The 57,671-nt window shown below is 70.7% G+C and carries 43 protein-coding genes and 1 pseudogene (2 of these 44 only partly in view); 25 read left to right on the top strand and 19 right to left on the bottom strand.

Features of this window, described 5'->3' with window-relative positions; all coding sequences use genetic code 11:
* The 13 genes from P2Q00_RS17230 to P2Q00_RS17170 form a co-directional block, all read left to right on the top strand.
* Nucleotides 1–222 carry the 3' portion of a response regulator transcription factor gene (locus tag P2Q00_RS17230; RefSeq protein ID WP_275773420.1) on the top strand. The gene continues 423 nt to the left of window position 1, outside the view, so 222 of the gene's 645 nt are visible here — the last part of the coding sequence; its start codon lies beyond the left edge, outside the window; the stop codon is at nucleotides 220–222.
* A 7-nt stretch (nucleotides 223–229) separates the two neighbouring features.
* Nucleotides 230–985: a DUF4097 family beta strand repeat-containing protein gene (locus P2Q00_RS17225; RefSeq protein WP_275773419.1), complete on the top strand. Its 756-nt coding sequence runs from the start codon at nucleotides 230–232 to the stop codon at nucleotides 983–985.
* Between the two features lie 96 nt (nucleotides 986–1,081).
* A complete protein-coding gene (locus P2Q00_RS17220; RefSeq protein WP_275773418.1) occupies nucleotides 1,082–5,749 on the top strand; it encodes a non-ribosomal peptide synthetase in 4,668 nt (1,555 codons plus the stop codon).
* Between the two features lie 37 nt (nucleotides 5,750–5,786).
* Nucleotides 5,787–7,340, top strand: coding sequence for a non-ribosomal peptide synthetase (locus P2Q00_RS17215; protein ID WP_275773417.1), 1,554 nt, complete (start codon nucleotides 5,787–5,789; stop codon nucleotides 7,338–7,340).
* Nucleotides 7,341–7,382: 42 nt separating this feature from the next.
* The gene (locus P2Q00_RS17210) at nucleotides 7,383–8,594 is read left to right on the top strand and encodes a cytochrome P450 family protein (protein WP_275773416.1); all 1,212 of its coding nucleotides are present in this window, start codon (nucleotides 7,383–7,385) and stop codon (nucleotides 8,592–8,594) included.
* 105 nt (nucleotides 8,595–8,699) lie between these two features.
* Nucleotides 8,700–9,500, top strand: a complete 801-nt coding sequence (locus P2Q00_RS17205; RefSeq protein ID WP_275773415.1) for a thioesterase II family protein — start codon at nucleotides 8,700–8,702, stop codon at nucleotides 9,498–9,500.
* Complete coding sequence (locus P2Q00_RS17200) at nucleotides 9,497–10,921, top strand: condensation domain-containing protein (RefSeq protein WP_275773414.1); 1,425 nt, start codon at nucleotides 9,497–9,499, stop codon at nucleotides 10,919–10,921. Before P2Q00_RS17205 ends, P2Q00_RS17200 begins: the two co-directional genes overlap by 4 nt.
* A 34-nt stretch (nucleotides 10,922–10,955) precedes the next feature.
* Nucleotides 10,956–12,737 (top strand): fatty acyl-AMP ligase, encoded by a 1,782-nt coding sequence (locus P2Q00_RS17195; protein ID WP_275773413.1) that lies wholly within the window; start codon nucleotides 10,956–10,958, stop codon nucleotides 12,735–12,737.
* Nucleotides 12,734–14,506, top strand: coding sequence for an acyl-CoA dehydrogenase family protein (locus P2Q00_RS17190; protein WP_275773412.1), 1,773 nt, complete (start codon nucleotides 12,734–12,736; stop codon nucleotides 14,504–14,506). The genes P2Q00_RS17195 and P2Q00_RS17190 overlap by 4 nt, the downstream gene beginning before the upstream one ends.
* Entirely contained in the window at nucleotides 14,503–16,245 is a 1,743-nt protein-coding gene (locus P2Q00_RS17185; RefSeq protein WP_275773411.1) for an acyl-CoA dehydrogenase family protein, read from the top strand. Before P2Q00_RS17190 ends, P2Q00_RS17185 begins: the two co-directional genes overlap by 4 nt.
* A 50-nt stretch (nucleotides 16,246–16,295) precedes the next feature.
* Entirely contained in the window at nucleotides 16,296–16,577 is a 282-nt protein-coding gene (locus tag P2Q00_RS17180; protein ID WP_275773410.1) for an acyl carrier protein, read from the top strand.
* A gap of 6 nt (nucleotides 16,578–16,583) precedes the next feature.
* A complete protein-coding gene (locus P2Q00_RS17175) occupies nucleotides 16,584–17,585 on the top strand; it encodes a beta-ketoacyl-ACP synthase 3 (protein WP_275773409.1) in 1,002 nt (333 codons plus the stop codon).
* A 173-nt stretch (nucleotides 17,586–17,758) separates the two neighbouring features.
* Nucleotides 17,759–18,505: a DUF4097 family beta strand repeat-containing protein gene (locus P2Q00_RS17170; RefSeq protein ID WP_275773407.1), complete on the top strand. Its 747-nt coding sequence runs from the start codon at nucleotides 17,759–17,761 to the stop codon at nucleotides 18,503–18,505.
* On the opposite strand, the gene P2Q00_RS17165 is transcribed toward P2Q00_RS17170, so the two are convergent.
* Complete coding sequence (locus P2Q00_RS17165) at nucleotides 18,499–20,208, bottom strand: IclR family transcriptional regulator domain-containing protein (protein ID WP_275773406.1); 1,710 nt, start codon at nucleotides 20,206–20,208, stop codon at nucleotides 18,499–18,501. The genes P2Q00_RS17170 and P2Q00_RS17165 overlap by 7 nt on opposite strands.
* Nucleotides 20,209–20,279: 71 nt before the next feature.
* Complete coding sequence (locus tag P2Q00_RS17160; protein WP_275773405.1) at nucleotides 20,280–21,557, bottom strand: M6 family metalloprotease domain-containing protein; 1,278 nt, start codon at nucleotides 21,555–21,557, stop codon at nucleotides 20,280–20,282.
* 255 nt (nucleotides 21,558–21,812) lie between these two features.
* Between P2Q00_RS17160 and P2Q00_RS17155 the strand changes: the two genes are divergently transcribed.
* Nucleotides 21,813–22,472 (top strand): TetR/AcrR family transcriptional regulator, encoded by a 660-nt coding sequence (locus P2Q00_RS17155; protein WP_275773404.1) that lies wholly within the window; start codon nucleotides 21,813–21,815, stop codon nucleotides 22,470–22,472.
* Nucleotides 22,473–22,599: 127 nt separating this feature from the next.
* Nucleotides 22,600–24,141 (top strand): MFS transporter, encoded by a 1,542-nt coding sequence (locus tag P2Q00_RS17150; protein ID WP_275773403.1) that lies wholly within the window; start codon nucleotides 22,600–22,602, stop codon nucleotides 24,139–24,141.
* A gap of 180 nt (nucleotides 24,142–24,321) precedes the next feature.
* Here the strand turns inward: P2Q00_RS17150 and P2Q00_RS17145 are convergent, their stop codons facing one another.
* Complete coding sequence (locus tag P2Q00_RS17145; protein WP_275773402.1) at nucleotides 24,322–24,852, bottom strand: MarR family winged helix-turn-helix transcriptional regulator; 531 nt, start codon at nucleotides 24,850–24,852, stop codon at nucleotides 24,322–24,324.
* A gap of 120 nt (nucleotides 24,853–24,972) precedes the next feature.
* Here P2Q00_RS17145 and P2Q00_RS17140 point away from each other — a divergent pair, with 120 nt between their 5' ends.
* Nucleotides 24,973–25,764 carry a dioxygenase family protein gene (locus P2Q00_RS17140; RefSeq protein WP_275773401.1) on the top strand — a complete coding sequence of 264 codons (792 nt, stop codon included), beginning with the start codon at nucleotides 24,973–24,975 and terminating at the stop codon, nucleotides 25,762–25,764.
* Between the two features lies 1 nt (nucleotide 25,765).
* On the opposite strand, the gene P2Q00_RS17135 is transcribed toward P2Q00_RS17140, so the two are convergent.
* On the bottom strand, nucleotides 25,766–26,284 hold the full coding sequence (locus P2Q00_RS17135; protein WP_275773400.1) for a GNAT family N-acetyltransferase: 519 nt from the start codon (nucleotides 26,282–26,284) through the stop codon (nucleotides 25,766–25,768).
* A 168-nt stretch (nucleotides 26,285–26,452) separates the two neighbouring features.
* Between P2Q00_RS17135 and P2Q00_RS17130 the strand changes: the two genes are divergently transcribed.
* Nucleotides 26,453–27,451, top strand: coding sequence for a sigma-70 family RNA polymerase sigma factor (locus P2Q00_RS17130; RefSeq protein WP_275773399.1), 999 nt, complete (start codon nucleotides 26,453–26,455; stop codon nucleotides 27,449–27,451).
* Between the two features lie 420 nt (nucleotides 27,452–27,871).
* Here P2Q00_RS17130 and P2Q00_RS17125 read toward each other — a convergent pair whose 3' ends face one another.
* Entirely contained in the window at nucleotides 27,872–28,864 is a 993-nt protein-coding gene (locus P2Q00_RS17125) for a helix-turn-helix transcriptional regulator (protein ID WP_275773398.1), read from the bottom strand.
* A 61-nt stretch (nucleotides 28,865–28,925) separates the two neighbouring features.
* Between P2Q00_RS17125 and P2Q00_RS17120 the strand changes: the two genes are divergently transcribed.
* Together P2Q00_RS17120 and P2Q00_RS17115 are read left to right on the top strand one after the other, a co-directional pair.
* Nucleotides 28,926–30,506 carry an MFS transporter gene (locus P2Q00_RS17120; protein ID WP_275773397.1) on the top strand — a complete coding sequence of 527 codons (1,581 nt, stop codon included), beginning with the start codon at nucleotides 28,926–28,928 and terminating at the stop codon, nucleotides 30,504–30,506.
* Nucleotides 30,507–30,901: 395 nt separating this feature from the next.
* Nucleotides 30,902–32,713 (top strand): HEXXH motif domain-containing protein, encoded by a 1,812-nt coding sequence (locus P2Q00_RS17115; RefSeq protein WP_275773396.1) that lies wholly within the window; start codon nucleotides 30,902–30,904, stop codon nucleotides 32,711–32,713.
* A gap of 60 nt (nucleotides 32,714–32,773) precedes the next feature.
* On the opposite strand, the gene fxsT is transcribed toward P2Q00_RS17115, so the two are convergent.
* The 4 genes and pseudogenes from fxsT to P2Q00_RS17095 all read right to left on the bottom strand — a co-directional run bounded on the left by fxsT (nucleotide 32,774) and on the right by P2Q00_RS17095 (nucleotide 40,087).
* The gene (gene fxsT, locus P2Q00_RS17110) at nucleotides 32,774–35,509 is read right to left on the bottom strand and encodes an FxSxx-COOH system tetratricopeptide repeat protein (protein ID WP_338059322.1); all 2,736 of its coding nucleotides are present in this window, start codon (nucleotides 35,507–35,509) and stop codon (nucleotides 32,774–32,776) included.
* A 177-nt stretch (nucleotides 35,510–35,686) separates the two neighbouring features.
* Nucleotides 35,687–36,829, bottom strand: a pseudogene (locus P2Q00_RS17105) (hypothetical protein); the annotation flags it as partial.
* 850 nt (nucleotides 36,830–37,679) lie between these two features.
* Entirely contained in the window at nucleotides 37,680–39,224 is a 1,545-nt protein-coding gene (locus P2Q00_RS17100; RefSeq protein ID WP_275773395.1) for a VMAP-C domain-containing protein, read from the bottom strand.
* A complete protein-coding gene (locus tag P2Q00_RS17095) occupies nucleotides 39,221–40,087 on the bottom strand; it encodes a toll/interleukin-1 receptor domain-containing protein (protein ID WP_275773394.1) in 867 nt (288 codons plus the stop codon). The genes P2Q00_RS17100 and P2Q00_RS17095 overlap by 4 nt, the downstream gene beginning before the upstream one ends.
* Nucleotides 40,088–40,323: 236 nt before the next feature.
* Between P2Q00_RS17095 and P2Q00_RS17090 the strand changes: the two genes are divergently transcribed.
* The 4 genes from P2Q00_RS17090 to P2Q00_RS17075 all read left to right on the top strand — a co-directional run bounded on the left by P2Q00_RS17090 (nucleotide 40,324) and on the right by P2Q00_RS17075 (nucleotide 44,814).
* Entirely contained in the window at nucleotides 40,324–41,085 is a 762-nt protein-coding gene (locus tag P2Q00_RS17090; RefSeq protein ID WP_275773392.1) for a DeoR/GlpR family DNA-binding transcription regulator, read from the top strand.
* Nucleotides 41,082–42,029 (top strand): 1-phosphofructokinase, encoded by a 948-nt coding sequence (pfkB, locus tag P2Q00_RS17085; RefSeq protein WP_275773391.1) that lies wholly within the window; start codon nucleotides 41,082–41,084, stop codon nucleotides 42,027–42,029. The genes P2Q00_RS17090 and pfkB overlap by 4 nt, the downstream gene beginning before the upstream one ends.
* Nucleotides 42,030–42,291: 262 nt before the next feature.
* Complete coding sequence (locus P2Q00_RS17080) at nucleotides 42,292–44,388, top strand: PTS fructose transporter subunit IIABC (RefSeq protein WP_275773390.1); 2,097 nt, start codon at nucleotides 42,292–42,294, stop codon at nucleotides 44,386–44,388.
* 144 nt (nucleotides 44,389–44,532) lie between these two features.
* Complete coding sequence (locus P2Q00_RS17075) at nucleotides 44,533–44,814, top strand: hypothetical protein (protein WP_275773389.1); 282 nt, start codon at nucleotides 44,533–44,535, stop codon at nucleotides 44,812–44,814.
* Nucleotides 44,815–44,832: 18 nt separating this feature from the next.
* Here the strand turns inward: P2Q00_RS17075 and P2Q00_RS17070 are convergent, their stop codons facing one another.
* The 4 genes from P2Q00_RS17070 to P2Q00_RS17055 all read right to left on the bottom strand — a co-directional run bounded on the left by P2Q00_RS17070 (nucleotide 44,833) and on the right by P2Q00_RS17055 (nucleotide 49,475).
* The gene (locus P2Q00_RS17070) at nucleotides 44,833–45,579 is read right to left on the bottom strand and encodes a DUF6227 family protein (RefSeq protein WP_275773388.1); all 747 of its coding nucleotides are present in this window, start codon (nucleotides 45,577–45,579) and stop codon (nucleotides 44,833–44,835) included.
* Between the two features lie 157 nt (nucleotides 45,580–45,736).
* Nucleotides 45,737–46,966, bottom strand: coding sequence for a L,D-transpeptidase (locus P2Q00_RS17065; RefSeq protein WP_275773387.1), 1,230 nt, complete (start codon nucleotides 46,964–46,966; stop codon nucleotides 45,737–45,739).
* Nucleotides 46,967–47,118: 152 nt separating this feature from the next.
* Entirely contained in the window at nucleotides 47,119–48,162 is a 1,044-nt protein-coding gene (locus P2Q00_RS17060; RefSeq protein ID WP_275773386.1) for a P1 family peptidase, read from the bottom strand.
* 38 nt (nucleotides 48,163–48,200) lie between these two features.
* Nucleotides 48,201–49,475 (bottom strand): low temperature requirement protein A, encoded by a 1,275-nt coding sequence (locus P2Q00_RS17055; RefSeq protein ID WP_275773385.1) that lies wholly within the window; start codon nucleotides 49,473–49,475, stop codon nucleotides 48,201–48,203.
* Nucleotides 49,476–49,564: 89 nt separating this feature from the next.
* On the opposite strand from P2Q00_RS17055, the gene P2Q00_RS17050 reads away from it, so the two are divergent.
* Nucleotides 49,565–49,747, top strand: a complete 183-nt coding sequence (locus P2Q00_RS17050) for a hypothetical protein (RefSeq protein WP_275773384.1) — start codon at nucleotides 49,565–49,567, stop codon at nucleotides 49,745–49,747.
* 40 nt (nucleotides 49,748–49,787) lie between these two features.
* Here P2Q00_RS17050 and mscL read toward each other — a convergent pair whose 3' ends face one another.
* From mscL to P2Q00_RS17020, 6 genes are all read right to left on the bottom strand, one after another.
* Nucleotides 49,788–50,246 carry a large conductance mechanosensitive channel protein MscL gene (gene mscL / locus P2Q00_RS17045; RefSeq protein WP_275773383.1) on the bottom strand — a complete coding sequence of 153 codons (459 nt, stop codon included), beginning with the start codon at nucleotides 50,244–50,246 and terminating at the stop codon, nucleotides 49,788–49,790.
* Between the two features lie 138 nt (nucleotides 50,247–50,384).
* Nucleotides 50,385–50,942: a hypothetical protein gene (locus P2Q00_RS17040; protein WP_275773382.1), complete on the bottom strand. Its 558-nt coding sequence runs from the start codon at nucleotides 50,940–50,942 to the stop codon at nucleotides 50,385–50,387.
* Nucleotides 50,943–51,146: 204 nt separating this feature from the next.
* Nucleotides 51,147–52,004: an S-methyl-5'-thioadenosine phosphorylase gene (locus P2Q00_RS17035; RefSeq protein ID WP_275773381.1), complete on the bottom strand. Its 858-nt coding sequence runs from the start codon at nucleotides 52,002–52,004 to the stop codon at nucleotides 51,147–51,149.
* A 98-nt stretch (nucleotides 52,005–52,102) separates the two neighbouring features.
* The gene (locus P2Q00_RS17030; protein WP_275773380.1) at nucleotides 52,103–52,423 is read right to left on the bottom strand and encodes an FmdB family zinc ribbon protein; all 321 of its coding nucleotides are present in this window, start codon (nucleotides 52,421–52,423) and stop codon (nucleotides 52,103–52,105) included.
* Nucleotides 52,424–52,490: 67 nt separating this feature from the next.
* Entirely contained in the window at nucleotides 52,491–53,753 is a 1,263-nt protein-coding gene (locus tag P2Q00_RS17025; protein WP_275773379.1) for an MFS transporter, read from the bottom strand.
* Nucleotides 53,754–54,031: 278 nt separating this feature from the next.
* Complete coding sequence (locus tag P2Q00_RS17020) at nucleotides 54,032–55,579, bottom strand: potassium/proton antiporter (RefSeq protein ID WP_275773599.1); 1,548 nt, start codon at nucleotides 55,577–55,579, stop codon at nucleotides 54,032–54,034.
* 239 nt (nucleotides 55,580–55,818) lie between these two features.
* Here P2Q00_RS17020 and P2Q00_RS17015 point away from each other — a divergent pair, with 239 nt between their 5' ends.
* Nucleotides 55,819–57,671 carry the 5' portion of a penicillin acylase family protein gene (locus P2Q00_RS17015; RefSeq protein WP_275773378.1) on the top strand. It continues 925 nt past the right edge of the window, so the window shows 1,853 of its 2,778 coding nt (coding positions 1–1,853); it begins with the start codon at nucleotides 55,819–55,821; the stop codon falls past the right edge of the window.

The following is a 57,671-nucleotide window of genomic DNA, read 5'->3' as shown; positions in this document are numbered from 1 at the left end:
AGTCGGAAGAAGGACCCGCTCGCCTCTCTGACGCCCCGTGAGCGGGAGGTCCTCAACGCAATGGCGGAGGGCCGCTCGAATGCCGGCATCGCGACCGAACTGGTCATCGGTGCCGCTGCGGTGGAAAAGTACATCCGCAGCATCTTCACCAAATTCGGCTTGCAGCCCGAAGCGGGGGACCACCGCCGGGTGCTCGCTGTTCTACGCTATCTGGGAGCTTGACAAAAGTATGTCATCGAAAAAGCGTCGTAGGGTCATTTACGGCGGTCTCGCCGTTCTCGTCGCGGTCATTGCTCTCGCCGGCTGGGGCACCGTCGAACTGCTGCGTCCGAACCACCCCTATTCCGGCTCGTGGCAGGCAGACGCGGGCGGCAGGAAACTGCTGGAGGTGCACACGGACGGCATGGGAGTCTCCCTGGGCCCGAGCGATTCGTCCCAGGTCGAGGTCAAGGCCGACGGGGGGTACGACAACGACGCTCCCCAGGTCGCGGTGAAGCGGTCCGGGCAGGGCCTTTCCGTCGTCGGTAGCTGCCCCAGCGGCGGTTGCTCGGTGCAGCTCCACATCAAGCTGCCGGCGGACCTGGCCGTCAAGGCGGACACCGGCGGGCCGCAGATCTCCGTCAGCGATCTGAAGGGGCCGCTCGATCTGCGGACCGGCAGCGGCGCCATCGACGCGGACAACACGTCCGGTGCCCTGACCCTGCACACCGGTGCGGGCGCGGTGACCCTGGCCGGCAGCCGTTCCCCCAGCGCCAGTGTGACCACCGGCGACGGCGCGGTCGACGCGGGCTTCGTGAGCGCCCCCACCAACGTGAACATCGCGACGGGCAACGGAGCCGTCGATCTGCGCGTGCCGCACGGATCCCGTTATTACATCGACGCCACGAGTTCCAACTCCACGCCCGATGTCAAACTTCCGGTCGACCGGAACGCTTCGCACCAGATCACGGTCAAGACCCGGAGCGGGGGAATCCAGGTGCACTGACGGCGGGTCGACTCGTATAGGGCCGATATAGAGCACTCGCACATACTGATGATCCCCGAGTGCACTGTCCCTACGTTGTTGATATCAGGAGCCGTTGTGACCCGGCATACGCTTCCGCACCGCATCGTCGCGCAGTATGCGATGCATTCCCCGACCGCCATCGCTGCAATAGAGGACGGCCGTCACATCAGCTATGGGGAATTCGAGACGGAAGCCCGCCGGACGGCCTGTTTCCTCGGGCGCCATGGGGTGGGACCGGGAAGAGCGGTGGGGGTGCGGGCGGCGTCCGCCGCCGACCTGATCGTGTCCCTCCTCGGTGTCTGGAAGACGGGAGCCGCGGTCGTTCTCCTGCCGGACTCCATACCCGGTGAGCGGCTCGCGTCGATCATGCGCGACGCCCGGATCGACCTTCTGCTGAGCCTGGACACCGAGCGGGAGGAGATCGCGTCGTGTCCGGACGATGTGCGCGAAGAGGTGCACCACGCCGACGACCCCGCGTTCATCAGCTACGGAGCGAGCGATGCCGGTCTGGTGATCGACTGGAGGACACTGGCCGCCTACGCCTCCGCACTGGTGGGGCGGCACGAGATGGCCCCGGGCGACCGAGTCGTCTTCGGTGCTCCCGTCGACGAGGCCGCCTGCTACGGGGCGCTCCTGGCAACCCTGCTGAACGGCGCCACGGCGGTCTTTCCGGCACTCGGGAACGCGCCGGACGTCGCAGCGCTGCCGGAGGCCGTGGCCGAGTTCCGGGGCACGGTACTGTCCGTCCCCCACCCGCTCCTCACCGAGCTGGCACAGCTGTCCGGCCGGCCGCAGTGGCCGACCCTGCGCCTGGTGCTTTCCGACGCACCGGAGCTGGATCCAGGGACGGACGCGCAGACGCGCCGACGGCTCTCCGCCGTGACCACGGCGAGCCTGGCGATCAGTTACGGCCAGGCCGCATACGGCCTCCCGGTCACCCTGCTCGACGGGGAACCCGAACAGGGCACCGAAGCGCCGCTGCTGGGAGCTCCGGTCGACGGGCTGCGCATCGCCGTGCTCGACGAGTTCGGCGAGCCCCTGCCCGCGGGCCTGCCCGGCGAACTGCATGTCGCCGTGTCCGGTGCCTGGCCGGGCAGTCCGGGGGCGACCGCCGAGCGCTTCGTCCCGGACCCCGACGGTGAGCCGGGAAGCCGGATGCTGCGCACCGGCACGCTCGTCCGCCTGCGCAATGACGGGACACTGGAGTGGTTCGGCCGGGTCGAAGGCGACGCCGAAGCGCTGTGGTCGCAGGAGCCCCTGCTGCTGCTCGACTCCGAACGACCGCCCTATGTGGCGCCGCGTACCCCCGAGGAGCACGTGGTCGCCGAGGTGTGGGCGGAGCTGCTCGACGTCGACGACATCGGAGTGACGGACGGCTTCTTCCAACTCGGCGGATACTCACTGCTGTTGGCCAGGCTGGCCGAACGGCTTCGGCTGGCCACCGGCAAGGACGTCGCCCTCGCGGACCTTTACCAGGCCGTCACCGTGGAGCAGCAGGCCGAGCTGGTGCGGATCGCGGGCACAAGCCGTGCACTGATCGAGACCGTCGCCCGCGACGAGGCACTCCCGCTGTCCTTCGGGCAGCGCCGGGTGTGGCTGCTGAGCACCATGCATCCCGACAGCGCGGAGTGGATCGTCCCGCTGTTCCTGCGCCTGCCCGGTGACATCGCCCCGGACACGGTGCGCCGGGCGCTGGAGGCGCTCTCGGCCCGCCATGAGTCGCTGCGCACCCGCTACATCAGCCGCGCCGGAGAGCCCCTGCAGATCATCGAACCGGCCGGCCCTGTCGACCTGCGGGTGATCGACGGCCCGGAGAACCTGGAAGGACTGGTCCGCGCGGAGTTCGAGGCCGGCTTCGACCTCGCCTCGGGCCGGCTGTGGCGCGCGCTGCTGGCCCGCCGCATGGATCAGGAACGCCACACCGATCAGGAACAGCTGCTCTTCCTCACGTTGCACCACATCGCGTGCGACGGCTGGTCCGCCACCGTGCTGGAACGGGAGTTCCGGGAGATCTGCGCGGCCTACCACGGGGGCGGTGAGCCGGAACTGGACGTACCGGGTGTCCAGTACGCGGACTACGCCGTGTGGCAGCGGAAGTCCAGGGACAAGGACAGCCTGACCGAGGACCTCGCGTTCTGGCGCGAGGAACTGCGCGGCGCGGTGCCCGCGGAGCTGCCGACGGATCATCCGCGCCCGGCGGAGCGCGACCCGCGTGGCGCACTGGTGCCGATCAGGATTCCCGCACCGCTGGCGGAACAGGTGATCGGCCTCGGCCGACGGCACGAGGCCAGCCCCTTCATGACGCTGCTGACGGCGTTCTCGGCGTTGCTGGCCAGGTACAGCGGCCAGTGGGACGTGAGCATCGGCGTTCCGGTCGCGGGCCGCACTCTGCCTCAGACCGAGCCGGTCGTCGGGTTCTTCATCAACTCACTGGTGCTGCGCTGCCCGTTGGAGCCCGAGCTGAGCTTCTCCGACGCCCTGGACCGGGTGCGGGAGACCAGCCTGGCGGCCTTCGCGCATCAGGAGGTGCCCTTCGAGCACCTGGTCGAGGAGCTGCGCCCGGAACGGGACCTGTCCAGGACGCCGCTCTACCAGGTCGCGTTCAACTTCAACGACGTCCAGGTCTCCGGGGGCATGCCCGGGGACAGCGACTTCGATCTGCTGCTGGGCAACCGGCAGGTCTCCAAGACCGACCTGACCCTGTATCTGCGTACCGAGAGCGACGGCGCGCTGACCGGCGTCGTCGAGTACGCGACCGCCCTGTTCGAGCGCGGCACCGTCGAACGCCTCGCGAGCCGCTTCGTCCACCTGCTCACGGCCGCCGTGGAGGCTCCCGCGTCCCGGCTGTCCACGCTGGACATCCTGCCGGCCGAGGAGCAGGGCGAAGGGACCGACCGCTGGAACGACACCCGCACCGAGTGGGACACCGGCTCGGTGCTCGATGTGATCGAGGCCCAGGTCGCCAGGACCCCCGAGGCGGTCGCCCTGGTGGCGGGAGAGCGCCGCATCAGCTACCGGGAGATGGACCGCGCGGCCAACCGCATCGCCCACCGGCTGCGTGCGCTCGGCGCCAGCCAGGACACCCTGGTGGGAGTGTGCCTGCACCGTGGACCGGAACTCGTCGAGTCCCTCCTGGGCGTGTGGAAGGCGGGTGCGGCGTATGTGCCGATCGACCCCGCCAACCCCGCCGAGCGGCTGAACCAGGTGCTGGCCGACAGCGGGGCGTCGATCCTGGTGAGTTCCTCCGGGCTGACCGGGCTGACCCGGTCGTTCACGGGCGCCCGGCTGACGGTCGATCAGGACACCGAGTGGCTCGCCGAGGGCGCCGACACACCGCCGTCGAGGTCCCAGGACCCCGAGCGGCTGGCCTACGTCATCTACACCTCGGGCTCCACCGGCAGACCCAAGGGCGTCATGGTCACCCAGCACGGGCTCACCAACCACCTGCGTTGGGCGGCGCGCGACCTGATCGTCGGCGAAGGCGGGGCACCGCTGTTCTCGTCCATCGCCTTCGACCTGCCGGCGACCAACGTCTACGCCCCGCTGATGGCCGGCCAGGCGGTGCACCTGCTGCCGGACCTCGACGACCTGACCGGCCTGGGGCAGGCGCTGGCGGCCTCGGCGCCGTACGCCTTCATCAAGCTCACCCCGGGACATCTCGACCTCCTGAGCCACCAGCTCACCCCGGAGCAGGCCGCGGGCCTGGCGAACGTGGTGCTGGTCGCGGGCGAGGCGCTGCCCGCCAGGACCGCCAACCACTGGCTGGCGGTGCTGGGTCCCGGCCGTCTGATCAATGAGTACGGGCCCACCGAGACGTCGATCGGCACCACCACTCACCCGGTCCAGGCGGAGCAGACCACCACGGTCCCGCTGGGGTCGCCGCTGCCGAACATGACGACCCATGTACTCGACGACGCCGGGCGTCCCCTGCCCGTCGGCGTGATCGGGGAGCTGTACATCGGCGGTGACGGCCTGGCCCGGGGCTACCTCGACCGTCCCGGACTCACGGCGCAGCGGTTCGTCCCGAACCCCTTCGGCGGCCCGGGGACGCGGCTGTACCGCACCGGGGACCTGGTGCGCCGCCTGCCCGACGGCAGCATCGCCTTTCTGGGCCGCGTGGACGACCAGGTCAAGATCCGCGGCTACCGGATCGAACTCGGCGAGATCGAGGCGGCCCTCACCGCCCAACCGGGCATCGACCGTGCGGCCGTGGTCGTCCAGGAGGCGCAGGAGGGCGAGAAGTCGCTGGTCGCCTACCTGGTCGGCGCCGGGGACCGGCAGGTCGACGCCGATGCGGTCCGGGAGCGGGTCGCCGAGGTGCTGCCCGCCTACATGGTTCCTTCCGCGTTCGCGGTTCTCGACACCCTGCCGCTGACCCCGAACGGCAAGCTCGACCGCAAGGCCCTGCCCGCGGTGGACCGCTCCGCCGGCCACTACGAGGCCCCCGGCACACCGGTCGAGGAGCACATCGCGGCGATCTGGTCGGACATCCTCGACCGGGAGCGGATCAGCGTGCAGGAGAGCTTCTTCGAGATCGGCGGGCACTCCATCCTCGCGATCAGGATGACCTCGACCCTGCAGGACGAGTTCGGCATCGACCTCTCCCTGCGGACCGTCTTCGAACACCCCACGGTCCGGTCCCTCGCCTCGGCCGTCGAGGACCACATCAGGGCCGAGATCGAGCAGATGTCCGAAGGCGAACTGCGGGAGTACGACGCCCGGACCACGTCCCGCCCCGAATGAACGCCGAATCGGCCTGCCGGGGCCTGAAAGGGAAACCATGAACGCACTGGAACGCGCCGCTGCCAGGCCGCCCGCCGGACTGCTGACCGACCTGATCGAGGCGAGGGCCGCCGCAACGCCCGAGGCTGTCGCGGTGATCGCCGACGGCAGGGCGAGCACCTATCGGGAACTCGACGAGCGGGCGAACCGGATGGCCCACCGGCTGATCCGGCTGGGCGCGGCGGCGGATGTCCCGATCGGGGTGTGCCTGCCGCGCGGACGGGATCTGCTGCCCGCTCTCCTCGGCGTGTGGAAGGCGGGTTCCGCGTATGTGCCGCTGGACACCGCGCTCCCCGTGCAGCGGCTCGAGTACATGCTCGCGGACAGTGGCGCGCCCGTGCTCATCTGCTCCTCCCGGTCGTCCGAGCGGATTCCGCCCGGATACCGCGGCGCAGTCCTCGCGCTGGAGGACGACCGGGCGGACATCGAGGCGCACCCGCCCACCGCGCCGGACCGGGTCACCGATCCGGAGCACCTGGCCTACCTGATGTACACCTCGGGCTCGACCGGGACCCCGAAAGGCGTCATGGTCGGTCAGCGGGCGCTGGTCAACCTGGTTTCCTCCATCCTCGACGAGGCGGGGGCGGGCCACGGCGGCACCTGGCTCGCGAGCACCTCGGTCTCCTTCGACATCTCGGGCGTGGAGATGTACGCGCCGCTGGCGTCCGGCGGCCGAGTGGTGCTGGCGTCCGATGCCGAGGCCAAGGACCCGATGGCCCTGCTGCGGCTGATGGACGCGCACGGAGTCACCGATGTGCAGGCCACCCCCTCGGGCTGGCGGCTGCTGCTGGCCTGCGGCTTCGACCGGCCGGCCGTACGGGTTCTGGTCGGAGGCGAGGCGCTGCCGGTGAGACTGGCCGCGGAACTCCGCGCCCGGGCAGCACAGGTGACCAATGTCTACGGGCCGACCGAGACAACCATCTGGTCGATGTTCTGGGGAGTGCCCGAGAAGCCGGACCGGGTTCTCCTCGGCCGGCCCCTCGCGCGCACCCAGGCGTATGTGCTGGATTCCACGGGAAGGCCGGATCCGGACGACGGGACCGGTGAACTGTATCTCGGCGGCGAAGGGTTGGCCCGGGGTTATGCCGGCCGCCCCGGCCTTACTGCGGAGCGGTTTGTGCCCAACCCCTTCGGGCCGCCCGGAAAACGTCTGTATCGAACCGGTGATTTGGTACGGGAGTCTTCCGGTTACGGTATAGAATTCATGAGCCGGATCGATGATCAAGTCAAGATCCGGGGCTATCGCATCGAGCTCGGTGAAATCCAAGCGCGGCTGATCGAACATTCCGATGTCCGCGATGCCGTCGTCACCGTTCGCGAATCCGATGACGGTGACAAGCGCCTCGTCGCGTATCTGGTCCCCACACCAGGTCGCAGGCCCGATGTGGCAGACATACGAGCGCATCTCGCTGCGACACTTCCCGATTACATGATTCCCCCCACGTTCTTGGCCATCGGCCGAATTCCGTTGAACACCAGCGGAAAGACCGACCACCGCGCGCTGCCGGATCCCGGGCGAAGGGCCCGTCGTCCGGCGGGGACCGGCCGATAGGCCGCACGCACGTCGGGGGCATCCGACTGCCCAGGAGCCACTATGTACACCGGTCAGGCCCCCGAACTGACCTCTGTCGCCCCCCACTTCTTCGCCGACCCCTACACCGGGTACCGTGCGCTCAGTGCCGAAGGACCAGTCCGGCGGGTACTGATGCCCGACGGCCGGCCGGTCTGGCTGGTCCTCACATACGACGCCGTGCGCACCGCGCTCGCCGATCCCCGGCTGTGCAACGACAGCCGGCACTCGGCCTCCTACCGGGACGACCAGAACTCCGCCGTCGGCCGCAACATGCTCAAGGCGGACCCTCCGGACCACACCCGGCTCCGGTCCCTCGTCGCCCGCCAGTTCACCGCCCGTCGCATCAACCAGCTGCGCTCGCGCATCGAGCAGATCTCCGGTGAACTCATCGACGCCATGGCGGAGTCGAGCGGCGCCGACCTCGTCGGTGCCTACGCCATCCCCCTGCCGATCACCGCCATCTGCGAACTCCTCGGCGTGCCTGCGGTGGACCGCGAGGCGTTCCTCGGCTGGTCCAACAAGCTCGTGGACGTCGCCGATCCGGAGGCCGCCGCCGTCGCGGCCGCCGCGACGGACGCGATGACCGACTACCTCACCGGCCTCATCGAGGAGAAGCGACACCGCCCCCTGGCGGACAACGCGGACCTGCTGCACGTCCTCGCCCACGCCCGCGCGGAGGACAGCGACCGTCTCTCGCCCGACGAACTCCTCGGCATGTCCTTCCTGTTGCTCGTGGCCGGACATGAGACGACCGTCAACCTCATCTCCAGCGCCGTTCACCTGCTGCTGCGGCACCCCGGCCAACTCGCCGCCCTGCGCGCGGATCCGGGGCTGCTGCAGGGCACGGTCGAGGAGACACTGCGCTACGAGCCCCCGATCCAGGTCGCCGCCTACCGCTACACCGCCGAGGCCATGACCCTGGCGGGCACCGCGATCCCGCAGGGTGAACGCGTGGTGCTCTCGCTGGCCTCCGCCAACCGCGATCCCGCACGGTTCACGGACCCCGACCGATTCGACATCCACCGTGACATCGGCGAGAACCGCGCCCAACTCGCCTTCAGCCACGGCATTCACCACTGCCTCGGAGCACAACTCGCCCGGCTCGAAGCCACCGTGGCGCTGACCGATCTGCTCAAGCGCTTTTCCGGCCTGGCCCTCGAAGACGCCGACGCCGCTCCCGAGTGGCGACCCAGTCTGCTCCGCGGACTGCGCAGGCTCCCCGTGCGCTGGTAGCAGAGCCGCCGAACGAATAGCCGTATAGCCGCTGTATAGGCGCTTCTTGCACGGTGGAACCGCGCACTGACCACGTTCATTTATTGGCTGTCCTGGAGGAGACCGGTGACCCGTACGGGCGGCAAATGGTTTCAAAAACACGGCACGAGCGCCGATCCCGATCTGCGCCTGGTGTGTTTTCCGCATGCCGGAGGGGTGCCGAGTTTCTTCAACGGCTGGCCGCGCCATCTGCCGTCCGGAATGGAATTCCTGGCGGCGTGTTATCCCGGCCGGCAGGCCCGTTTCGGCGAGCCGTACGCGGAAACCCTGGAGGACCTGGCCGACCAGCTGGCCGAGGCACTTGGCCCCCATACCGACAAGCCGTTGGCCCTGTTCGGGCACAGCATGGGCGCGGCAGTGGCCTACGAGGTCGCGCTCCGGCTCGACGAGAAGTACGGCGTGCAGCCGGTCCGGCTGTTCCTCTCCGGACAGTCGGCGCCGCATCGCGCCGAGCGGTCGAACCTGCACCGCGAGGACGACGCGACACTGATCTCGGAGGTGAAGCAGCTCGGCCTGTCGACCGCCGAGGCCATGGAGCACCCCGAACTGCTGGAGATCGCGCTCCCCACGCTGCGGGCGGACTTCCGTCTCATCGAGACCTATGCGCCCCCGTTGACGAAGATCAAGAGCCCCGTCGTGGCCTATGCGGGCGCCCAGGACCCGGACTGCCCGGCCGACGCGGTGTGCGCGTGGTCGGACCTGACCACCGGGACCTTCGAGTTCCGCGGCTTCCCCGGCGGCCATTTCTACCTGGAGGGGTACGAGTTCGACCTGCTGCTGCACATCGTCGGGCACCTCAAGGACGACCTGCGCCTGGCGGGGGCCGTTCAGGCGGCCTCCGCCATACGGTCCGGCGGCGCCCGATGAGCGTCGTCCACCCTCTCTCCCACGCCCAGCAGGCCCAGTGGTTTCTGCACGCGCTGGCGCCCGGCAGCGGCGCGTACAACACCGGTGTAGCCGTCCGCGTCCGCTCGGCCGTCGACATCCGGGCGCTGCGGCAGGCGGTGACGGCGATCGGCCCACGGCACGGGATGCTCCGCTCGCGATACGCCGAGGCCGACGGCCGGCCGGTGCGCGTGGAGTCGGACACCGGCCCGGTCCGCCTGACGGAGCGCGCATGCACCGGTGCCGGCGAAGAGGAACTGCGTGCGGCTGTCCGCGCCGAACTGGGCGTCCCCTTCTCGCTCCGCGACGAGGTGCCGTTCCGTTTCGTCCTGCTGACCAGGAGCCCTGAGGACGCGGTGCTTCTGGTGGCGGGGCACCACATATCCACCGACGCCGTGTCGAACACACTGCTGCTGCGCGACCTGCTCCAGGCGTACCAGGGGATCGGCGGCCCGGCCGACGCGCCGTCGCTCGCGCCCACCGCGGACTACGGCGATCACGTCGACAAGGAACAGCGGCTGCTCGACTCGGCCCGCGGCAAGGCCATGGAGGGGTACTGGAGCGGCGTGAGCCACGGCTCGACGCCCGCCGGCCTGCCCACCGACCACCCCAGGCCGGCCACACAGTCCTTCACGGGCGACACCCTGCGCATGACCGTGCCCCCGGAACTCGCCGACGCGGTGCGCACCTTCGCCCTGAGGGCCGGAGTCACTTCGTACGCCGTTCTACTGGGCGCGTTCCAGAGTGTGCTGTACCGCCACACCCGGCAGGGCGACTTCGTCCTCGGCGTGCCGGCCACCACCCGGCTGAGCAGCAGGATGCGCGATGTGGTGGGCAACTTCATGAACACCGTCGTCCTGCGGGCCCGGTTCGGCGCGGGCACCACGTTCAACGACGCGGTGCACGACACGGACGAGCAGCTCAAGCTGAGCATGGACGCGGTCCGGTACCCGTTCTCGCTGCTCGCCCGGGTGTCGGGCACCTCGCGCGCCGCGGGCCGGTCACCGCTCTACCAGATCACCTTCAACATGCTGGCAACGGCCCGCTTCGACGCCCTGCTGCGGCCCGTACTGGACACCACGCACCCCGAACTCGTCACCCGGCACGCCGGGTTGAGCCTCAGCCCGTACCACCTGCCCCAGCAGGAGGGGCAGGTCGACCTGGCCGTCGACGTCCTCCAGGGCGAGGACAGGCTGGCCGTCGACTTCCGCTACGACAGCCGTCTCTATGAGCGGGCGACCGTGGAGCGGCTGGCTGAGCACTTCCTGCGCGCCCTGGACGTCGCCACCCGGACCCCGGACCTCCGCGTCGCCGCGGCCCGTCTCTGGGCCCCCGCCGACGTCCGGCGCCCGCCCACCCGCGGTGGTGCGCCCCGCGACAAGCAAATCTCCGCTCTGCTCTGAGCACTCTCACGTCAGGAAAGAAGGGACCGCGGCCATGCGCGAGAACCTGGTGGAACGGCTTGTGCAGCATGCACGCACGGTGCCGGAGAAGGACGCCGTCGTCTTCGTACGGATGCGCGGAGCCGAGCCGCAGCCGGAAAGGGTGAGCTACGCGGAGCTGGACCGCGACGCGCGAGCCTTCGCCGGCTGGCTGCGCGAGCGCTGTGCGCCGGGCGACCGGGCACTGCTGCTGTACCCCAACGGACTCGACTTCGTCCGGGCCTTCGTGGGCTGTCTGTACGCCGGGGTCATCGCCGTGCCCGCGCCGGTGCCCGACAACAACGGCCGGCGCGGGTCGCGCACCTCCGCCATCGCGGACAACGCCCGGGTACGCCTCGTACTCACCGACTCGGGGCACCTGGAGTCGGTGTCCGAGGCCATCCAGGAGTCGGGGCTGCAGGACGTCCCCTGCGTCGCCACCGACACCACCGACCTCGGCGACGGCGCGAGCGGCACCGTGCTGTCACCCGACGGCGACACCGTGGCCTTCCTGCAGTACACCTCGGGTTCGACCAGTGACCCGAAGGGAGTCGTCGTCCCGCACCGTTCGCTGGCCGACAACCTCCGCTACATCTCGGACGCCTTCGGCCTGGACAGCGACACGGTCTCGTGCAGCTGGCTGCCGGTCTACCACGACATGGGCCTCATCGGCATGCTGCTGACTCCGCTGCTCATCGGCGGCACCGCGGTGCTGATGGCGCCGGGCGACTTCCTGCGCCGCCCGCACGCCTGGCTCCGGCTGTTCCAGGACCACCGCGGGACGTTCACCGCGGCCCCGAACTTCGCCTACGACATGTGCGTGCGGCGGGTGTCGCAGCAGCAGCTCGCCCTGCTGGACCTGTCCACGCTGCAGGCGGCGGTCAACGGCGCGGAGCCGGTCATCGCCGCCACCGTGGACCGCTTCAACAAGTACTTCGCCCCCGCGGGACTGCGCCCGGGTGCGGTCAAGCCCAGCTACGGCATGGCCGAGGCCACCCTGCTGGTCACCGGTACCCCGCACGGCCGCGGTCAGCTCATCACCAGGGTCGACGGCGCGGAGCTGGAGCAGAACCGCTTCGTCGCACAGTCCGAGGAAGGGGACGGCCCACTCATGGTGAGCAGCGGCCCCGTGGACCGACTCGACGTGCGCATCGTGGACCCGCTCACCCGCCAGACACAGGCCGACGGCAGGATCGGCGAGGTGTGGCTGCGGGGCGAGAGCCTCGCGATCGGCTACTGGAACAACGAGGCGGAGACCGAGCGGGCCTTCCGTGCCGCGACCGCCGACGGGGAGCAGGGCTTCCTGCGCACCGGAGACCTCGGCGCGCTGGACGGCGGCGAGCTGTACATCACCGGCCGCAGCAAGGACGTCATCATCATTCACGGCCGCAACCTCTACCCGCATGACATCGAGCGCGAGACGTCCCACCTGCATGTCGCCCTGCAGGGCCTGCAGGGCAGCGCCTGTCTGGTGCCGGCCGGGCAGGAGGAGGAGATCGTGGTGATGCACGAACTCAGCCCCGTGGAGAGCGCCGGACTCGACCTGGCCGCCCTGGCCCGCTCCATCCGGGAGGAGCTCGCCGCGTCGTTCAAGGTGCGGCTGCCCAGCGTGGTGCTGCTGCGGCCCGGGCATGTCCGCAGGACCACCAGCGGCAAGGTGCAACGGGCCCTGATGCGCGAGCTCTTCATGACCGGCGCACTCAAGTCGGTCCACGAGGAACTCGGCGCCGAGGTCGGCCGCCGTTACCGGGCGGGCGACGCGGGCGAGGGGACCCCCGCGCCGGGTGACGCGGCATGAGGCACTCGGCGTACCGCGCCGCGGAGGAGTTCGACCGCATGCTGGGCGATCCCCGCGACGAGGGCCGGCTCTTCTCCCACGCCCGTTCCCTCGTGCTGGACGAGCGTGAGGAGTTCCCGCTGGAGATCTGCCGGGAGCTGGATCTGCTCGGGCTTCCCGCGCACTACGTGCCCGTCGCCCACGGCGGAGCCATGCGCGGCTTCGAGGACACCCTGCAGATCATGCGGGGCATCGCCCGCCGCGACCTCACGGTCGCCATCGCGCACGGCAAGACGTTCCTCGGCGCCGTTTCGGTGTGGGTCGCCGGAGATCCCCGGCAGAGCCGGGACCTCGCGGCCGAGGTGCTCCGGGGCACGCCCGTGTCCTGGGGACTGACCGAGCGGGACCACGGGAGCGATCTGCTCGCGGGGGAGGTGCGCGCGGAGCGCACCGGCGACGGATATCGCGTGACCGGTGAGAAGTGGCTGATCAACAACGCCACCCGGGGCGACCTGGTCTGCGTACTGGCCCGCACCGCACCCGAGGGCGGCCCGCGCGGGTTCAGCGTCCTCCTGATCGACAAGCGCCGACTGGACCCGGCGAGTTTCCGTACCCACCCGGCGGCCCGGCTGCACGGCATCCGGGGTGCCGACATCAGCGGTGTGGCGTTCACCGGAGCCGAGGTCGACCGGTCCGCACTGATCGGCGCCGAGGGCGACGGTCTGGAGATCGTGCTGAAGAGCCTCCAGCTCACCCGCATTCTGTGCGCGGCACTGTCGCTCGGAGCGCTCGACCAGGCCCTGGACATGGCGACGGGGTACGCGCTCGCCCGACACAACCACGGCACGCCCCTGGTCCGGCTGCCGCAGTCGCGACGCCTGCTCGCCCAGTCCTACGCCGACCTGCTGACCGCCGAGGCCCTGACGGTGTTCGCGGCGCGGGCCCTGCACACCCTCCCCGGTGAGCTGTCGCTCGTCTCGGCGGTGACCAAGTTCCTGGTCCCGACGCTGGTGGAGCAGGCTCTGGGCAGACTGTCCAGGCTGGTGGGAACGCGTTCCCTGCTGCTCGGGGACACCTTCGAGCACGGCCGTTTCCAGAAGGTTCTCCGCGATCACCGGATCGTCGGCATCTTCGACGGCAGTTCCGTGATCAACCTGAACTCACTGGTCAACCAGTTCCCGCTCATCGCCCGCGCGCACCGTCGCGGTGCCGTGGACGAGGCTGGGCTGCATGCCGCCGCCGGCCTGACCGACCCCTTGCCCGACCTGGCCCCGGAGCGTCTGGAACTGCTGCCCCGCCACGGCAGCAGCCTGCTGCACGCGGTGCCGGCCGCCGTGGCGGAGCTGCGTGCCCTCGCCGCGTCCGGAGAGGTCCCCGGCTCGCTGGCGGCGCGCGCCGCCGAACTGGCCGAGGTGGTGGACGAGGTGATCGAGCAGATCGGCCGGCACAAACCGGTTCCGGTGGCGGCGCCCGCCCCCAGCTTCAGGCTCGCCGAGGACTACTCCCGGTGCTTCGCCGCGGCGGCCGCCCTCCAGCTCTGGCTGCGCAACCGGTCCGCCGTCGACTCGCCGGCCACCCATGGGCTGTGGGAATCAGGCCTGTGGCTGGAGTGCACCCTGACCACACTGCTGCGCCGGCTGCGGCCGACGCGGACCGACCGCCTCGTCGCAGGCGGAGGCGAGGACCCGGAAGCGGTCGTCGACCGGCTGGTGGAGCCGCTCATCGCCCAGCACTCCTCGGGACAACTGCCTTCGCTACTGCCCTACTCACGGCTGGGGGCGCCCGTATGACCGTCATCGACTCCTCGCCCCGTCGGCCGGCCGAACGCCTCGGCCCGCTCGACGACCTCGACACCCCGGAGCCACTGGAAACACTCTTCGGCGACCCGGACGACCCCGGCAACCCGGTGGGCCACCAGGCCTTCGTCGACGCGGACGAACGCGGGGACTTCCTCCCCGCCGGCCGGAAGACACTGGAAACCTTCGGCATCGGCGCGGAGTTCGTGCCCCGGGCGCTGGGCGGGCGCCTCGGCCAGGCCGACGACCTCGCCCGCGTGCTGCGCACGGTGTTCCGCCACGACGGTGCGCTGGCCCTGGGCCTCGGCGCCATCAACCTCATCGCCTCGTCCACCGTCTGGGCGGCCGGCGACGCCGAGCAGCGGCGCTGGCTGGCGTCCGTGCTGCTGGACAACCACCCGACCGCCGGTGCCATCACCGAGCTCGCCCACGGCGACGACCTCACCCGGACCCGGTTGCGGGCGAGCGAGCGGGACGGCGGGGTGGTGCTCTCCGGCCGCAAGGAGGTGATCAACAACGTCGCCCGGGCGCATGCCGTCACCGTCCTGGCGAGGACCAGCGAGGAACCGGGCAGCCGCAGCCACACACTGTTCCTGGTCGACCCGGCCGCCGTGCCACGCGAGCGCATGCGTTTCCTGCCGAGGTACCGCACCTCCGGGATGCGCGGAACCCACCTGGGCGGGGTCGAGTTCCTGGACTGCCCGCTGCCCGCCACCGCAGCGGTCGGCGGGTACGGCGACGCCATGGAGACCATCCTCCGCTGCTTCCAGGTCACCAAGTCCGTGGCCAGCGGCGCGGCCCTGGGCCTGGTGGACACCATGCTGCGGACCGTGCTCGACTTCGGCACGCAGCGCAGGCTCTACGGCCGGTCCGTGACCGAACTGCCGTATGTCGAGGCCGAGTTGGCCGACATCTTCACCGATCTGCTCATCTGCGACGCCATGACGACCACGACGTGCCGGGCGCTGCATGTGCTGCCCCGGCAGACCAGTGTGTACGCGGCGGCCACCAAGTACCTGGTCCCCGAGATCGAACAGCGCGCGGCCGATCGGCTCGCGCTGGCGCTCGGCGCCCGCTCCTTCCTGCGCGAAGGTCCGCACGCCGTGTTCCAGAAGCACTTCAGGGACCTGCCGGTAGCGGCCCTGGCGCACTCCGGGGCCACCGTGTGCCTTGCCACGGTCATACCGCAGCTGCCCCGGCTCGCGCGCAGGAGCTGGTTCACCTCGTCCGCGCCGGATCCGGCGCTGTTCCGGCTCGGCGAGCCCCTCCCGGACCTGGATTTCGGGCAGCTGGAGGCGAACGCGGGCCCCGACGACCAGGTCGTCGCGACCTTGCTGGACGTCGGGCGGGACAGCGTCACCGACCCGACGCTGCGGACCCTGTGCGCGCGCCTGGTCGACGAGCTGCGCGACCTGAGGGACGGCTGGCGCACGCTCGCCCCGCGCAACCGCACGCCGTTCGCCGGCCCCGTCGGCTTCGAACTCGCCGAACGCTACGCCGTCGTACTCGCGGCGTCCGCCTGCCTGGGCGTGTGGTGGCACAACCAGGATCACCCCAACCCCTTCATGCGGGACACGGCCTGGGTCGTCCGTGCCCTGGACCGGCTGACGGTCCGGCTCGGCCACGAGCCGCTGCCGGAAGCCGCATCCGCCACCCGGCAGGTCTTCGCCGAACTGCTCGGCCGGCACGCCGAACACCGGGCCTTCGACCTGATCGGCCGACGCCTGCACTGAGCCGTCCCGGCCCTCCACCGAAACAACCCCCACGAAAGGAACGACACGCGATGGCAACCGCCCCCGCCCCCGGAACCCGGACCGTCGACCGGGAGGAGATCCGGAGCAAGCTGCTGAGCCTGGTGGCCTCCTACCTCGAACAGCCGGTGACCGACATCCGGTCCGACGGGAAACTCGTGGACTACGGACTGGACTCGATCTTCGCGCTGACCCTCTGCGGCGATGTGGAGGACGAGTACGGCATCGAGGTCAAGTCCACGCTCGCGTGGGACCACCCCACGGTCGACGCGATCACGGAGTACGTCTACGAAGCCCTCACCGCCGAGGCCTGACCAGTCGTGACCAAGCGCCTCACTGCATCGTCGTCGCACTTCGGGCCCGCGCTCCTGGGAGTCGGCTCCTATCGGCCGCGACGTGTCGTCGACAACGACGAAATCTGCCGGAACATCGACTCGTCGGACGAATGGATCCGCTCCCGTACCGGAATCGTCAGCAGGCGATGGGCGGGCGCCGACGAGTCGATCGCCGACATGGCGGAACTCGCGGCGGAGAAGGCTCTCGCCGCGGCGGGGGTGCTGCCTCAGGACGTCGACTGCGTCATCGTCGCGACCTTCACGCACCTGAAGCAGACACCTGCCGTGGCAGCGGAGATCGCGCACCGCATCGGCGCCGTCGCAGCCGCCGCGTTCGACATCTCCGCCGGATGCGCCGGCTTCGTCCATGGTCTGGCCCTGGCCGCGGACACGGTCCGCAGCAGGGGGCGCCACGTCCTCGTGGTCGGCGCCGAACGGATGACGGATCTGCTCGACCGGGAGGACAGGTCGACCGCCTTCATCTTCGGTGACGGCGCCGGCGCAGTGGTCCTCGGCCCGGCGGCGACATCGGGTGTGGGCCCGGTGGTGTGGGGAGCCGACGGCTCACAGGCCGACGCCATCTCGCAGACCGTGCCCTGGGACGCGATGCGCGACGCACCCGACCAGAGGTGGCCGGCGCTGCGGCAGGACGGCCAGAAGGTGTTCCGCTGGGCCGTCTACGAGATGGCGAAGGTCGCCCGGCAGGCACTGGACGCCGCGGGACTGCAGGCGGGCGACCTGGACGCCTTCATCCCGCACCAGGCCAACGTGCGCATCATCGACGGCCTGGCGAGAGGCATCGGGCTGCCCGGCCATGTGGTGATCGCCCGGGACATCGTCACCACGGGCAACACCTCGGGAGCCTCGATTCCGCTGGCCATGGACGCGCTCCTGGGCGCCGGCGAGGTCCGCTCGGGCGGGCTGGCCCTGCTCCTGGGATACGGAGCCGGCCTGTCCTACGCCGCGACGGTGGTCGAGCTGCCCTAGCGGGTGCCTGGTGGGTTATCCCTACCGTCACCTCGTGGGCTGCCCCGCTACCGCGCCCGGCAGGCGACTGGCTAGCGTTCAGACAGATCGATCAGATCGATCAGATCGATCAGATCGATCAGATCGATTCGGACCTTGATCGGGAACAGACGAGGGGTACTCACATCAACACGTTGACTCGCGCTTCCCGGCGGTCCGTCGGAGCCGCACTGATCGCGCTTTCGACCGCCGTTGTCCTCACCGGGTGCAATCCGACGACACCACTCCACCGCACCAGCTACTCGCAGACGAGCCGCATCGGCGTCCAGCCGGGCATGTCGCTGAAGGTCGACACTCCGGGTATCGGGGTGACGCTGAGCGCGGGCGACGATGCGCAGGTCCGGGTCTCCGCCACCGGGGACTACTCCGATGCGCGCCCTCAGCTGACGACGTCGAAGTCGGGCGACACCGCCACCGTGAACGCGGATTGCTCCGGCTCGTGCGACCTCCAACTGCACATCACGCTGCCCGCCGCCATGCGCGCGCAGGTCGAGAGCGGGAATTCCGAAATCGTCGCGGAGGGCCTTGCCGGGAGTCTCGTCCTGCGCACCGGGGACGGCGCCATCACCGTCAGGCGCCCGACCGGGCCGCTGTCCTTGCACAGCGGGAACGGGCAGGTCACGCTGTCCGACGCGACGTCGCAGCAGGCCGACATCGCCACGACCGCCGGCGCTGTCGACGCAGCCTTCACCAGTGCTCCGGCCAAGGTGAACATCGCCACCAAGGACGGGGCGGTCGACCTCGCCGTGCCCTCGGGGGCCGGATACAGCGTCCTGGCCCACAGCAGCGGTTCCACCCCCGAGGTGGACGTGCCGAACAGCCGTGGCGCATCCCGTTCCCTCACGGTCTCCACGGCCGACGGGGGCATCCGTATTCACTGAAGCACCCGGGTGAAGCGGCCCGCCACGCCCAGATCCCCCTCGATCCGGTCCGCCGTCGCACGTAGTTGCGGCAGGATGTCCCGCTCGCACTCCTCGGCCGTGTGGCGGGCCGCGTGCATGGCCACGTTCAGGGCGGCGACCGCTCGGCCCGTGCGGTCGCGGACCGGGACCGCGATGGAGCGCAGCCCCTCCTCCAGCTCCTCGTCGACCAGGGCGTGACCCCGTGCCCGGGTCTCCTCCAGGACGTGCGCCAGGGCCGCGGGGGCGGTGATCGTGTGCCTTGTCAGCGGACGCAGCGGTCCCCACTCGCGCTCCGCCTCCGGCAGATCGGCCAGCAGGACGCGGCCCATCGACGTCGCGTACGCCGGCAGTCGCGTGCCCACCGCGATGTTCACGCTCATGATGCGGCTCGTGGCGACCCGCGCCGTGTACTGGATGTCGGACCCCGACAGCACCGCCAGCGACGTCGACTCATGGACGCGCAGGGCGAGTTCGGCCATGTGCGGGGCGGCGATCTCCGGCAGGGAGGTGCGGGACAGGGGCGGGAAGCCCAGCTCCAGGACGCGCGGCGTCAGCTCGAACACCCGGTCCCGCGCCCGCACCAGCCCCAGGTGCTCGTAAGTGATCAGCGCCCTGCGTGCGGTCGCCCGTGCCAGTCCGGTCGCCGTCGCCACGTCCGTCAGCGTCAGTCGTGCGCGCCCCTCGCCGAAGGCCGTCAGTACGGTCAGGCCGCGGGCGAGGGATTCGACGAACTCCCGGCCCAGTTCCTGTTTCGACGCGCCGGTCCAGGTCGCCAGGCCCGAGGGTGCGGCGGCCGGCTGGGCCGGCGGCGCCTCGCGCAGGTCGTCCTCCATCGCCCGTACCGCCGTACGCAGCCGGGGGAGCAGGGTGTCGCGCAGGTCCGCCGCGGTGTGGCGGCTGGTGTGGCTCACCACGCTCGCCGCGCAGGCGATGCGTCCGGTACGGGGATCCCGTACCGGCACGGAGACGGCGACCAGGCCCGGTTCGATCAGCTGGTCGTCCAACGCCCAGCCGTCCGCGGCCGATTCGGCTGCCCGTTGCTCGAAGTCCTTGTCCGGGGCGGGTTGTTGGTGGGGTGGGGGTACGGCCGGGAAGCGTGCCCCCTCCGGGTCCGCCGCCCTGCGCTCCCGCCACTGCCGCCACTCGTCCTTCGTCCACTCCGTCGCGAACAGCGAACCCGGCGCGGTGCGTTCGGCCGGCAGCAGGTCGCCGATGCGGAAGCTCAGGGACATCGCGCGGCGGCGGGTGGCCTGGTGGATGAAGCGGATGCCGTCGCGGTCGGCGACCGCCAGGGAGACGGATTCGTCCAGTTCGTCGGCGAGGGCGTCGGCCCTTCCGTCCAGCAGTGCGGGCAGGCGCAGGGCGGACAGGTAGGCGTTGCCCAGTTCCATCAGGCGGGGGGTGAGGATCACGTCGCGGCCGTCGAGGCGGACGTATCCCATGCGGGCGAGGGTGGCGGTGATCCGGTCGACCGTGGAGCGGGCGAGGCCGGTGGCCCGCTCCAGCCCGCTCGGGCTCAGCACCCCGCCGGCCTCGGTCAGCCGCTGCAGCACGGCGACCCCGCGGATGAGCGGTGCGACCGCCTCGGCCGGTACGACGGAAGAAGCTGACGGTACGGCGGAAGAAGCAGCCGGTACGGCCGGAGGAGCGGCGGCGGCGTCCGGCGTGGGCTTCGCGGGCATCGGATCTCCGGTGGGGCGGTCGGGGCATGCCTACCGTAATGCGGAGACCTGCTCCCTTCACTTCCGGCTTCTCAGCGCCGGGTCACGACCACCCGGTAGCTCCCGGACGCCTCGCGACCCACCACCGTGATCCGGATCCCCCTCTTCGGGTCCTTGAAGGCCTCGCCCGGTGTGAAGGGGGCGTCCGAGAGTTCCGCATGGACGTTGGGGCTGCGGGTGCAGCCGCCGCTGTCGCGCCGGGAGTCGTAGACCTTCACCGGGCCCATGCCGGTGTCCACGTTCGCGTCGACCTTGTAGATCAGTACGCCCGGGCGGCACACGGCCTCGTCGTTGCCCGCGCGGGTGCGCACCTCGACGGCGTACCCGGTGCGGCCGCTGAGCGGGACGAAGACCATCTTCGGGCCGCCCGCGCGTTCCAGCGGGGTCAGCGTGTACGCCGTGGTGCCGTGCCGCGAGGTGCAGCCGACCTGGGAGGCGTCCAGCCAGCCCAGCTTCCATTTGTGCCAGCCGAGCAGGTCGTTGTTGGCCCCCCAGTCCTCGCTCATGATGTCCCAGTGCCCGACCGCGCCGCCGCCCGCCTGGGTGTAGAGGTCGGGCAGGCCGAAGACATGGCCGTTCTCGTGCGGCAGCACCCGGTAGCCGGTCCTGGCGTAGGAGCCGGAGCCGTCGTCCTGGCGGGAGTAGACGAAGGACGCGTTGGCGACGGGGACGCCGTCGGCGACCGGTGCCTCGGTGTTGCCCGCGAAGGTCACCGACAGGACCGTGTCCAGGGCGGACGGGCCGGCGTTGGGCGTCATCAGCACGTTCAGGAAGTCGTACTCCCGGAAGTCCACCTTGGGGTCGGCGGCGCTCACGATGTCCTGGACGAGGTTGCGGTAGCCGGAGTCGAAGGGGGCACCGCGCTCTATGCCGTACGCCTTGAACGGCTTCGGCATGCGCAGCCAGTCCGGGATCGGGGTCTCCGGGCGGTAGTCCAGGCGGCCGTAGGAGGCGGTGCGGAACCACTGCCGGGTCTTCGGGAAGAACTCGTGGAACCGGTCGAGCGCCTTGCCCGGGCCGGGGGCGTCGGAGAAGTCGACCATCAGGGTCAGGGCGCGGACGGTGCCCGTGGAGCGGGAGTAGCCGGTGCCGGTCGGGACGCCCTCCGACAGCTGGATGGCGTGACCGCCCGTGATCATGCAGGGGCCGAGCACGGCGCCGCGGGCCGGTGCGACCGGGCCCGCCCCGGCCGCCGTGGAGCGCGCCGTCGGATGCCCGGTGCCGGCGGAGGTGCTGACCACGAAGGTCAGGGCGGTCACGGAGGCGAGGGCAGCCGCGCGGCGGGGGCGTATGCGACGGCTGAGCGGCATGCGCGGGCCCCTTCGTCCTGGCAGCCGCCGGTCTCAGGCTGCGCCCTTTCGATCACCCTGATTCGGGGTCTGCGCGGGCGCTCGCTGGAGGAGTCCGAACGTGGGGTTTCGGCGACAGAGGGGTGTGGCGCAGGTCACATCGAAACTTCTCGTCAACCTGAAATAACCGGGGAGCGTCTCCCCGTTTAGTCAGGTGTCCGAGCGAAACGGGGACTCCTTCCCCGGATCGCGGAAAACAGACCCGAGGAGCACACCGTGACCGCCACGACGACTGCGGACCCCGCGCAGCGCAAGGTGACCCGGCCGCGCGCCGACGCCCTGCGCAACCGGGAGCGGATCGTCACCGCCGCCCGGGAGATGTTCACCGAGCACGGCCCCTATGTGCCGCTCGACGAGATCGCCCGCCGGGCCGGCGTCGGCAACGCCACGGTGTACCGCAACTTCCCCGACCGCGACGCGCTCGTCCGCGAGGTCGTCTGCTCCGTCATGGACCGGACGGCGGAGGCGGCCGAGCAGGCGCTCGCGCAGAGCGGGGACCACTTCGAGGCGCTGGAGCGCTTCGTGCACACCGCCGCCGACGAGCGGATCAGCGCGCTGTGCCCGATGATCACCAGCACCTTCGACCAGAACCATCCCGATCTCGAAGCGGCGCGCGAGCGTCTGGAGCAGACCGTCGAGGAGTTCATGGACCGCGCCAAGGAGGCCGGCCAGCTCCGCCCCGACGTCGGCGTCGGCGACCTGATGGTCGTCGTGGCCCAGCTCAGCCGGCCCCCGGCCGGCACCGACTGCCTCGTCAACGACCGCTTCGTACACCGCCATCTGCAGCTGTTCCTGGACGGACTGCGGGCTCCGGCCCCTTCGGTCCTGCCAGGCACGCCCGTGACCGTGGAGGATCTGCGCCGGCCCTGCGATTAGTTCCGCACCCCAAGCCAGTCACTACACCGACTCACCGGCCGTCACCGTAGACGCGTAGGCGAGCCGTCCCCGCAAGACACGTCAAGACACGTTTTTTCCGTCACGAAGTCCCGAAGTGGGTACCCCCATGTCCGAAACAGCCTCAAAGGCTCCAGGCGCCGTCGAGAACGCGGGCGACGCCAACCGCTGGAAAGCGCTCGTCTTCATAGCCCTCGCCCAGCTGATGGTCGTCCTCGACGCGACCATCGTGAACATCGCCCTGCCGTCCGCCCAGACCGACCTGGGTATCTCGGACGGCAACCGCCAGTGGGTCGTCACGGCCTACGCCCTCGCCTTCGGCGGCCTGCTCCTGTTCGGCGGCCGGATCGCCGACCTGTGGGGCCGCAAGCGCGCCTTCGTCATCGGTCTGACCGGCTTCGCCGCCGCCTCCGCGCTCGGCGGAGCGGCCACCACCGGCGCCATGATGTTCGGCGCCCGCGCCCTCCAGGGCGCCTTCGGTGCCCTGCTCGCGCCCGCCGCGCTCTCCCTGCTCGCCGTGATGTTCACGGACGCCAAGGAGCGCGCCAAGGCGTTCGGTATCTACGGTGCGATCGCCGGTGGCGGCGGCGCCGTCGGCTTCATCCTCGGTGGCGTGCTCACCGAGTACATGGACTGGCGCTGGACGTTCTTCGTCAACATCCCGTTCGCCATCGTGGCCGCGCTGGGCGCGTACTTCGTCATCCGTGAGCCGGAGGGCGGCCGCAACCGCAACCCGCTCGACATCCCGGGCGTCCTGCTCTCCACCCTCGGCCTGGTCTCGCTGGTCTACGGCTTCACCCGCGCCGAGTCCGACGGCTGGGGCGACACCACGACCGTCTCCCTGTTCGTCGCGTCCGCGGTGCTCCTGATCGCGTTCGTCGTCACCGAGGCCAAGGTCAAGGCCCCGCTGCTGCCCCTGCGCGTGGTCACCGACCGCAACCGCGGCGGCATCTACCTCTCCCTCGGCATCGCCATCATCGCGATGTTCGGCACGTTCCTCTTCCTGACCTACTACCTGCAGGTCGTGAAGGGCTTCTCGCCGATCAAGACCGGCTTCGCCTTCCTGCCGATGATCGTCGGCATGATGATCGGCTCGACCCAGATCGGCACCCGTCTGATGACCCGGGTCCCGGCCCGGCTGCTGATGGGCCCCGGCTTCCTGGTCGCGGCGGGCGGCATGCTCCTGATGACCCAGCTGGAGATCGGCTCGTCGTACGCCTCGATCATCCTGCCGGCGATGGTGCTGCTCGGTCTCGGCATGGGTACGGCGTTCATGCCGGCCATGTCCCTGGCCACCCTGGGCGTCGAGCCCCGGGACGCCGGTGTCGCCTCCGCGATGGTCAACACCTCGCAGCAGGTGGGCGGCGCGATCGGTACGGCCCTGCTGAACACGATCGCCGCCTCCGCGACGACCGCGTACATCAAGGACCACATCGCCGGTGCGGCCTCCAAGTCGCAGCAGCAGCTGGTCGCGCTGCAGGGCCAGGTGCACGGCTACACCAACGCGATCTGGTTCGCCGTCGGCATGCTGGCGCTCGCCGCCGTGATCGTCGTGACCCTGGTCAACGCCGGCACCCCCGGCTCGACCACCGTGACCGGCTCCGAAGAGGGCGTCGAGGACGAGCTGGCCGTCCCGGTGGTCGCCCACTGACGGCGGCCGTCCGGTCGTACCCCTTCGGAATTCGGAACCATCCGTACGCGAGAGGAAGGGGACGCCTCCCGCGTACGACCCCCAGGTCCTGCCGTCACATTCGCGCCGTCCGCCCGAAGGGGGGCAGGCGGGAATGTGGCGGCAGGGCCTGCCTGCCCTGGCTTCCCTGAGTTGAGCGGCTCAGCGGAGCCAGGGCAGGTCCGCGCCCGCATCGCTGGGCTGGAGGCCCTCGGCGACGATCTGCATGATCTCGCCGAGGGTCTCCTGCTGTTCGGGGGTGAGCCGCTCGAACACGGCCTGCCGTACGGCCGTCACATGGCCCGGCGCGGTCCGCCCCAGCACCTCGGCGCCCTGGTCCGTCAGCACCGCGAACTGCCCCCGCTTGTCGGAGGGACAGTCCTCGCGCCGCACCCAGCCGTTCTTCTCCAGGCGCGCGATCGCGTGCGAGAGACGGGACCGGGTGATCTTCGACTTCATGGCCAGCTCGGTCATCCGCAGCCGCCGGCGGGGGGCCTCGGCGAGCCCGACCAGCAGCCCGTAGTAGATGTGCGGCATGCCCGCGTCCCGCTGGAGCTGGCGGTCGAGATGGTCCTCGAGAAGCGTGGTGGCGTGCAGATAGGAGCGCCAGATGCGCTGCTCGTCGTCGGTGAGCCAACGGGGTTCTTCGGTGGCTGCGTCCTGGGCAGGTGCGGATGCGGATGCCGTGTTCATGCATCTACTGTACGAGAGCTCTCCTTGAAACTTAAACAAACGGGGCGTATGCTCTGACGCAGGGAGTTTGAGAATTCAAGCATTGTTCCAGGCATTGTCCGAGTTTTGGGAGTCACCGCCATGTCCGCCGCCACTCAGGAGCGCATGCCCGCCCTCTATCTCAGCCACGGCGCCCCGCCACTCGCGGACGACCCGATCTGGCCCGGCGAACTCGCCGCCTGGTCCGCCGACCTGCCCCGCCCCAAGGCGATCCTCATGGTCTCCGCCCACTGGGAGGAGGCGCCGCTCGCGCTGGGCGCGGTGGAGACGATCCCGCTCGTCTACGACTTCTGGGGCTTCCCCGAGCACTACTACCGGGTGAAGTACGAGGCCCCGGGCGCTCCCGAACTCGCCAAGTCCGTACGGAAGTTGCTGCGCGCCCCGGGCGTACCCGTGCAGGACATCCCGGACCGTGGTCTCGACCACGGCGCCTATGTCCCGCTCGTCGAGATGTTCCCGGCCGCCGACATCCCGGTCCTGCAGATCTCCATGCCGACCCTCGACCCGGTGAGGCTGATGGAGATCGGCCGCAAGCTCGCACCGCTGCGCGACGAGGGTGTGCTGATCGTCGGCTCCGGCTTCTTCACCCACAACCTGGCGGCGCTGCGCCACACCGGCGGGGGAGTGCCGAGCTGGTCCTCCGAATTCGACGACTGGGGCCGGCGGGCGCTGGAGGCCCGGGACTGGGACGGCCTGCTGGACTTCCTCCACAAGGCCCCGGCGGGCCGCTACGCCCACCCGCGCACCGAGCACTTCGCCCCGCTGTTCGTGACCATGGGCGCGGCGGAGATCACCGGCGAGCTGGATGCGCAGCAGTCCGTGATCGACGGGTTCTGGATGGGCATGGCGAAGCGGTCGGTGCAGTTCGGCTGAGCTACAGCTGCTTTTCGTACCAGGCCACGTCCCAGTACCTGCCGAACTTCCGGCCCACCTCCCGGTATGTGCCGACGTACCGGAACCCGAAGCGTTCATGCAGCCGCGTGGACGCTTCGTTGGGCTGTGCGATGCCCGCGTAGGCGCGGTGCAGGTCCTCGTCCGCCAGGGCTTCGAAGAGCGCCTTGTACAGGAGCGTGCCGATGCCGCGCCGGCTCGCGTGCGGGGCGACGTACACCGTGACCTCGACCGAGGTGTCGTAGGCGGCCTTCGCCCGATAAGGGCTGGATGTGGCGTAGCCCAGAATTTCCTGTGTGTCCGCATCCGTGGCAACCATCAGCCGGTGCGGGCCGTCTTCAGGGTGGGAGAGCAGCCAAGGGCGGCGCTCTTCCGGAGTGAAGGCGGCAGTATCGAATGTGATGGGCGTCTCACGTACGTAGTGGTTGTAGATGTCGGTGAGAGCGTCGAGGTCCTCCTCGACTCCCGGCCTGACCTGCACCTCTGTACGCTCCGACACCATCAGGCCTCCCTCTGTGGCCGGACAGGGTACTGCATGATCAGAAAAATCGGGGTGCGGGTTGGGAATTCTGTCCGGATTCCAGTCGTTGTTTCCTTCGGAAGCAGGGCAACCGACCAAGGTGCCTAGCTGACAGACCACCCGCCAGCCCACCATCGCAAGGGAGCACGCATGGCAACCCGTGCCGTCGCCCGTCGTAAGTCCGCCACCGGCGAGACGGCCGACGCGGCACCTCGTGTTCGCGCCCACGCCGGCGAGATCGCCGACCGTGACCTGGTCGGCATGTATCTCGACGAGATAGCGCGCACACCGCTGCTCGACGCCGCCAAGGAGGTCGAGCTCTCGCAGACCATCGAGGCGGGTGTGTTCGCGCGACAGGTTATCGAGGGGTTCGAGGAGTCCAAGGCCGACGCCTCCCGCGAGGAGCTGGAGGCCCTGGTGGCCGAAGGGGAGCGGGCGAAGGACGTCTTCATCCGTTCCAACCTCCGCCTGGTCGTGGCCGTGGCGCGCCGTTACCCCCGTAGCGGTCTGCCCCTTCTCGACCTGATCCAGGAGGGCAATGCCGGTCTGGTGCGCGCGGTAGAGAAGTTCGACTACCGCAAGGGCTTCAAGTTCTCGACGTATGCGACCTGGTGGATCCGTCAGGCGATCACCCGCTCGATAGCGGACCAGTCGCGCACCATCCGGCTGCCCGTCCACCTGGTGGAGGAGCTGGGCCGGATCCGCCGTGTGCAGCGGGAGTTCAACCGCGAGCACGGCCGCGAACCGGAGCCCGCGGAGATCGCCGCCGAGCTCGGTTCGAACGCGGACCGCGTGATCGACGTCCTGGACTGGGCCCGCGACCCGGTCTCGCTGAACATGGCGGTGGACGACGACGGCGACACCCAGTTCGGCGACCTGCTGGAGGACACCTCGGCGGTCTCCCCCGAGCAGTCCGTCCTCACCCTGCTCCGCAGCGAGGAACTCGACCACCTCATCGGCCGCCTCGACCCGCGCACGGCGTCCATCATCAAGATGCGCTACGGCATCGACGACGGCCGCGAGCGCACCCTGACGGAGGTCGGCAAGGAGCACGGTCTGACCCGCGAGCGGATCCGGCAGATCGAGAAGCACGCCCTGCTGGAGCTGAAGAAGCTGGCGCGCAGCACCGGCTTCGAGGCGGCGGCGTAAGGCAGGCTCCGGGGTGGTGACGGGGGCGCGTGCGGCACTCGGTGGGCGCCGGGTGGCGTACGGCGCCCGTGGCCGCGCACGCCGGGTGGCGAAAGACCGCGCAAACATGGCGATGTAACGCCGCTTCAACCGTCAGAACACAGGGAACAAGACCTCAGGGCACAGGAGTTCGGCTTCATGCCACCCCCTGAACCACTGGGAACCAACCGGAACCGCTGGACCAAGTCCCGACGCACATCCCCCCCGGCGCCGGGACTCTCCTGAGCCGGGCTTCGGCGCCCCTCCCCCCGGGCGCCGGGGCCCGGCTCTCTTCGCGCATGAAGTCCGCACATGAAGGCGGGCCACCCCGAACCTGAACACCGGGGTGGCCCGCCTTCATGTGTGCCCACGTGGGGCGCGTGACACTCTGCCATATGATCGTCACGTTTCGCTAATGCCCGGTGCGCCGGCCCCCGCCGCCGCCCGTGTCAGCCGACCGCCCAGCTCCCGTGCCGCCGCGACGAGTTCCGCGGGGCCGCGCACCGTGAACTCCACGCCCAGCATTGCCAGCCGCACGGCCAGCCAGTCGGGCGGATCCCCGGACGTGGCCCGCAGCCGGCAGGAGTCCGCGTCGACCGGCTCCGGCACGCCCAGCCAGGCCGGCACCCGGGCCGCGACGGCCTCCGCGGGCGCGGCGAAGGCGACCTCGAAGTCGTACGACTCCCGCCCCCGCTGCATCGAGCGCCGCAGATATTCCGCAGCGCTCCCGGTCGGCAGCTCTCGCGGCGCGAACCGTGCGCCGGTCGCGAAGGGCTCGCTCACCCGGTCGACGCGGAAGGTGCGCCAGTCGGCGCGATCGAGGTCGTAGGCGACCAGGTACCAGCGACGGCCGGTCGAGACGAGCCGGTACGGCTCCGTCTGGCGCCGTGACTCGGTGCCGTCCCCGGCGCGGTAGGCGAACCGCAGCCGCTCCTGCCCCGCCACCGTGGACGCCATGACGGTCAGCGTCTCGGGCGCGATGCTGGCTCCGTCCCCGCTGGTCAGCGGTGTGGTCGCGGCCTGCAGGGTGGAGACGCGGTGGCGCAGGCGGGAGGGCAGCACCTGCTCCAGCTTGGCCAGGGCCCGCACCGACGCCTCGTCCACACCTTCCAGGGCATGCCCGGCACCCGCTCGCAGCCCGACCGCGATCGCCACCGCCTCCTCGTCGTCGAGCACGAGCGGCGGCATCGCCTTGCCCGCGACCAGGCGGTAGCCGCCCTCGGAGCCCAGCGTCGCCTGCACGGGATAGCCGAGCTCGCGCAGCCGGTCGATGTCCCGCCGTACCGTGCGCCGCGACACGCCCAGCCGGTCGGCGAGCTCACCGCCGGGCCATTCGCGGGGAGTCTGGAGGAGGGAGAGGAGTTGGAGGAGCCGGGCCGGGGTGTCCGTCGTCATGGTGCGAGCATGCCGCAGAACTAGGACACGATCTGGCCTAATGGGGGTCTAGCTTCTGAGTATGACCTCCACCGAGACCCCTTCCGATCCTTCCGTGGGCACCCCGGGTGCTCAGCCGGCCGTAGGCGACCGACGCCGCTGGTTCGCCCTCGCCATCGTGATGACCGCGGCCTTCATGGACCTCGTCGACGTCACGATCGTCAACATCGCGATCCCGTCGATCCAGCGGGACGCCGGCGCCTCCGTCAGCCAGATCCAGTGGATCACCGCGGGTTACGCCCTCGCCTTCGCCGCCGGCCTGATCACCGGCGGACGCCTCGGCGACATTCACGGCCGCAAGCGGCTGTTCCTCATCGGCATCGGCGGCTTCACCCTCGCCTCGGCCCTGTGCGGCTTCGCCGCGAACCCGGAGATGCTGGTCGCCTCCCGCATCCTGCAGGGCGGTATGGCGGCGATGATGGTGCCGCAGGTCCTGTCGATCGTGCACGCCACGTTCCCGGCGCACGAGCGGGGCAAGGTGTTCGGTCTGTTCGGCGCGATCGTGGGGCTCGGTGCCGTCTCGGGCCCGCTGCTGGGCGCGCTGCTGACGGAGTGGAACCTGTGGGGTCTCGAATGGCGGCCGATCTTCCTCATCAACCTGCCGGTGGGCATTGCGGGCCTGCTGCTCGGCAGTCGCTTCATCACCGAGTCGAAGGCCCCGCGGGCGCTGAAGCTGGACCTGGTCGGGGTCGCTCTCGTCACCCTCGGTCTGACGATGCTGCTCTACCCGCTGACCCGCGGGCGTGAGCTGGGCTGGCCGCTGTGGGGGTACGGCTCGATGGCCGGTGCGCTCGTCGTCTTCGCGGTGCTGGTGGCGTACGAGAGGCGGAAGGCCGTGCGGGACGGTTCTCCGCTGGTCGAGCTCTCGCTGTTCAGGGTGAAGAGTTTTGCGGCCGGTATCGCCGTACAGACCGTGTTCGGGATCGCGCTCGGGGTCTTCTTCCTGGTGTGGACGCTGTACATGCAGACCGGTCTGGGCTGGAGCCCGCTGCGGGCGGGGCTGACCGGGGTGCCGTTCTCGATCGCCGTATCGACGGCGGCCGGTCTGTCCGTGCAGCAGTTGGTGCCGCGGTTCGGCCGGAAGGTGCTCCAGGCGGGCGCGCTGCTCATGGCAGTCGGGGTCCTGCTCTACATCTGGGAGTCCGACCGCTACGGCCTCGCCATCGCCTCCTGGCAGATGGCGCTGCCCCTGATCGTGATGGGCGTCGGCATGGGCCTGATCGTCGCCCCGCTGACGGACGCGGTGCTCTCGGACGTGCCGCGCGAGCACGCCGGCTCGGCGTCGGGGCTCATCAACACCGTGCAGCAGATGGGCAATGCGCTGGGCCTCGGGCTGGTGTCGGTGGTGTTCTTCGGGGAGATCGGGGACCGGCTGACGCGGGCTCAGGTGGGACCGGCGTTTGTGAACGCCTTCCAGCACGCCCTGGGATGGGTCGCCGCCGTGATGACGGTCATCTTCCTCCTCATGTTCGCTCTGCCGAAGCGGGCCGGGGAGGCCCGGGAGGCGGACGAACCGGCGCAGGAGCGCGAGGCCGCCGAGCCGCACGCCGGGGGCATGCAGGACGCCCCCGCCCACCAGGAGAATCTGGCTTCGGTCAGGTAGCGCACTTGACACCCTGTCCCTAGTCTTTGCGGGGGCAGGGTGTTGTTTTGCGGGGGCAGGCTGTCGTATAGCAGGGTGTCCCCGACACGTGTTTATCCGGACAAGCGGCGGGACGTCATGGCATCGAGGAATCAGGCCACTCCATCCGAGGCGGCAGCATCGGAAACGGCCATGTCCAGCTGGCTTCCCGACCTCTCGGGGCTTTCCCTCGGGGAGCTCAGCAGCCTGGACAGTGTGGTTCTGGAATCCAGCGTCAAGCATCTGAAGCGCTGCGTCAACCAACCGCTTTCCACCATCGGTGGCAGCAGCGGCAGTTAGTTGCCGGAGGGTCCCCGGGACCGGTTAAATTTCACGGCACGTCACCCCTCCCGGCAGGGAACGAGGAAATCGTGCCGATGCACCATCACCACCTCTCCGAGTCCGTTCTGCGGTCCCTGATGGCCACCACAGAGGACGACACGGCGGTCGCCGTGCTCCTGGACGTGGAGTACAGCCGTCGGCTGCTTCTCATGCGGGCAATCCGGGACGCCTGTGCCGGCACCCCGGAGGCCGCCACCGCCCAGGTCGGCGAGGCGTGGCAGCTGCTGGAGAGTGCCGAGAAACTGCAGCCCGCGGCCTTCCGCGCGGTACTGCTCGATCCGCAGGTCGGCCTGTGGGCGGCCGCCCTGTTCAGGCGGCTGTCCCGGGCGGAGCGGGACGAGAGCGCCGAGGACGTGCCGCTCCGGGTGGAGCTGGGCTTCCTCGCCCAGTTCGCGGCCACGGTGTCGGTCCTGGCGGGCGCGTCCTTCCGGGTGCGGGTTCCGGTGCGGGACGGGACCGTGTTCCTGCCCTGCCTGGGGAGTGCGCGACTGGACACCGCCGAGCGCTGGGGGACCGCAGAGGTCCGGGCGCAGGACGGTGTGGTGAGCGTCGTCGGGGACGGTACGGCGGTGACGCTGCCGCAGGATCCCGAACGCGAGGCTCCCGGCTGGCAGGGACTGCGCCGGCTGCACGCCACCGCCGACGGCCTGACCCTCACGCTCACGATCGACGACCTCGGGCCGTACACGGCGGTGACCGGACTGGCCGCGTCCCGGCGGCTCGCCCCCGGGCAGTTCGCCGACTGGCAGCGCTGGATCTCCGCCATGTGGCCCCTTCTGGTGGCCGACCACCGGGCCGACGCCCGCGCACTCTCCGCCGGACTGCTGTCCCTCGTCCCGCTGCCCCACCGGGAACGCCTGCGGGGTCGCACCGCCTCCTCCAGCGACGCCTTCGGCTGTGTACTGCTGACCGAGCCGGACGAGGACACGGAGCAACTCCCGGCCCAGCTGGGCGTGGCCCTCATCCATGAGTTCCGGCACACCCTGCTCAACGGCCTCATCTTCCTTGCCCCGCTCTTCGAGGACTGCGGCGACCTGTTCTACGCCCCCTGGCGGGACGATCCGCGTCCGCTCGGCGGGCTGGTGCACGGGGCGTACGCCTTTTCGGGGGTTGCGCGCTACTGGCGTGCGCGGGGGGAGGAGGGGCTGGCGGGCTTCGAGTTCGCGCTGTGGCGTGACGCCCTGGACCAGGTGCTCACCACCCTGCGGGACCACCCCCTGCTGACCCCGCTCGGGCGCCGGCTCTGCGAGGCGCTCACGGAGCAGACCGCGCCCTGGCGCGCGGAGCCGGTGGGGCAGCACGAGCAGAACCTCGCCCGGCTGGCGTCCGCCCACCACCACGCGACCTGGCGCGCCCACCATCTGCACACCCCCGCGGCCCACGCACAGGCGCTGGCACAGGCCTGGCAGCACGGCCGGGCAGCCGTCGACGACACGGGCACCCCGCTGGGGCCCGAGCCCGAGCCCGAACTGCGCACGGACCCCGCCGCCTGCCGGCTCGACACCCTGGCCCTGCTGGCCCGCCTCAGCATCGTCGACCCGGCGTCGTACGCGAAGCTGCTCGCCGACGACGACCCCGGCGCCCAGGTGCCCGGCTCCGCCCCCGCCGATCTGGCACTGATGGCGGGTGACGCGGAAACCGCGGTGAAGCTGTACGCCGAGGAACTGGCCGTCGCCGGCGCCAGACCCGCCGCGTGGGCCGGCCTCGGCCTGGCACTGACGGAAACGGGCGAGCAGACCGCCGGTGCTGTCCTGACCAGCCGCCCTGAACTGGCAGTAGCCGTAAGCCGTTTGTTGCCGGAGCCACCGGATCCTGTTGCGCTGGCGCATTGGCTAGCGCCCCTTTAGGGGCGCGGGGAACTGCGCGACCAGCCACGACGGCGTCGCACATAATCGACGGCCAAGGCGCTACAACGGCATAGGGTCGATGTCGCAATCGGCCCGATGCTCCCAGTCGGCGGCTTGGGCTACCGCAGGGTGGCTGCTACCGAGCTTGCGGCTCAGGCGCTCGTGCGTGTCCGTGTGGAGCGTGGCGGCCTCGTCGGTGTGGCCGAGGGCGCGCAGGTCCATGGCGAGGTTGGCGGCGCAGGCAAGGGTCGAGGGGTGGTCGTTGTCGAAGACCTCGCGGGAGCGCCGCAGGGTTTCGGTGTCGAGTTCGAGGGCGGTGGCGGGGTCGCCGAGGGCGTAGTGGTCGCTGGCGAGGTTGGTGCGGCACACCAGGGTCGACGGATGTGTCTCGCCCAGGGTCGCCGTGAACTCCTCCAGCACCAGTGAGTTGATGTACTGGGAGGCCGCCGCGTTGCCCAGCAGCCGGTAGGTGATCGCCAGGTTCAGCGCGGCCGACAGGGCGTGCGGATGGCGTTTGCCGTACGTCTTCTCGTACTGCTCGCAGATGTCGGTGCCCAGCCGCAGCGCCTCCGGGAGGTCGCCGCTGTGCCGCAGGTGCACCGACAACTCCAGGGTGGCGGCCATGGATTCGGGGTTGCCGGTGCCGTACCGGTGGATGAGGTCGGTGCGGGCCTGCTCGGCCGTCTCCATCGCCTCCCGGTGCTCGCCGGCCTTGCGCAGTGCCACCGCGAGGTGCCGGAAGCAGGAGAGGCTGAGCGGATTGTTGCTGCCGAGCAGGGAGGTGGACCGCTCGACGAGTTCCCGGTGGAAGGTCAGGGCGACGCCGTACTCGCCCAGTTCGCGCGTGTTGAGGATGTGGCTCAGCCAGGTGCGCAGCGAGGCGACGTGGTCCTGGCCGTAGATCTCGGTGTAGCCGTTCCAGGTCTGCTGGTCGAGGTCGCGGGCGCGGGTGAAGTCGCCGACGAGGCGGAGGCTGACGCCGAGGTTGTGGGCGGCGCGCAGGGTTTCGGGGTCGTCGGGGCCCAGCAGCCGCAGGTACTGCTGGTGGACGGATTCGGAGAGGGCGAGGGCCTCGCTGAAGGCGCCGCTCACGCGGTGGTCGATGGCGACGTTGCCGAGGGCGTCGGTGGTGTCCTGGGCGTCGGGGCCGATGGTGCGTCGGTAGGCGTCCAGGACGGCCGAGTTGAGCTCGGCGGCCTCCCGGTAGCGGCCCAGACTGAAGAGCAGGAAGCCCAGCCAGCGGGCCACCTGGAGGGTCTGGGGGTGGTCCTGGCCGAGTTTCTGGGACCAGGTCTCGTGCGCGGTGCGGGCGAGCTCCAGGCAGGACTGGTAGTCGCCCCAGCGCAGGAGGTAGATGACCTCGTTGACGACGAGGTTGCGCACCCAGCCCTCGTCGGACTGGGTCGCGTCGGAGACGAGCACATGGGGGTAGAGCGAGCCGTACCGGTCCCAACGCAGCACGTTGTCCGGGTCGTTGGGGTCGCTCGCGGCCAGCAGCAGATGGGCACCGCGGCGCATGGTCGAGCGGTCCTCCTCCGTCATCCGGTACAGCAGTGCGGCCTGGACCAGGCGGTGCATCTGGAGGGAGTTGTTGCGGTGGTTGAAGCGGGCCAGTGAGTAGCGGCCGATCTCGCGTATCACCTGGCCGAGACGGATCGGGTCCTCCAGCGCCAGGTCCAGCTCCGGGGCGATCGAGCCGCGCGGCATACGGGCGAAGAGGGAGCGGGCGATGGGCTCGGGGGCGTAGAAGGAGCAGACCTGGAGGAGCTGGTAGGCGGCCGGGTTCTTGGTCTCCAGCTGGTCCAGGGAGATGTTCCAGGCCGCGATGACCGGGTGCTGGTTGTCCAACGGGGCCGTGCCGCGCAGCAGGTCCACGCGTTTCTCGGTCAGCAGGCGCAGATATTCGTCGACCAGCATGCCGGTCTCCGCATGCCAGGCGGCCGCCTGCTCGATGGCCAGCGGCAGGTCGCCCAGCGCCTGCGCCAGCCGGTCGGCGTCCTCGTCGCTGATCTCCGGGCCGCGCAGCCGCAGCAACTGCTTGCTCTCCTCCCGCAGGAAGACGTCCACCTCCAACGGGCGGGCGATGGACGCCCATTGAGGGTTGCGGGAGGTGATGAGGATGTTGCCGGGGCCGCCAGCCGGGAAGAACTGCCGTACCGCCTCCGGGCTTTCGGCGTTGTCGAACACCAACAGCCAGTTGGCGTACGGCTGTCCGATGCGCAGCGCCTCCAGGACGGCCGCGACCGTCGAGGAGGCGTCGCTGCCGGCGGCGATGCCGATGCGCGGGGCGAGCTCCACCAGGGACAGGGAGATCTGCGCGGTGCGCTCGGCGGAGATCCACCACACCACGTCGTACTCGGACATCCGGCGGTACAAGTACTCCACCGCCAGCAGACTCTTGCCGACGCCTCCCATGCCGTGCAGCGCGTGGGGCAGGACGGCTGTCGTCTTCTCCTGCAGCAGCCGCTGGTGGAGGGCTTCCAGAAGCTCCTTGCGACCGGTGAAGTTCGGGTTGCGCGGCGGGATGTTCCCCCAGACCGTGGGGGTGTTCCTGGTGCGTTCGGTACCCGCCGTGTTCGCCGGGGCCTGCTGTGGCATCGCCGGCCTCCTGTTCCCCTGATGCGTCGGGTGGTCGGCGCCGCCCGGGGTGCGGGCGACGGGGTGGCTGAGTGTGAAGGGTGCGGTGGTGCTGGTGCGGGACGAGGTTCGGTGCGCAGTCTGCTCCCGGAGGTCCGCGACCGCCTCGTCCACCTCTCTGGCCGGTTTCAGGAACGGCCCGGACAGGGCGTGGAGCACGGCGCTTTCCGCCAGCAGCCACGGACCGGACTCCGTGTCCACCGGAGGGACTTGGGACACGGAACGGCCGCGCAGCAGCCGGGGCAGTCGCCACAAGTGTTCCCCGCCGGGTCCCCGGCGATCCCCCACCAGTTCGACAACCCTGACCAGGTCGGTACGGCGTCCGGCGGCCAGCAGCTCCTCGCGTACGCCGGGCGCGAACTCGTAGGCGGGAAACGGGCGTCCGGCGGGCCGGACGACACCCTGCGCGAGCAGCAGCGCGAAGTCGGTGAGCGAACTGCCCGGCACCAGCGCGTCCTGCACCTGACGGACCAGCGGGTCGGTGAGGGGGACGGCGGCGAGCATGGTCGCCAGCGTGAACACCTGCTGGGGCACCGCCGACCGCAGGCGCGCCACCAGCGCCGGGGCGTCCTGCTGCAGCGGGTCGGGTTCGGCGGGGCCGGGTACGTGCGCGCGGGGGAAGGTCACGGTGAGCGGCAGCCAGCGCGGGGGCGCGCCGCCCAGCAGACATGCCCAGGCGTCCAGCCAGCGGGCGGACAGTTCGAGCACCGGGACCGGTACGTCGGGATGGCCCGGCGCCGGCGGCAGATCGTCCGGGTCGGGGCCCAGACCGCGGGCCCGCCAGCGCAGCCGGTTGTTGGGCGCTCCCGGCGCGGGGGAGCGCAGCTGCACCTGCCAGCCGCGCAGACCCGTCACCGGCCACGCCGGATGCGGCAGCAGATGGATCAGACAGACCGGCCCGGCCTGCGCCCAGCGGCGCAGCAACGGCTCCACGCCATGGTCGCGCCAGTGCGGCCCGGCACCATCGGTGAGCAGCAGCGTCAGCCGGCCCGCCGCACCGTGCTGCGCCAGCGTCGCCGGGCCCCTCCCGCCCCCGTACGGGAGCCGGTGCACGGTGATCCGCCCGAAGCACCCGGCTCGCCGCAGCTCACGCGCGAACGCTGCCACTGTCGGTTCCCAAATCCCCATGGTGGGGCCGGAGTCGGCGACCACGGCGACATCCCATCGGGTTCCTGCCGGGTGCCCGGCGGGCCGTTGGAGTGCGGTGCCGGTGCGGCGGAGGGCGGCGGGGAGTTCGGGTGGCAGTGGGGGCCAGGTGGGGGGTGGGGTCATGGTTCCTCCGGTGGCGGCGCGGGCCACATCCGCGGCGCGGTCACGGCTGCTCCGTCTCCGTCCATGACCAGACCGTGTCCAGGGCCTCCTGCCAGCTGCGCCCCTCGGCGAGTGAGGCCAGTGCGCCCCCGGTGGCCAGGTGCAGGGCGTCGAGCAGTCGGCGTACCGCCGGGCCCTGGGCCGTTTCGGCGCGGTCGAGGAAGGCGGTGACGATGTCCTGGGCGAGGTCCTGCGGGAAGCGGGCCGACGCGATGGCCTGCAGTGTTTCCCGGGTGGGTGGCGGCAGCGTCAACGGGACGCACTGGTCGGCGAGTGCGGGCGAGAGGTCGCGGTCGCCGCCGGTGGTGATCACCACGAGGGGGAAGGCGTGACAGCGTACGGTGCCGCCGCGCAGTGGGATGGCGGCCTCGGCGGCGTCGTCGGTCGCCACGTGCGCGGGAGCCCCGGGCACCGTGAACCCGCCCGCGTCCAGCACGGTGCACAGATCCTCCGGCAGTGCGAGCTCCGCCCGGTCCAGCCGGTCGAGGAGCACTACGCGCGGTCTGCGGTACGGCAGAAAGGCGGTGCCCAGCGGCCCGAGCCGGCCGGCCCCGTCGTAGAGGCCCTCCTGGAGGGTGGACACGCTGGTGAGGCGCCAGCGCAGCACCCGGCCCAGGTCCAGTTCGCGGGCGATCCGGTACGCGAGCGTCGACTTGCCGGTGCCGGGTCCTCCGGTCACCAGCAGCGGACGGCGCAGTGCCAGCGCCGCGTTGACCCGCTCGACCTCGTCGGGGGCGGCCGGCAGCGGCTTCGCCCCGTCGCCGAGTACGGCCGAGGCGTACGGGTCGTCGGGCGGCGGGGGCAGGTCGGGGCCGCCGTCGAACCGGCGCCAGGGCGGGGGCTGCGGCCAGGGCCCGGCGGCCGCGCCGGAGCCGGGCAGGCCCGTTCCTCGGTAGATGCCCCAGGGCTCGGCGGTCGGCGACATCGGCGGTGTCCTCTCCGGTTGCCGGACGCACTGCGCGGTCCGGTCGTACGGGTCGTACGGGTTGTACGGCTGTGCACGTGCCCCCGCCCGCGGTCAGGCCGGGTCCGGATCCATCGGATTGCGTTCGGCGTCGTCCCACAGGACCGTCAGATGGCGGCCGATGTGGCCGATATGGCCCGGGGAGGCGGCGTCGCCGTTGTGGCCGGCGGCCTCGCGGCGGTAGGCGTCGACCCTGGCCGGGAACCGCTTCAGGCCGTCGCCGAGCAACTCGTCCAGGACCTCGCGCAGCCCCGTCGTGGCCCGGTCCGCCCGGTTCCAGATCACCACGGGCAGCCCCTTGCGCAACGCCGTCCGCAGCTCCTGGCTGCCGTCCCCGACGCCCGTCAGCGGCGGTTCGCTCAGCACCAGGGCGACCAGGTGCTCGTCGTCGAGACGCTGCTCCAGGGCGTGCGGCACCCCGGCCCGGCTCCGGGTGTCGCCCGCGTAGCAGACCGACCGCGACGGCGGCTCGTCCGCGCCGAGCTGCTGCCAGCGGGTGTTCCAGAACTCGTGCCACTCCCGGTTCTGCAGCCGGTCCAGGCTGCGGATGACCACCGAGAACTCGCTCGCCAGCGTCACCTGCAGCGCCCCGTCCGAGCCGTGCGGCCACCACTCCACGGGCAGGTTCAGCAGCTCGAAGGGCAGCACGAACTCCAGGAAGAGCGGCGCCGGTTCGACCCCGCCGGCCGGCCCCGCACGCCGGTGCCGCTCGGTCTGCCGGACGATCGAGCCGACCACGTCCTCCAGCTGCTCCACCGGCACCTGGTGCCGCGGCTGCCCCTGCACCCAGCCACGGCCCGGCCCGTCCGACATGTGCGAGGGGAACACGTTGTACCGGGTGTTGTTCAGCGGGTCCGTCTCGATGCGGATCGCCAGATACCGCCTCAGCTGCCGGGCCACCCCCGACACCGACGACCCCCGCACCCTGTTCCGCTCCTCGTCCAGCAGCTCGGACAGCCCCAGGCCCAGCGACCAGTGCCGGTTGCGGGCCATCACCTCCTCGCTCTGCTCCCCGCTCATGTACGGGGCGCACACGTCCAGGTGGAACATCCACGGGGGCAGCTCACCGGGGGCCGTGTTCTGCCCGGCCAGATACAGGAAGTCGTGCCAGGGGTTCTCGGCGTGCGGCGGCGGTTCGGTCAGCCGCTGTCCGGTGGCGAGCCAGATCAGGGCGGACCGCATCTTGTACGGATACGGCAGCGGCTGCAGCGGGCTCAGCGCCTCGGCGAGGAACCGCCAGGAACCGAGGACCGCCAGCCCCTCCAGCGAGCCGACCGCGGTCCACTCGTCGGCGAGCCGCTGCACGGCGGACACCTGGACACCGTACGGATCCATGCCGTGCACCACGCCCGCCAGCACCAGCAGCCCGTCCGGATCCTGGGCGCAGTGCCGGAACACGTCCAGCAACTGCTCGGCGACCGTGTCCTCGTCCCGTGTGCTCAGCGGACGCCCGGTCTCCCGGCTCACCGCGGCGGCCAGTTCGGCGCGCCCCTCGGAGGTGCCCAGCGCACGCATCCCGAGCAGGGTCCGCGCCGTCTGCGCGCCGATACGGCGCCGTATCCGGGAGGCGTTGCGGTCCTCGCCGCTCGCCTCCGTCAACGCGGCCCCTCCGAGCGGGGGAAGGGCGGCGCGACGGCCGGTTTGGAACGGCCGGTGCGGGCACCGCCGATGCCCGCGAGAAGGCGCTCCCGGGCGGCCTCGTCGTCCAGCTCCGGTGGCGTCAGATCGATGTACACGACCGAGCTCAGCAGACCCTGCAGAGCGCACCGCTCCACCATCACCGGTACGAGATTGCGCGTCAGCCCCGCGGGATCGCCGCCCTGGACCGCCTGCCACTCCAGCCGGCCGTAGACGGAGTCCAGGTAAGCGGGGGAGAGGACCGCGATGGTGCGTTCGCACAGTGCCACGCCCCTGTCCATGAGGAAATGCCAGTTGGTGCCCGGGACGAAGTCCCAGTCCTGCACGAGGACGCCGTAGCCGGCCTTCTCCAGCTGCCACGAGATCCACACGGCCCATCTGCGGTCGGCGGCCGTGTAGGAGACGAAGAAGTCCCGCCGCGCGGTCTCGCCCGGCGGACTCTCACCGCCCCGCGCGCGCGACGGAGCCGCGGTGCCATTGACTGCGCCCGACGATGTCTGGGCCAGCCGCTGCCGGACCAGCTCGCCCACCACATGGGAGGTCCACCCGGCACCCTCGATCCGCTCCACCGCATGCACCAACGCCATCAGACCGCCCTGCCGCTCGTCGCAGTACCGCACCAGCTCCAGAAACTCACGCATCAGGCTGGGCTGATCCGCCGCCTCCAGCGGCTGCTCCAGCTCCGCTCCCACCAGCTCGAACAACAGCGCCCGGGTCAGACCGTCCGCGAGCTTGGGCGAGGCGAGCAGCGCCTGGACCACATTCATGGGCCAGTTGCGACCGCCGTCCGCCCGGGCACGCGGGTTGGGGTCGTCCGTGTCCACAACACCCCCCGAAGAAGTTGCGTCCCGGAGTCCAGGATACGGACGGGGTGACAGCCCGTCAGGGCTTCCGCAGGCAGCTGCCGACTTCTCCACGGACTTCTCGACGTAGATCTCGTGTACTCACCACGGATGCCCGTTTGTGTCCGAATCTCGCCCGAACCTGTTTACTTTCCGGAAATCCGGGCGTAGCCTCCAGCGAAACCACAAGTTCGGGCACAGGTCGGAGGCGAACGGACATGTATGCACCGGAGCGGCAGCAGGAGATCCTCCGGCTCGCCCGTGACGGCGGCAGGGTGGACGTGCTGTCGCTGGCCGAGGAGTTCCAGGTGACGGCGGAGACGATCCGCCGGGATCTGAAGGCCCTCGACCGCGCGGGGCTCGTCCGGCGGGTGCACGGCGGTGCCATACCGGCCGGACGCCTCGACTTCGAGCCGGACCTCGCCGAGCGCGAGGGCACCTCGGCCGACGAGAAGGACCGCATCGCCAAGGCGGCCCTCACGGAACTGCCGAGCGAGGGCACGGTGATCCTCGACGCCGGTACGACGGTGGCGAGGCTGGCCGCCGCGCTGCCCCTGGAGGCGTCGCTCACCGTGGTCACGCACAGCCTGCCGATCGCGGCCCGTCTCGCGGACCACCCCGGCATCCAGCTCCATCTGGTCGGGGGGCGCGTACGGCACCGTACGCGCGCCGCTGTGGACGCCTGGGCGCTGAGGGCGTACAGCGAAATCCGGGCTGATGTACTTTTTGTGGCGGCGAACGGCTTTTCTTCCGACCACGGCCTGACCACCCCCGACCTCGCCGAGGCCGCGGTCAAGCGCGCGGCGGTCGCCGCCGCCCGCCGCGTGGTGCTGCTCGCCGACTCCGCCAAGCACGGCCAGGAGCACTTCGCCCGCTTCGGAGACCTGAGCGACGTGGACCTGCTGATCACCGACAGCGGGCTGAGCCCAGAAGACGCCGTCGCCATCGAGGGCGGCGGCACGGAAGTAGTGCGCGCATGATCCTCACCGTCACCCCGAACCCGTCCCTGGACCGTACCTACGAGGTCCCCTCGCTCGACCGTGGCGAGGTCATCCGCGCCACCGGCGAGCGCATGGACCCGGGCGGCAAGGGTGTGAACGTCTCGCGCGCCGTCGCGGCCGCGGGGCGGCGCACGGTGGCGGTGCTGCCCCTGGGCGGTGCGCCCGGCGCGCTCGTCGCCGATCTGCTCGACGCACAGGGCATCGAGGTCGCACCGGTCCCGGTCGAGGGCGCCACCCGCTCGAACATCGCGCTCGCGGAGGCGGACGGGGTGCTCACGAAGATCAACGCACCGGGCCCCGAGCTGTCCGCCGCCGAGCAGGAACTGCTCCTGAACACGGTGCACCGGCAGTCGCGCGACGCGGACTGGATCGCCTGCTGCGGGAGCTTGCCGCGAGGACTCGCGCCGGCCTGGTACGCCGATGTCGTCGCCCGGGTGCACGCCGGGGGCGCACGGATCGCACTGGACACCTCCGGGCCCGCCCTGCTGGCGGCGCTGCGCGAACGCCCCGACGTGGTGAAGCCGAACGCCGAGGAACTCTCGGAGGCCGTCGGGCGCCCCCTGTTCACGGTGGGCGACGCAGTGAAGGCGGCCGAGGAGTTGCGCGAGATGGGCGCACGCGCCGTGCTCGCCAGCCTGGGCGCCGACGGACAGCTGCTGGTCGACAGCGCGGGCGCCTGGTTCGGCAGCGCGCGCGTGGACGCCGTACGCAGCAATGTGGGCGCCGGCGACTCGTCGCTGGCAGGTTTCCTGATCGCGGGCGGCAGCGGCCCGGAGGCGCTCGCCTCCGCCGTCGCCCACGGCGCGGCGGCCGTCCAGCTGCCCGGCAGCGTCATGCCGACCCCACGCGACCTGGACCCGGCGGCGGTGACGGTGACGTCCGACGTGCCGGCGGACCGCGTACTCAAGGAGCCGGCGTCATGACGTATGCCGTGCGGTACGACAGCGCCCCAAAGGGGCGCGGGGAACTGCGCGACCAGCCACGACGGCGCCGCAGTCGGCCGACGGCAGATCACGGCCCCGCGGCGGAGCCGCACATCGGCACAGCCGGCGGAGCGCATGGGCGGCAACGCACCCCGTTACTCGCCGCGGCCTCCGCCCCCACCAACCCCACCCCCCGCAGCACCCCCGTCCCCACCCCCGCCCACCCCACTCCCCGGGCGATACGCGTGCGAAGGAGCCCGCGATGAGCGACATGATCACCGCGGACCTGGTCGATCTCGACCTGTCCGCCGATACGAAGGAAGCGGCGGCGCGTGCCCTCGCCGAGCGCATGGTGGCCCTGGGCCGGGTGACCGACCTGGACGGCTTCCTCGCCGACGTGGCCGCGCGCGAAGCACAGATGCCCACCGGCCTCGACGGCGGCATCGGCATCCCGCACTGCCGAAGCGAGCACGTCACCGAGCCGACGCTGGCCTTCGGGCGCAGCGCCGCCGGTATCGACTTCGGCGCGGCGGACGGCCCCGCCGACCTGATCTTCCTGATCGCGGCGCCCGCCGGCGCCGACGACGCCCACCTGACGATCCTGTCGTCGCTGGCCCGGCAGCTGATGAACGCCGAGTTCACCGACGCACTGCGGTCGGCGGGCGACGCGGCGGCCGCGGCCGCACTCATCCGCGGGGACAAGCCGGCAGCGGCCGGTTCCGAAGACTCCGCTGCGGCGTCGGGGGCGGCCTCCGCCGACGCTGCAGCGGGCAAAACGGCCCCGGCGCCGGGAGCGAGCGTCGAGGACGCGTCCGCCCCGGCGTCGGGCGCCCCCTCCGCCGATGAGCCGGACGAGCGCCCCTTCCGTATCGTCGCGGTCACCTCCTGCCCGACCGGCATCGCCCACACGTACATGGCGGCGGAGTCGCTGGAGAACGCGGGCCGCGCGGCGGGCATCGAGGTCGTCGTCGAGACACAGGGCTCGGCCGGGTTCACCCGGCTCGACCCGGCCGTCATCGCCGCGGCGGACGGCGTGATCTTCGCGCACGACGTCCCCGTACGGGAGAAGGAGCGTTTCGCCGGCAAGCCGACCGTCGACGTCGGCGTGAAGGCCGGGATCAACCGCCCCGGCGAGCTGATCACCGAGGTGCGCGGCAAGGCGGAGCGCGGTGAGGTCACGTCGGGCTCCGCGCCGTCCACCCCGGTCGAACGCGCCGGAGAATCCGGCGAGGGCTACGGCACCAAGCTGCGCAAGTGGCTGATGTCCGGCGTGAGTTACATGGTCCCGTTCGTCGCGGCGGGCGGTCTGCTGATCGCCCTCGGCTTCGCGATCGGCGGCTACAAGATCAAGTCGGCGCCGTCGGTCATGGACCACTTCGTGTGGACGCAGACCGACAGCTGGGCCGCCCTGATGTTCCAGATCGGCGCCGTGGCCTTCGGCTTCCTGGTCCCGGTCCTGGCGGGCTACATCGCCTACGGCATGGCGGACCGGCCGGGCCTGGTCCCCGGCTTCGTCGGCGGCATGATCGCGTCCACGATCAGCGCGGGCTTCCTCGGCGGCCTGGTCGCCGGTCTGCTCGCCGGTGGTGTGGTGCTGGCGATCCAGAAGGTCAACATCCCGCCGGTGCTGCGCGGCATCATGCCGGTGGTGGTGATCCCACTGATCTCCTCGGCGATCGTCGGATTCCTGATGTTCGTCGTGGTCGGCAAGCCCATCGCCTCCGCCCAGAAGGGCATGACCGACTGGCTGAACGGCCTCTCCGGCTCCAACGCCCTGCTCCTCGGCGCCCTGCTCGGCCTGATGATGTGCTTCGACCTCGGCGGCCCGGTCAACAAGGTCGCGTACACCTTCGCCACGGCCGGTATCGCGGTCTCCAGCCCGAGCGACTCCGCGATGAAGATCATGGCCGCGGTCATGGCGGCCGGCATGGTCCCGCCGCTCGCGATGGCGCTGGCCACCACCGTCCGCGGCAAGCTCTTCACCGAGACCGAGCGCGAGAACGGCAAGGCCGCCTGGGTCCTGGGCGCCTCCTTCATCTCCGAGGGCGCGATCCCGTTCGCCGCGGCCGACCCGCTGCGCGTCATCCCTTCCTCGATGGTGGGCGGCGCGATCACCGGCTCCCTGTCGATGGCCTTCGGCGCCACGCTGCGCGCCCCGCACGGCGGCATCTTCGTGGTCCCGCTGATCGGCAACGCCTTCCTCTACCTGATCGCCATCGCGGTCGGCGTGTGCGTCACGACCACGCTGGTGGTCGTCCTGAAGGGCATGCGCAAGCCGGCACCGGGAGCCGCCGGCCCCGGAACGGTGGACGACACGGCCACGGCGACGACCGAGGCGAAGCAGCCGGTGGCGGCCTGACGGGCCTGACCCCGGCGTGCATGCCCCTTTGGCGCACTGTGGAGTGATCAGTCCGCATGAGGGGCATGTGCGGCACCTGGGAAGCATGCGAGATACGTCACGGTCCGGGACCAAAGTCCCGGACCGTGGTGTCTACTGGGGCGCATGCCCGATGAGCACGTCTCGATCCTCCAGTCACTGGGCGTGGCCGTCCTCGCCCTGGCGGCCGTCGTCTCGGCGCTCGGCCTGATCGGCCTTGTACGCAGCGCCCGCTCCGGACCCGGCCTGTGGCTGACCTGCCGCACCCTGTGGTTCACCGGCCGCACCCCCCTGCGCGCCTTTCCGCACCAGCGGCATACCCCTCCGCATCTGGAGTCGGTCGAACTGACCCCGGGGGAGCGGGACGCATTCGCGGGTCTCGTACGACAGCTCAGCGGCGACCGCTGAACCTCGGCGCCGGGCGGCTCAGGAGACCCGCGCCGCCCGCCGCTCCATCGCGTCCCGGGCCGCGTCCTCGCTGACGTACACCTCGCACATGTGCCGACCGTCGGGCGTGGCCGTGTGCTCGACCTCCCAGAGGGACACCTCCTCGCCGTCACGCAGCAGGAACGCGTGCTCGTAGAGCGAGAAGCACAGCCCGGCGCGCCCCGCGCGGCACGGGCGCCCGAAGGCCTGCGTGATCTGGTGCGCGAACGCCGTGGCGAGCAGTGCGGCCGTCTCCGCGCCCGGCCGGTCCGGGTTCTCCGCACGGCGCAGCAGCCGGCGCGCGTGATCCGCGGAGTCGTCCGGCACATACGCATGCCGGGGCGCCGGGATCGGCGACAACTGCACCGTCACCGGCAGCTCGAAGTCCACGGTGTCCGGCGGCAGCGGCAGCCGCGCGGTCGCGGCACGCAGCTCCTCCTCGTCGACGTACACCTCGTGCTGCGCGGCGCGGTCCGGCGCCGTGTTGTGCGCGAGCTCCCACAGCGTGAGCGCCGAACCGTCGGCGAGCAGCCAGGTGTGCCGGTACGTCTCGCGGTGCAGCCCCGCGCTGTGGTGTGCGGAGTGCAGCGAACTGTCGTGCGCCAGCGCGCAGTCGAGCCGCCGTATCGTCTCGTCCGGCAGCTCGAAGGAGTTCAGGGCACGGCCGAGGAGTCGCGCGAGATGCTCCTCCGGAGACTCGGGCGACTCGGGTGGTTCGTACGCTGCCGTCTCGTACGGAACGCTCAAGGTTTCTCCCGGCGTTGCTGCATGTCACCTTGTGGGTGCATACCGTAGCCCCTCGGTCGGACATCATGTCCGGGAACCGAGAAAACGTACGCACAGAAAACGCCCGGGCCGTGTGAGAAGTTCCCACACGGCCCGACGATCCGTCAGAACTGACTGATCAGGCGGCACTTCCCGCGGTCCACTCGCTCCACGACATGTTCCAGCCGTTGAGCCCGTTGTCGGGGGAGACCGTCTTGTCGGGGGAGTTCTTCACGATCACGACGTCCCCGATGAGCGAGTTGTCGTAGAACCACTTGGCGTTCGTCGCGCCCTGCGCGCCCTGTACGTCCGCGAGCCCGACGCAGCCGTGGCTGGTGCCCTGGCGACCGAAGGGCGGATTGCCCTTGTTGTACCAGTAGTTGCCGTGGAGGAAGGTCCCGGACGAGGTCAGACGCATCGCGTGCGGCACGTCCGGGATGTCGTACTCGCCGCCCAGGCCCACCGTCTGGCTGTTCATCCGCGTCTGCACGAACTTCTCGGAGATCACCATCTGCCCGTTGTACGTCGTGTGCTCCGGGCTGCCGGACGAGATCGGCAGCGACTTGAGGGTCTGGCCGTCCCGTACGACCGTCATGGTCTGCGTGTTCACATCGACCGTGGAGACCTGGGAGCGCCCGATGGTGAAGTCGACCGTCTTCTTCTGCACCCCGTAGACGCCGTTCGCGCCCTGCACGCCGTCCAGGTCGATCTTCATCGTGACCTTGGAGCCGGCCTTCCAGTACTCCTCGGGCCGGAAGTCGAGCCGCTGCGCCCCGAACCAGTGCCCGACCACCTGCTGCCCACTGCTGGAGGTGACCGTGATGTGCGACTGCACGGCCTTCTTGTCGCTGATCACCTTGTTGAAGTTGAACGACACCGGCATGCCGACGCCGACCGTCGTCCCGTCGTCCGGCGTGTACGTCCCGATGAAGCTGTTGGCCGAAGTGACCGTGGTGAAGATGGAGTTGGCGGCCGCGGTACGGCCGTTCCCGTCCTTCGCGGTGGCCGAGATCTGGTACTTCGTCCCGCGCTCCAGCTGCTCCTTGGGCTTCCAGACCCCGCCGTCCGCGGATATCGCCCCCGCAACAGCCTGTCCCGTGCCCGACACGGTCATCTTCACGTCGGTCAGCTTGCCGTTGCTGACCTTCACGCCGGTCGTGTTGATCGACGCGGCGGTCGAGCCGTCCTTGGCCGAGATGACGATCTTCGCCGTGGAAGTCTTGGCCGAGCCCTGGCCGCCCTTGCTGTCGCCGGAGGAGTTGGCGTCGGCGTTGGCGTTGCCACCGCAGGCGGTCAGGGTCAGGGCGCCGACCATCAGGGCGGCACAGGCCCCCAGTACGCGCCGCGCTGCAATGTCCGGCGTTGTCACGGGCTGCTCCAGGTTCGTGTGATGTGCGTGATCCGTTCCAGTGCGTGGGGAAAGAGGGCATGAGTGGCGGGTGAGGTTCCCGCCGTACCCGGTGAACGCGATCACGTGACAAAACCCGGACAATTGCGGGGCACGGCCCACCCCGCGGGCACTCAACTCCCGTCGTACAGCTCCCTGTACGACGGCCACGCCCCGCCCGGCCCGTCCACCGACTCCGCGGCCCGCACGGCTCGTACGATCGCGCGGGTCACCACATCCGCGCCCGCCGCGAGGATCTCGTTCAGCGCGAGAGGATTCCCGGCGTCGAGCGGGCTTCTCCCCGTCGCCAGCGCGAACACCGTGTCCCCGTCGTTGAGCAGGTGCACCGGCCGCACAGCGCGTGCGATGCCGTCGTGCGCCGTACCGGCCAGCTTCTGCGCCTGCGCCTTGGACAGCTCCGCGTCGGTGGCGACGAGGGCGAGTGTGGTGTTCAGCGGGGGGAGCGCGTTCTTCGCCGCGCTCTCGGCGAGGCGGCCGCGCGCGGCTTCGTGGAGGTGTGCCGCCGGGTAATCCACCCGCCCCTGGAACAACTCCCCGTACAGGACGCCCGTTTCCGGATCCAGCGCCGACCCCGCAGCGTTGGCCACCACCAACGCCCCCACCGTGATCCCTGAGCCGAGGACGGCGCTCGCCGTGCCGACCCCTCCCTTCAGCGGCCCGACCGCGGCTCCTGTACCTGCGCCGACGCACCCCTCCGCCACGCGCGCACCGGGCTCGCTCGCCGCGGCCGCCTCTACTGCGGCCCGCCCGGTGGCCGCGGACGGACGGGCGCGGAAGTCGCCGCCCCGCCCCAGATCGAAGACGCAGGCCGCGGGCACGACCGGCACGACATGCGCCGGATCCACGCCGACGCGCACCCCGCGCCCCCGCTCCTCCAGCCAGGCCATCACCCCCGATGCCGCGTCGAGCCCGTACGCGCTGCCACCGGTCAGTACGACCGCATCGACCTTCTGCACGACATTGCGCGGGTCGAGGGCGTCGGTCTCCTTGGTGCCGGGGCCGCCACCCCGCACATCCACGGCGGCGACGGCCCCGCCCTCGGGGGCGAGTACGACCGTGGTGCCGGTGAGCCAACCGTCCCCGATGCGTGTCGCGTGGCCCACCCGCACCCCGGCGACGTCCGTCAAAGCGTCAACTGTCCTGGACTCGCTTGTCATGGGCCCAGTCTGGCCCGGCCCGGACGTGGGCGATCTCGTCACGCGACGGGTGTCGAAGCCCGATCCCCGCTCGGCCCGCTCGGCCCGCTCGCCCCACCGGCCCCGCGCTCCTTGGCGACCATGCGCGCCGTCAGCGTCACCCCGGTCACCACCGCCAGCGCCGACACCAGCCCCGCCGAGAACACCGCCCAGCCGCCCAGGAAGGTGCAGACGATCACCAGCAACGCCGTGGTCGGCAACACCAGTTGCTGGGCGATGCCCACCTTGTAGAAGCGGGAGTGCAGCCCCCAGACGGTGAGCAGATACAGCGCCGTCGGCAGGGTCACCGCCGCCGACGCGGCCAGCGTGGAGATGTGCGCCTTGCCGACCGCCTGCTCCACCGCCACCTCCAGACCCGCACCGATCGCGGCCGCCGACGCGAAGATCAGGTAGTGGCCGTAACCCCAGAGGAAGGACTGCCGGTTGGAGCGGAGATGACCGTGGATCGGCACCACGAAGTAGATCCACCAGGCGGCGAAGATGATCAACAGCCCGCCCGCGGCGATCGGCAGCAGCTCGCCCAGGGCGTCGTTCTCGTCCACGCCCGACTTCACGGCGACGGTGGCCGCCGCAATGGTCTCGCCGAGCACGATGATCGTGAACAGGCCGTAGCGTTCGGCGATGTGGTGCGGGTGCCAGGCCGTGGGATGAGCCTTCTCCGCGTACAGCGGCACACTCAGCTCCACAAGCGCCATCACCAGAAAGACCCACGGCCGGCCGCCCTCCGGCAGGACCAGCAGCCCGAGCCAGCCGATCTGGCACAGCAGCACGCCGCCGGCGTACCGCAGCGCCATCGTCCGCTCGGCGCCCTCGGTCGCCCGTGCCACCCGCAGCCACTGCGCCGTCATGGCGAGCCGCATGATCAGGTAGCCCAGCCAGACGACGAGGAACTCGTGCTCCTCGAACGCCCGCGAGACCCCGGCCGCCAGGACGAGCACTCCGGCGATCTGGACCAGCGTGACGACCCGGTAGAGCGCGTCGTCGTTGTCGTACGCCGAGGCGAACCACGTGAAGTTCATCCACGCCCACCAGATGGCGAAGAAGATCATCGCGTAGTTGAGGATCCCCTCGCCCGCATGCCCCCCGGCCACGGCGTGCACCAGCTGGACGCCCGCCTGGGCGATCGCCACGACGAAGCACAGGTCGAAGAAGAGCTCCAGCGGTGAGGCGACGCGGTGCGCCTCGTCGCGGCCGCGAGCCGTGAGCCTGCGCAGGGGTCTGTGGCCTGAGGGTGCCCCGGAGGAGGCCGGCGGCGAAGTCGAACTGCTCGTCATGCGTCCCAGCACACCAGATAAGCGGCGGAAATTCCTGTGCGGGGATGTGCCCAAGCGGGCGGAGGCCGACGGCCCCGTACCCTGGACACATGACCTCCGCCCCTGCCCCCGAGCCGCACACACCCAAGCCCGCGTTGATCTTCGACGACCCGCTGGACCAGCAGTCCTCGGACGACACGGACCGCGGCTGGGGCGAGCGGCCGGGCTCCGCGGGCGACTCCGCGGCCGACCTCAAGCGCTTCCTCGACGAGAAGCCGCCCCACCACCTCTGAGCCGCGCGGGCTGCCGCCGCCAAGCGCCCGCCAAGACCGCCTAGTGCTCGTTGTGCCCGTTCCCACGCTGCGCGACCAGCGCGTCCCGGATCTCCTTGAGCACCTCCAGCTCGGTCACCTCGATCACCTCGTGGGCGCCCTCCCGCGCCTTCTTGCGGGCCTCCTGCCGCGCGAGGTACTTCGACATGGGCAGCACCATCAGGAAGTAGACGACGGCCGCGGTGATCACGAAGGTGAGCGTGGCGCCGAGGACCGAGCCCCACAGGAGCTGGATCCCCTGGTTGCCCTGGCACGACTCGCTCAGGCACGACTTGTAGTTGTCGAGGTTCGTGGTCCCGATTGCCCCGACCAGAGGATTGATGATCCCCTTCACCACCGAGCTCACAATGTTGGTGAACGCGGCTCCGATGACCACCGCCACCGCCAGATCGACGACGTTTCCGCGCATCAGGAAGGCCTTGAAGCCCTGCAAGATGTTCGGTTCCTTCTTCTCGCTCACCTAGGGGCCTCTTCTCGCACGCACAGGTTGGGGAACAAACAGTTCCGCAACCTACGGCAACGCGAGACCGCCCAGCCCCATGGGGTGGCTCGAACGAGGGGCCTGACAGGAATCCACGCAGGATTCGCACATCGCGGATCAGCACACCGTCACCGCCAGCCGTGCCGTCGCGCTCGCACCGGCGAGATGTGCCGCGGTGGAACGAGGAACCGAGAGCACGACCAGCGCCCCGCTGTCGGCCGCGTTGGCGGTCCCGCTGTCCAAGGGGTCCGGCACTTTCGTCACCCGCGCCCCGCGCGCGACCACGCGGGCGTCGCCGCCCGTCGCCGTCTCCTGGGCTGCAACCACGTCCACCCGGTCACCGGGCCGCAGTAGCCGGACCGTGGCCGCGTCGGCGATCCGCACCGGCGCGGCCACCATCTCGACGGCGCGGTGCTTTCGCAGCGGCTCCGCCACCGGATGCCCACGCGCCCGGTCGGCATCCCGCGGACCCGCCGCCACCAGTGCGGCCGCGGTAAGGGCGAGGCCCGCGGCCACGGCTCGCCTCCGGTGCCGTACGAGTCGCCGTAGCTGATATCGCCCGCCGCGCACCCGCACGGGAGCGAAGTGCGGAACCTCGCACGTGGCGGGGGTGTCGGTACCGGGCGGGTGCGAGGAGGCAGGAGAGGGGAAGAGGGGCGGAGGAGGGAGGGACATGCGGAATCACCACCTGCATCGAGGAGTCAGCGAGGAATCGCCTTGCAGGCCCACGATGAGGCCTTTCGCCGATCTCCGCCGAGGCCGGTGGACTACCGACGGGTTGTGGACAACTCCCTCACCCGAACGGGAAGTTCCGCCCTGTGGAAGCCCCGCCTCGAAGCCCCCGCCTCGAAGCCCCCGCCTCGAACCCCCGCCACCGCGCTACGGCAGCTCGAACCCCGGATCCATCCCGCCCAGCGCCTTAGTGCACAGGCAGTCCCGGTCCTCGTTCGCCGGCAGGGCGGCCACCGCGTCGAACAGCACACCCCGCAGCCGGTCCACGTTCGCGGCGAACACCTGCAGCACCTCGTCGTGCGAGACGCCCTCGCCGGTCTCGGCGCCCGCGTCGAGGTCGGTGACCAGCGTCATCGTCGAGTAGCACAGCTCCAGTTCACGGGCGAGCGCCGCCTCGGGATGGCCGGTCATGCCGACCACCGACCAGCCCTGCGCCTGATGCCACAACGATTCTGCGCGGGTCGAGAAGCGCGGCCCCTCGACCACCACCAGCGTGCCGCCGTCCACCGGTTCCCAGTCCCGGCCGCGCGCGGCCTTCAGCGCGGCCGCACGGCCGACGGGGCAGTAGGGGTCGGCCAGGGACACATGCACCACGTTCGGGATGCTGCCGCCGGGCAGCGGCAGCCCGTCGAAATACGTCCCCACCCGGGACTTCGTACGGTCGACCAGCTGGTCCGGCACCAGCAGCGTGCCCGGCCCGTACTCGGGGCGCAGACCCCCCACCGCGCACGGCCCGAGCACCTGCCGTACGCCGACCGACCGCAGCGCCCACAGGTTGGCCCGGTAGTTGATCCGGTGCGGCGGCAGATGGTGACCGCGTCCGTGGCGGGGCAGGAAGGCGACCCGCCGACCGGCGATCTCGCCGAGGAAGAGGGTGTCGCTGGGCGGCCCGTAGGGGGTGTCCACCTGGACCTCGGTCACGTCGTCGAGGAACGAGTAGAAGCCCGAGCCGCCGATCACACCGATCTCTGCACCGATGTCTGAACCGATCTCTGCATTCGCCATGGCCAGCACAGTATCCGGCCCCTGCGGCGCGAAGAGAGGGGCTCCGGAAACACCGAAGACCCTGCCGTCGTACGACGACAGGGCCCCGGAAGTGAGACCTACGCGGCGGAGCTGCTGCTGGACGAGGTGCCCGTGCTCGACGACTTGGAGTCCGAGGACGAAGACGACTTCGAGTCCGAGGACGACGACGTGGACGTCGACGACTTCGAGGACGACGACGCCGGCGAGCTGCTCGACGAGGAGCCGCGGCTGTCGTTCCGGTAGAAGCCGGAGCCCTTGAAGACAATGCCGACCGCGGAGAACACCTTCTTCAGGCGGCCACCGCAGTTGGGGCACTCGGTCAGGGCGTCGTCGGTGAACTTCTGCACCGCCTCGAGGCCCTCGCCGCACTCGGTGCACTGGTACTGGTAGGTGGGCACTGTCTTCCTCCTGGCACTCTCACTCAATGAGTGCTAACGAGGGTCCATAGTGACGTATTCCCGGGGATCAGTCCACCGTCACCGGCATGCGGTGACCGACGCCACGTGCGACGGTCAGGCTGCGCGGCCGTGCCGTCAGCCGTGACCGGAGGGTCAGAAGGGTCGCCAGGGCGAGCACCGTGCCGCCCGCCGGCACCAGGAATCCGGCGCCGCCCCAGAAGCGGTCCTCCAGCTGTCCGGCGACCGTGACGGCCGCCGCCTGGCCCAGCGCCACCGCACCGGTCAGCCAGGTGAAGGCCTCGGTGCGGGCGCCGGCCGGGACCAGGCTCTCGACGAGCGTGTAGCCGGTGATCAGTGCGGGCGCGATGCACATGCCGACGAGCAGGCCGAGACCGGCCAGGACGAGCACGGAGTGCGCGGCCCACAGTCCGGAGGCCGTCAGCGCGAGCCCGCCGTAGCCCACCACGAGGCGCCGCTGCGGGGCCACCTTCCAGGCGACGGCGCCGCAGACGATGCCGGAGAGCATGTTGCCCGCGGCGAAGACGCCGTAGAGGACGCCGTTCAGGCCGGGCTCCCCGATCGACTCGGTGAACGCGGCCAGCGAGACCTGCATGCCGCCGAAGACGGAGCCGATGCCGAGGAAGGCCACGATCAGCACGCGCACACCAGGGACGTGAAGAGCCGAAGCGTGCTCCACGCGCGCGTGCCCGGCGGCGGTGACCGCGGGCTGTGTGCTCTTCTGTGCCGCGAACAGCAGACCGCCGAGCAGCGTCAGCGACGCCTCCGTCACCAGGCCCGCGGCCGGGGTGACGGCGGTGCACAGGGCGGTGGCCAGGAGCGGGCCGAAGACGAAGGTCAGCTCGTCGGTGACGGACTCGAAGGCGGCCGCGGTGGTCATCAGGGGCGTGCCCTGGAGCTTCGCGCCCCAGCGGGCGCGCACCATGGGGCCGACCTGCGGCACCGAGGCGCCGGTCGGCACGGCCGCGACGAACAGTGCCCACAGGGGCGCGTGGGCCAGCGCGAGTGCCGTCAGGGTCAGGCCCGACAGCGAGTGCAGCAGCACGCCCGGGATCAGGACGGCGCGCTGTCCGTAGCGGTCGGCGAGACGCCCGCTGTAGGGCGCGAACAGTGCCATGGAGACGCCGGTGACGGCGGCCGCGGCGCCCGCCGCGCCGTACGAGCCGGTGGTGTGCTGCACGAGCAGCACGATGGAGATGGTGAGCATCGCGAACGGCTGGCGTGCCGCGAAGCCGGGGAGCAGGAACGTCCAGGCGCCGCGGGTGCGCAGCAGCTGTCCGTAGCCCGGGCGGGAGGTGACCGTGGATGCCACGGCCCGTGCCTTTCTGCCGCCTGGTAGCGCGGCCCCCTTGGTGGGTGGCGGCGCCGAGAGCTGTCCTCTTGCGCGGAACTGCGGTAGATACCGGCGGTCCACTGCTCAGGACGTCCCGGCCGCCATACGGTCGCGCCAGCTCTGCGTCAGACAGAGTTGGTTCGATCAGGGTGCGCCTTCATCCTACAGGGATCAAGGCCAGGTATGCCTGTGAAAACGAGCACCATGCGCGCGTTCACCTGCGATTACCGAAGGTGTGAACCGTACGAAACACACCATTAACGCCCAGCCCCGGCTTCCGTCCCCGCCCCGTTCGTCCCGAGCCACCCGGCCAGCTTGCCGCCATGGCCGACCGAGCGCAGCCGCCGCTCCGCCGCGTCCCGCACCGGGTCCGTGGCGACGACGAGCAGTTCGTCGCCGCGCCGCAGCACCGTCGTGGGCAGGGGGACAAACGATTTTCCTTCGCGTACGACGAGGGTGACGGCGGCCCCGGCCGGCAGGCGCAGCTCGGCCACCTCGACGCCGTGCATCTTCGACCCCTCGGGGATCGCGACGGACAGCAGATGCCCGCGCAGCCGCTCCAGGGGGGCGGACTCGATGCCGAGGTCGGCGGCCTCGGCGTCCTGGCCCAGGCGCAGTGTGCGGGCGAGCCACGGCAGCGTCGGACCCTGGACCAGGGTGTAGACGACGACCAGGACGAAGACGATGTTGAAGATGCGGCGGCTGGCGTCCACGCCCTGCACCATCGGGATCGTCGCCAGGATGATGGGGACCGCGCCGCGCAGCCCGGCCCAGGACATCAGGGTCTGCTCCTGCCAGGGCACCCGGAAGGGTGTCAGGCACAGCACCACGCTCAGCGGGCGCGCCACCATGGTCAGCACCAGGCCGATGACGAGTGCGGGCCATACGTCGTCACCGAGCTCGTGCGGGGTGACCAGCAGGCCGAGCAGGACGAACATGCCGATCTGGGCGATCCAGCCGAGTCCGTCGGCGAAGCCGCGGGTGGCGGGCCAGTGGGGCAGCTTCGCGTTGCCCATCATCATCGAGGCGAGGTAGACGCCCAGGAAGCCGCTGCCGTGCGCCAGTGCGCCGCCCGCGTACGCGGTGACGGCGATCGCCATGACGGCGATCGGGTAGAGGCCGGAGGCGGGCAGCGCGACGTGCCTGAGGCCCCAGGAGCCGAGCCAGCCCACCGCGAGGCCGATGGCCGCGCCGATGGCGAGTTCCAGAGCTATCTCGCCCAGCAGCACATACCAGTGGTCGACCGGGCCGGCCGTGGAGAAGGCGACCACCAGGATGACGACCGGGGCGTCGTTGAAGCCGGACTCGGCCTCCAGCGTGCCCGTCACGCGCGCGGGGAGGGGGATTTTCCGCAGCACCGAGAAGACCGCCGCCGCGTCCGTCGAGGAGACGACCGCCCCGACGATCAGCGCCTGCCGCCACTCCAGCCCGATCAGGAAGTGCGCGGCCGAGGCCGTGACCCCCACGCTCACCGCGACCCCGCCCAGTGCCAGCGCGGAGGCGGCCGGCAGGGCCGGCTTGATCTCCTTCCACTTCGTGCCCAGACCGCCCTCGGCCAGGATCACGACGAGGGCCGCGTATCCGATGACCTGGGTCAGCTCGGCGTTGTTGAAGTGGATGTTGCCGATCCCGTCCTGGCCCATGAGGACCCCGATCCCCAGGTACACGAGCAGGCTGGGGAGCCCGCTGCGCGAGGAGATCCGGACCGCTGCCACGGCGACGAGCAGGACGAGCGAGCAGACGAGCAGAAGCTGGTCGAGATGGTGGACAGTCAGCGGCCGTTCCCTTCCCTGGCTCACACGCATCCCGCGCGGGAGCTCACGTACATAGGACACGAAGTCGAGACACTCCGCACCCAGGTACTTCGTTACCTTACCTAACTCTTGACGATTTCTTGACGCTTGCCGAGGCGAGATCGAACACTCGCCCGCGCTCGTTCCCGACTCCGCGTCAAGGCCCGCAGGGCCCTGCGCCTATGGTTGCTCCAGCGCTCATTCAACGTCACAGCCCGTCTGCCGCTCGCGTTAGGACAGCAAGGACAGCGATGCCCCCCAACACCACCGCCACAACGGGTGACAAGCCCGGCAAGTCCGGCAGGAAGAAGGGGCGCAAAGCCCGATTGGTCGTGCTGGTACTGGTCCTGGCCATCATCGGAGGCGTCGCCTACGGGGCGTACTGGTCCATCAGCACCGTCCGTGCCTCGTTCCCGCAGACGAAGGGCTCGATCACCCTCGACGGCCTGTCAGGTCCCGTCGACGTCAAGCGCGACGGCTACGGCATCCCGCAGATCTACGCCTCCTCCGACGAGGACCTGTTCATGGCGCAGGGCTATGTCCAGGCGCAGGACCGGTTCTACGAGATGGATGTGCGCCGGCACATGACCTCCGGGCGCCTGTCGGAGATGTTCGGCAAGGGGCAGGTCAAGAACGACGAGTTCCTGCGCACCCTGGGCTGGGACCGGGTGGCGAAGAAGGAGTACGACACCAAGTTGTCGGCCTCCACCAAGAAGTACCTCCAGGCGTACGCCAAGGGAGTCAACGCCTATCTGCAGGGCAAGGGCGGCAAGGACATCTCCCTGGAGTACGCGGCGCTGGGCTTCACCAATGACTACAAGCCCGCGCAGTGGACCCCGGTCGACTCGGTCTCCTGGCTGAAGGCGATGGCCTGGGACCTGCGCGGCAATATGCAGGACGAGATCGACCGCGCCCTGATGACCAGCCGCCTCGGCCCCCAGCAGATCGACGACCTGTACCCGGACTACCCGTACAGCCGCAACAAGGCGATCGTCCAGGAGGGCCAGTACAACGCGCTCACCAAGACGTTCGAGCAGAACGGCAGCTCGTCCACGAGTGGCTCGTCCACGAGCTCTGCCACGGGCGCGTCGACGTCGTCGGCGGGCTCGGCCCTGACGAGCCAGCTGTCGGGTCTCTACAAGGTCCTGGACAACGTGCCCACGGCCGTCGGCGTGAACGGCCAGGGCATCGGCTCCAACTCCTGGGTCGTCGCCGGGAGTCACACCATCACCGGCCACCCGCTGCTGGCCAACGACCCGCACCTGTCGGCCTCGCTGCCGTCCGTCTGGTACCAGATGGGCCTGCACTGCCGCACCGTCTCCAGCAAGTGCCAGTACGACGTGACCGGTTACACCTTCGCGGGCATGCCCGGCGTGGTCATCGGCCACAACCAGAACATCGCCTGGGGCATGACCAACTCCGGTGTCGACGTCACCGACCTGTATCTGGAGAAGGTCTCCGGCGACGGCTACCTCTACGACGGCACGGTGCGGCCGTTCAAGACCCGCGAGGAGACCATCAAGGTCGCCGGCGGCAAGTCCAAGACGATCGTCGTCCGCCAGACCGCGGACGGCATGCCCCTGCTCTCCGACCGCGACGACGAGCTCGTGACGGTCGGCAAGAAGGCCGCCGTCAACACCGCCGCACCCGACCGCGGCGACGGCTACGGCATCGCACTGCGCTGGACCGCGCTCGACCCGGGCACCGCCATGGACGCCGTCTTCGCCATGGACAGGGCGTCGAACTGGAGCGACTTCCGTTCCGCGGCCACCCTGTTCGACGTGCCCTCGCAGAACCTCGTCTACGCCGACAAGACCAACATCGGCTACACGCTGCCCGGAAAGATCCCCACGCGCGCGAAGAAGGACGACGGCTCGATCCCCGCGCCGGGCTGGGACTCCGGCTACAAGTGGACCGGATACATCCCGCAGGACGAGCTGCCCTACGAGTACAACCCGCAGCGCGGCTACATCGTCACCGCCAACCAGGCCGTGATCGACAAGGACAAGTACCCCTACACGCTCACCACGGACTGGGGCTACGGCACCCGCAGCCAGCGCATCACCGACCTGATCGAGTCGAAGATCAAGGGCGGCGGCAAGAT

The organism is Streptomyces coacervatus (assembly GCF_029223485.1).
Taxonomy (GTDB): Bacteria; Actinomycetota; Actinomycetes; order Streptomycetales; family Streptomycetaceae; genus Streptomyces; species Streptomyces coacervatus.
Note: the sequence above shows the minus strand (reverse complement) of the source record. Positions and strands in the feature narration are given on the sequence as shown.

Excerpts from the sequence above, each read along its gene's own strand:
- P2Q00_RS17050 (WP_275773384.1), top strand. The coding sequence starts at position 49,565 with ATGACCTCCGCCCCTGCCCCCGAGCCGCACACACCCAAGCCCGCGTTG.
- P2Q00_RS17040 (WP_275773382.1), bottom strand. The coding sequence starts at position 50,942 with ATGTCCCTCCCTCCTCCGCCCCTCTTCCCCTCTCCTGCCTCCTCGCAC.
- P2Q00_RS17195 (WP_275773413.1), top strand. The coding sequence starts at position 10,956 with ATGCGCGAGAACCTGGTGGAACGGCTTGTGCAGCATGCACGCACGGTG.
- P2Q00_RS17200 (WP_275773414.1), top strand. The coding sequence starts at position 9,497 with ATGAGCGTCGTCCACCCTCTCTCCCACGCCCAGCAGGCCCAGTGGTTT.
- P2Q00_RS17165 (WP_275773406.1), bottom strand. The coding sequence starts at position 20,208 with ATGCCCGCGAAGCCCACGCCGGACGCCGCCGCCGCTCCTCCGGCCGTA.
- P2Q00_RS17150 (WP_275773403.1), top strand. The coding sequence starts at position 22,600 with ATGTCCGAAACAGCCTCAAAGGCTCCAGGCGCCGTCGAGAACGCGGGC.
- P2Q00_RS17125 (WP_275773398.1), bottom strand. The coding sequence starts at position 28,864 with ATGACGACGGACACCCCGGCCCGGCTCCTCCAACTCCTCTCCCTCCTC.
- P2Q00_RS17055 (WP_275773385.1), bottom strand. The coding sequence starts at position 49,475 with ATGACGAGCAGTTCGACTTCGCCGCCGGCCTCCTCCGGGGCACCCTCA.
- P2Q00_RS17060 (WP_275773386.1), bottom strand. The coding sequence starts at position 48,162 with ATGACAAGCGAGTCCAGGACAGTTGACGCTTTGACGGACGTCGCCGGG.
- P2Q00_RS17160 (WP_275773405.1), bottom strand. The coding sequence starts at position 21,557 with ATGCCGCTCAGCCGTCGCATACGCCCCCGCCGCGCGGCTGCCCTCGCC.
- P2Q00_RS17090 (WP_275773392.1), top strand. The coding sequence starts at position 40,324 with ATGTATGCACCGGAGCGGCAGCAGGAGATCCTCCGGCTCGCCCGTGAC.
- P2Q00_RS17145 (WP_275773402.1), bottom strand. The coding sequence starts at position 24,852 with ATGAACACGGCATCCGCATCCGCACCTGCCCAGGACGCAGCCACCGAA.
- P2Q00_RS17080 (WP_275773390.1), top strand. The coding sequence starts at position 42,292 with ATGAGCGACATGATCACCGCGGACCTGGTCGATCTCGACCTGTCCGCC.
- P2Q00_RS17180 (WP_275773410.1), top strand. The coding sequence starts at position 16,296 with ATGGCAACCGCCCCCGCCCCCGGAACCCGGACCGTCGACCGGGAGGAG.
- P2Q00_RS17035 (WP_275773381.1), bottom strand. The coding sequence starts at position 52,004 with ATGGCGAATGCAGAGATCGGTTCAGACATCGGTGCAGAGATCGGTGTG.
- P2Q00_RS17140 (WP_275773401.1), top strand. The coding sequence starts at position 24,973 with ATGTCCGCCGCCACTCAGGAGCGCATGCCCGCCCTCTATCTCAGCCAC.
- P2Q00_RS17130 (WP_275773399.1), top strand. The coding sequence starts at position 26,453 with ATGGCAACCCGTGCCGTCGCCCGTCGTAAGTCCGCCACCGGCGAGACG.
- P2Q00_RS17135 (WP_275773400.1), bottom strand. The coding sequence starts at position 26,284 with ATGGTGTCGGAGCGTACAGAGGTGCAGGTCAGGCCGGGAGTCGAGGAG.
- P2Q00_RS17115 (WP_275773396.1), top strand. The coding sequence starts at position 30,902 with ATGCACCATCACCACCTCTCCGAGTCCGTTCTGCGGTCCCTGATGGCC.
- P2Q00_RS17120 (WP_275773397.1), top strand. The coding sequence starts at position 28,926 with ATGACCTCCACCGAGACCCCTTCCGATCCTTCCGTGGGCACCCCGGGT.
- P2Q00_RS17190 (WP_275773412.1), top strand. The coding sequence starts at position 12,734 with ATGAGGCACTCGGCGTACCGCGCCGCGGAGGAGTTCGACCGCATGCTG.
- P2Q00_RS17185 (WP_275773411.1), top strand. The coding sequence starts at position 14,503 with ATGACCGTCATCGACTCCTCGCCCCGTCGGCCGGCCGAACGCCTCGGC.
- P2Q00_RS17215 (WP_275773417.1), top strand. The coding sequence starts at position 5,787 with ATGAACGCACTGGAACGCGCCGCTGCCAGGCCGCCCGCCGGACTGCTG.
- P2Q00_RS17075 (WP_275773389.1), top strand. The coding sequence starts at position 44,533 with ATGCCCGATGAGCACGTCTCGATCCTCCAGTCACTGGGCGTGGCCGTC.
- P2Q00_RS17020 (WP_275773599.1), bottom strand. The coding sequence starts at position 55,579 with ATGCGTGTGAGCCAGGGAAGGGAACGGCCGCTGACTGTCCACCATCTC.
- pfkB (WP_275773391.1), top strand. The coding sequence starts at position 41,082 with ATGATCCTCACCGTCACCCCGAACCCGTCCCTGGACCGTACCTACGAG.
- P2Q00_RS17210 (WP_275773416.1), top strand. The coding sequence starts at position 7,383 with ATGTACACCGGTCAGGCCCCCGAACTGACCTCTGTCGCCCCCCACTTC.
- P2Q00_RS17225 (WP_275773419.1), top strand. The coding sequence starts at position 230 with ATGTCATCGAAAAAGCGTCGTAGGGTCATTTACGGCGGTCTCGCCGTT.